Annotated in this window: 42 protein-coding genes (2 of these 42 running past the window's edge); 19 read left to right on the forward strand and 23 right to left on the reverse strand. The window is 73.0% G+C overall.

The annotated features are described in order from the left end of the window. Both ABUL08_RS13880 and ABUL08_RS13885 read right to left on the reverse strand, forming a co-directional pair. A protein-coding gene (locus tag ABUL08_RS13880) for a FecCD family ABC transporter permease (RefSeq protein ID WP_350938130.1) crosses the window boundary here: on the reverse strand, positions 1-809 show its 5' portion. The gene continues 259 nt to the left of window position 1, outside the view; 809 of the gene's 1,068 nt are visible here — the first part of the coding sequence; it begins with the start codon at positions 807-809; its stop codon lies off the left edge, out of view. Further along, positions 806-1,852 (reverse strand): FecCD family ABC transporter permease, encoded by a 1,047-nt coding sequence (locus tag ABUL08_RS13885; protein WP_350938131.1) that lies wholly within the window; start codon positions 1,850-1,852, stop codon positions 806-808. Before ABUL08_RS13885 ends, ABUL08_RS13880 begins: the two co-directional genes overlap by 4 nt. Before the next feature lie 121 nt (positions 1,853-1,973). Here ABUL08_RS13885 and ABUL08_RS13890 point away from each other — a divergent pair, with 121 nt between their 5' ends. After that, complete coding sequence (locus ABUL08_RS13890; RefSeq protein WP_350938133.1) at positions 1,974-2,333, forward strand: YciI family protein; 360 nt, start codon at positions 1,974-1,976, stop codon at positions 2,331-2,333. Positions 2,334-2,352: 19 nt separating this feature from the next. Here ABUL08_RS13890 and ABUL08_RS13895 read toward each other — a convergent pair whose 3' ends face one another. Further along, positions 2,353-2,820 (reverse strand): cytidine deaminase family protein, encoded by a 468-nt coding sequence (locus ABUL08_RS13895; protein ID WP_350938135.1) that lies wholly within the window; start codon positions 2,818-2,820, stop codon positions 2,353-2,355. A gap of 168 nt (positions 2,821-2,988) precedes the next feature. Between ABUL08_RS13895 and hrpA the strand changes: the two genes are divergently transcribed. Continuing rightward, positions 2,989-6,975, forward strand: a complete 3,987-nt coding sequence (gene hrpA, locus ABUL08_RS13900) for an ATP-dependent RNA helicase HrpA (RefSeq protein WP_350938137.1) — start codon at positions 2,989-2,991, stop codon at positions 6,973-6,975. A 25-nt stretch (positions 6,976-7,000) separates the two neighbouring features. On the opposite strand, the gene ABUL08_RS13905 is transcribed toward hrpA, so the two are convergent. Continuing rightward, positions 7,001-7,489, reverse strand: coding sequence for an FBP domain-containing protein (locus ABUL08_RS13905; RefSeq protein WP_350938139.1), 489 nt, complete (start codon positions 7,487-7,489; stop codon positions 7,001-7,003). A 66-nt stretch (positions 7,490-7,555) separates the two neighbouring features. Between ABUL08_RS13905 and ABUL08_RS13910 the strand changes: the two genes are divergently transcribed. Then, entirely contained in the window at positions 7,556-8,149 is a 594-nt protein-coding gene (locus tag ABUL08_RS13910) for a TetR/AcrR family transcriptional regulator (RefSeq protein WP_350938141.1), read from the forward strand. 5 nt (positions 8,150-8,154) lie between these two features. On the opposite strand, the gene ABUL08_RS13915 is transcribed toward ABUL08_RS13910, so the two are convergent. From ABUL08_RS13915 to ABUL08_RS13925, 3 genes are all read right to left on the reverse strand, one after another. Continuing rightward, a complete protein-coding gene (locus ABUL08_RS13915; protein ID WP_350938142.1) occupies positions 8,155-9,543 on the reverse strand; it encodes an FAD-dependent oxidoreductase in 1,389 nt (462 codons plus the stop codon). Between the two features lie 58 nt (positions 9,544-9,601). Then, positions 9,602-11,257: a D-glucuronyl C5-epimerase family protein gene (locus ABUL08_RS13920; RefSeq protein ID WP_350938144.1), complete on the reverse strand. Its 1,656-nt coding sequence runs from the start codon at positions 11,255-11,257 to the stop codon at positions 9,602-9,604. Between the two features lie 107 nt (positions 11,258-11,364). After that, the gene (locus ABUL08_RS13925; RefSeq protein ID WP_350938624.1) at positions 11,365-12,303 is read right to left on the reverse strand and encodes a LysR family transcriptional regulator; all 939 of its coding nucleotides are present in this window, start codon (positions 12,301-12,303) and stop codon (positions 11,365-11,367) included. A gap of 29 nt (positions 12,304-12,332) precedes the next feature. Between ABUL08_RS13925 and ABUL08_RS13930 the strand changes: the two genes are divergently transcribed. From ABUL08_RS13930 to ABUL08_RS13940, 3 genes are read left to right on the forward strand one after another with little or no spacing between them, the layout of a single operon-like run. Next, entirely contained in the window at positions 12,333-13,064 is a 732-nt protein-coding gene (locus tag ABUL08_RS13930) for a succinate dehydrogenase cytochrome b subunit (protein WP_350938146.1), read from the forward strand. Between the two features lies 1 nt (position 13,065). After that, complete coding sequence (locus ABUL08_RS13935) at positions 13,066-15,003, forward strand: fumarate reductase/succinate dehydrogenase flavoprotein subunit (RefSeq protein ID WP_350938148.1); 1,938 nt, start codon at positions 13,066-13,068, stop codon at positions 15,001-15,003. Next, the gene (locus ABUL08_RS13940; protein WP_350938151.1) at positions 15,000-15,761 is read left to right on the forward strand and encodes a succinate dehydrogenase/fumarate reductase iron-sulfur subunit; all 762 of its coding nucleotides are present in this window, start codon (positions 15,000-15,002) and stop codon (positions 15,759-15,761) included. Before ABUL08_RS13935 ends, ABUL08_RS13940 begins: the two co-directional genes overlap by 4 nt. 388 nt (positions 15,762-16,149) lie before the next feature. Here the strand turns inward: ABUL08_RS13940 and ABUL08_RS13945 are convergent, their stop codons facing one another. Further along, entirely contained in the window at positions 16,150-16,740 is a 591-nt protein-coding gene (locus tag ABUL08_RS13945; protein WP_350938153.1) for a hypothetical protein, read from the reverse strand. A 479-nt stretch (positions 16,741-17,219) separates the two neighbouring features. Here ABUL08_RS13945 and ABUL08_RS13950 point away from each other — a divergent pair, with 479 nt between their 5' ends. From ABUL08_RS13950 to ABUL08_RS13960, 3 genes are all read left to right on the forward strand, one after another. Beyond that, positions 17,220-18,404: a zinc-dependent alcohol dehydrogenase gene (locus ABUL08_RS13950; protein ID WP_350938155.1), complete on the forward strand. Its 1,185-nt coding sequence runs from the start codon at positions 17,220-17,222 to the stop codon at positions 18,402-18,404. Continuing rightward, positions 18,401-19,348, forward strand: coding sequence for an SDR family NAD(P)-dependent oxidoreductase (locus ABUL08_RS13955; protein ID WP_350938157.1), 948 nt, complete (start codon positions 18,401-18,403; stop codon positions 19,346-19,348). The genes ABUL08_RS13950 and ABUL08_RS13955 overlap by 4 nt, the downstream gene beginning before the upstream one ends. Positions 19,349-19,413: 65 nt before the next feature. Continuing rightward, a complete protein-coding gene (locus tag ABUL08_RS13960; RefSeq protein ID WP_350938159.1) occupies positions 19,414-20,556 on the forward strand; it encodes an MBL fold metallo-hydrolase in 1,143 nt (380 codons plus the stop codon). Between the two features lie 45 nt (positions 20,557-20,601). Here the strand turns inward: ABUL08_RS13960 and ABUL08_RS13965 are convergent, their stop codons facing one another. Beyond that, positions 20,602-22,113 carry a deoxyguanosinetriphosphate triphosphohydrolase family protein gene (locus ABUL08_RS13965; RefSeq protein WP_350938162.1) on the reverse strand — a complete coding sequence of 504 codons (1,512 nt, stop codon included), beginning with the start codon at positions 22,111-22,113 and terminating at the stop codon, positions 20,602-20,604. 59 nt (positions 22,114-22,172) lie between these two features. On the opposite strand from ABUL08_RS13965, the gene ABUL08_RS13970 reads away from it, so the two are divergent. Both ABUL08_RS13970 and ABUL08_RS13975 read left to right on the forward strand, forming a co-directional pair. Continuing rightward, positions 22,173-24,695 carry a Tex family protein gene (locus ABUL08_RS13970; RefSeq protein ID WP_350938164.1) on the forward strand — a complete coding sequence of 841 codons (2,523 nt, stop codon included), beginning with the start codon at positions 22,173-22,175 and terminating at the stop codon, positions 24,693-24,695. 111 nt (positions 24,696-24,806) lie between these two features. After that, positions 24,807-25,241: a hypothetical protein gene (locus ABUL08_RS13975; protein ID WP_350938166.1), complete on the forward strand. Its 435-nt coding sequence runs from the start codon at positions 24,807-24,809 to the stop codon at positions 25,239-25,241. On the opposite strand, the gene ABUL08_RS13980 is transcribed toward ABUL08_RS13975, so the two are convergent. From ABUL08_RS13980 to ABUL08_RS14020, 9 genes are all read right to left on the reverse strand, one after another. Next, positions 25,204-26,214 carry a DUF389 domain-containing protein gene (locus ABUL08_RS13980; RefSeq protein WP_350938168.1) on the reverse strand — a complete coding sequence of 337 codons (1,011 nt, stop codon included), beginning with the start codon at positions 26,212-26,214 and terminating at the stop codon, positions 25,204-25,206. The genes ABUL08_RS13975 and ABUL08_RS13980 overlap by 38 nt on opposite strands. Before the next feature lie 95 nt (positions 26,215-26,309). Beyond that, on the reverse strand, positions 26,310-27,047 hold the full coding sequence (locus tag ABUL08_RS13985) for a sugar transferase (protein WP_350938170.1): 738 nt from the start codon (positions 27,045-27,047) through the stop codon (positions 26,310-26,312). Between the two features lie 40 nt (positions 27,048-27,087). Further along, complete coding sequence (locus ABUL08_RS13990) at positions 27,088-28,326, reverse strand: glycosyltransferase family 4 protein (RefSeq protein ID WP_350938172.1); 1,239 nt, start codon at positions 28,324-28,326, stop codon at positions 27,088-27,090. Then, positions 28,323-29,450 (reverse strand): polysaccharide biosynthesis C-terminal domain-containing protein, encoded by a 1,128-nt coding sequence (locus ABUL08_RS13995; RefSeq protein ID WP_350938174.1) that lies wholly within the window; start codon positions 29,448-29,450, stop codon positions 28,323-28,325. Before ABUL08_RS13995 ends, ABUL08_RS13990 begins: the two co-directional genes overlap by 4 nt. Then, positions 29,444-30,484 (reverse strand): polysaccharide biosynthesis protein, encoded by a 1,041-nt coding sequence (locus tag ABUL08_RS14000; protein WP_350938176.1) that lies wholly within the window; start codon positions 30,482-30,484, stop codon positions 29,444-29,446. Before ABUL08_RS14000 ends, ABUL08_RS13995 begins: the two co-directional genes overlap by 7 nt. Positions 30,485-30,605: 121 nt before the next feature. Further along, complete coding sequence (locus tag ABUL08_RS14005) at positions 30,606-31,499, reverse strand: glycosyltransferase family 2 protein (protein ID WP_350938177.1); 894 nt, start codon at positions 31,497-31,499, stop codon at positions 30,606-30,608. A 35-nt stretch (positions 31,500-31,534) separates the two neighbouring features. Further along, positions 31,535-32,866 (reverse strand): lipopolysaccharide biosynthesis protein, encoded by a 1,332-nt coding sequence (locus ABUL08_RS14010; RefSeq protein WP_350938179.1) that lies wholly within the window; start codon positions 32,864-32,866, stop codon positions 31,535-31,537. Positions 32,867-32,906: 40 nt separating this feature from the next. Next, positions 32,907-34,331: an O-antigen polymerase gene (locus tag ABUL08_RS14015; protein WP_350938182.1), complete on the reverse strand. Its 1,425-nt coding sequence runs from the start codon at positions 34,329-34,331 to the stop codon at positions 32,907-32,909. A 106-nt stretch (positions 34,332-34,437) separates the two neighbouring features. Continuing rightward, complete coding sequence (locus ABUL08_RS14020; protein WP_350938184.1) at positions 34,438-36,474, reverse strand: acyltransferase family protein; 2,037 nt, start codon at positions 36,472-36,474, stop codon at positions 34,438-34,440. Positions 36,475-36,707: 233 nt separating this feature from the next. Here ABUL08_RS14020 and ABUL08_RS14025 point away from each other — a divergent pair, with 233 nt between their 5' ends. Next, a complete protein-coding gene (locus ABUL08_RS14025) occupies positions 36,708-39,812 on the forward strand; it encodes a M14 family metallopeptidase (RefSeq protein WP_350938187.1) in 3,105 nt (1,034 codons plus the stop codon). Positions 39,813-39,878: 66 nt separating this feature from the next. Here ABUL08_RS14025 and ABUL08_RS14030 read toward each other — a convergent pair whose 3' ends face one another. After that, positions 39,879-41,102, reverse strand: a complete 1,224-nt coding sequence (locus ABUL08_RS14030) for an acyltransferase family protein (protein WP_350938189.1) — start codon at positions 41,100-41,102, stop codon at positions 39,879-39,881. Between the two features lie 243 nt (positions 41,103-41,345). On the opposite strand from ABUL08_RS14030, the gene ABUL08_RS14035 reads away from it, so the two are divergent. Further along, positions 41,346-42,272 (forward strand): NAD(+)/NADH kinase, encoded by a 927-nt coding sequence (locus ABUL08_RS14035; protein WP_350938191.1) that lies wholly within the window; start codon positions 41,346-41,348, stop codon positions 42,270-42,272. A 6-nt stretch (positions 42,273-42,278) separates the two neighbouring features. On the opposite strand, the gene wecB is transcribed toward ABUL08_RS14035, so the two are convergent. The 3 genes from wecB to glgC form a co-directional block, all read right to left on the reverse strand. Next, entirely contained in the window at positions 42,279-43,403 is a 1,125-nt protein-coding gene (gene wecB / locus ABUL08_RS14040; protein WP_350938193.1) for a non-hydrolyzing UDP-N-acetylglucosamine 2-epimerase, read from the reverse strand. 117 nt (positions 43,404-43,520) lie between these two features. Continuing rightward, positions 43,521-45,164: a phosphoglucomutase (alpha-D-glucose-1,6-bisphosphate-dependent) gene (pgm, locus tag ABUL08_RS14045; protein ID WP_350938195.1), complete on the reverse strand. Its 1,644-nt coding sequence runs from the start codon at positions 45,162-45,164 to the stop codon at positions 43,521-43,523. Between the two features lie 43 nt (positions 45,165-45,207). Further along, on the reverse strand, positions 45,208-46,440 hold the full coding sequence (gene glgC / locus ABUL08_RS14050) for a glucose-1-phosphate adenylyltransferase (RefSeq protein ID WP_350938197.1): 1,233 nt from the start codon (positions 46,438-46,440) through the stop codon (positions 45,208-45,210). Positions 46,441-46,535: 95 nt separating this feature from the next. Here glgC and glgA point away from each other — a divergent pair, with 95 nt between their 5' ends. The 6 genes from glgA (at position 46,536) to ABUL08_RS14080 (ending at position 56,337) form a co-directional block, all read left to right on the forward strand. After that, a complete protein-coding gene (glgA, locus tag ABUL08_RS14055; protein ID WP_350938199.1) occupies positions 46,536-47,738 on the forward strand; it encodes a glycogen synthase in 1,203 nt (400 codons plus the stop codon). A gap of 120 nt (positions 47,739-47,858) precedes the next feature. Then, positions 47,859-48,587 (forward strand): class I SAM-dependent methyltransferase, encoded by a 729-nt coding sequence (locus ABUL08_RS14060; protein ID WP_350938201.1) that lies wholly within the window; start codon positions 47,859-47,861, stop codon positions 48,585-48,587. A gap of 76 nt (positions 48,588-48,663) precedes the next feature. Further along, positions 48,664-50,754 (forward strand): alpha-1,4-glucan--maltose-1-phosphate maltosyltransferase, encoded by a 2,091-nt coding sequence (locus ABUL08_RS14065; RefSeq protein ID WP_350938203.1) that lies wholly within the window; start codon positions 48,664-48,666, stop codon positions 50,752-50,754. Next, on the forward strand, positions 50,742-52,844 hold the full coding sequence (gene glgB, locus ABUL08_RS14070; protein ID WP_350938205.1) for a 1,4-alpha-glucan branching protein GlgB: 2,103 nt from the start codon (positions 50,742-50,744) through the stop codon (positions 52,842-52,844). Before ABUL08_RS14065 ends, glgB begins: the two co-directional genes overlap by 13 nt. Before the next feature lie 77 nt (positions 52,845-52,921). After that, complete coding sequence (locus ABUL08_RS14075) at positions 52,922-54,412, forward strand: M48 family metallopeptidase (protein ID WP_350938207.1); 1,491 nt, start codon at positions 52,922-52,924, stop codon at positions 54,410-54,412. 473 nt (positions 54,413-54,885) lie between these two features. Then, positions 54,886-56,337: a hypothetical protein gene (locus tag ABUL08_RS14080; protein ID WP_350938210.1), complete on the forward strand. Its 1,452-nt coding sequence runs from the start codon at positions 54,886-54,888 to the stop codon at positions 56,335-56,337. A gap of 580 nt (positions 56,338-56,917) precedes the next feature. On the opposite strand, the gene ABUL08_RS14085 is transcribed toward ABUL08_RS14080, so the two are convergent. Next, on the reverse strand, positions 56,918-57,671 hold the 3' portion of the coding sequence (locus ABUL08_RS14085) for an App1 family protein (RefSeq protein ID WP_350938212.1). Its footprint extends 287 nt past the window's final position; 754 of the gene's 1,041 nt are visible here — the last part of the coding sequence; the start codon falls outside the window, past its right edge; it ends in the stop codon at positions 56,918-56,920.

Raw genomic sequence — 57,671 nt, forward strand, 5'->3', positions numbered from 1 at the left:
GCGACCACCCCGGTGGCGGCCAGGCCGACGCGGCGGGCCGCCGGGCGCAGTCCGACGCCCCGGGCGGTGTCGTCGTCGAGGGCGGTGCTGTTCAGCGCCCAGCCGGCCCAGGCGAGGACGGGCAGCAGCGCGGCGAGGGTGAGCGCGATCCAGGCCGCCTCCGACCAGCCCTTGCCGGCGAGGGTGCCGATCAGCCAGAGCTGCGCCCGGAGCCCGTCGATCGGGTCGGCGGTGAGCATGACCACCTCGGTGAGCGCGCGCAGCGCGAACGCCACCGCCACCCCGGCGAGGACGAAGCGCTGCGCGGCCAGGCCGTGCCGGGCGCCGAGGGCCAGCACCAGGGCGGCGGCCAGCAGCGCGCCGACCAGCGCGGCCGGGGCGACGAGGACGGCGGCGGCCCCGCCGGTCAGGGCGACCGTAGCGGCCAGCCCGGCACCCTGGGTGATGCCGATGACGTCGGGGCTGGCGAGGGGGTTGCGGGCGACGCTCTGGATCAGCGTGCCGGCGACGCCGAACGCCGCGCCGGCCACCGCCGCGAGCACCAGGCGCGGCAGCCGCAGGTCCAGCACCACCAGGTCGTACGGGGTGCCGGCGCCGGAGAGCGCGCGCAGCACGTCGGCCGGGGCGACGTACGGCGTGCCGAGGGAGAGGCTGAGCACCCCGGCGGCGGCCAGCAGCACGGTGAGCACGGCGGCCACGCCGACGGAGCGGCGGCGGACCTGCACGCTCACCGGACCGGCCCGCAGCAGCCACCGCCCGGGCAGGTGACCGACGCCCCGACGGGTCGGGGAGAGGCTCGTCGCGGTCACGCGGCCACCACGCGGGCGCGGCGGACGAGGAGGGCGAGCAGCGGGGCGCCGACCAGCGCGGTGACGATGCCGGCGGGCACCTCACCGGGTGGGGCGACCAGTCGACCGGCGACGTCGGCGCCGAGCAGCAGGGCCGGTCCGAGCAGGGCGGAGACCAGCAGGGTCCACCGGTGGTCGGCGCCGACCAGGGCGCGGGCCAGGTGCGGCACGGCGAGCCCGACGAAGGCGATCGGCCCGGCGGCGGCGACGGCGGCGCCGGTGAGCAGCACGGCGGCGACACCGCCGGTGAGGCGTACCCGGCCGGTGCGGTGGCCCAGGCCGCGGGCGACGTCGTCGCCGAGGGCGAGGGCGTCCAGGCCCCGGGCGACCAGCGCGGCCAGCAGCACGCCGACTCCGATGAAGGGGAGCACCTGCCCGGCGACGTCGAGGTCCCGGCCGGTGAGGCCGCCGACGACCCAGAACCGGTATTCCTCGAAGGTGCGGGCGTCGATGCTGAGCAGCGCGTACACGACGGAGGCGAGACTGGCGTCGAGGGCCGCGCCGATCAGCGCGAGGGTGACCGGCCCGGCGCCCTCGCGGGTGCGGTGGGCCACCGCGAAGACGAGCAGGCCGGCCAGCAGCGCACCGCCGATGCCGAACCAGACGTACCCGCCGAGGGTGCCGACACCGAAGACGGCGATGGCCAGCACCACGCCGAAGGAGGCCCCGGCGCTGATGCCGAGGATCCGTGGCTCGGCGAGGGGGTTGCGGGTGAGCGCCTGGAAGAGGACGCCGGCGACGGCGAGCGCCACGCCGACGGTGAGCCCGAGGGCGGTCCGCGGCAGCCGCAGTTCCCGGACGATGCTGCTGGCCTCCCCGCCGTCGGGGGCGGTCAGCGCCTGCCACACCTGCGCGAGGGCGAGCGGCCGGCTGCCGAGGGCGAGGCTCGCGAGCAGGGCCAGCACCAGCAGCAGCACGGCCACCCCGACGACCACGGGCCGGCGGGCACCGGGCCGGCGGGCCGTGGCACCGGCCCGGGCGGGCCGGGCGGCGACGGTGGTCATGACGATGTCACCCCTCAACTTAGGTTCGCCTTACCTTAGCGGAACAGGTTAGGTAGACCTAACTCGTGGGTGTCGATCCGGTTCCCGCCTGCCGCGCGGAGCGCGGCCATACGCTGGACCCATGCGATTCGACCAGCACACGGTCGTGCTCCTGGTCCGCCCGACCGACCCGCCCGAGCTGCCCCGCGACGCCGCCGACCGGTTGCAGGACGCCCACCTCGCCCACCAGGCGGGGCTGGTGGAGCAGGGTGCGGTGCTCGCCGCCGGGCCGTTCCTCGGCGGTGACGACGAACGGGTACGCGGCTTCGCCGTGCTCTCCGTCGACCCGGAGATGGCGCGGGAGCTCTACGCCAACGACCCGGCGGTACGGGCCGGCCGGCTGGTCGCCCAGGTGATGAGCTGGATGGTCCCGGAGGGCAACGTGCGCTTCGAGAACGTGCCGGTACCGAAGTCGATGCTGGAGGTCGCCGCCGGGGACTAGCCCCGCGCAGGCGCGCCGCTCAGTCCTCCGCGGCGGGACGACTGCCCGGCACCACCGGCATCGGCCACACGCCGGTCCGGGGCACGCTCGGCACCTCCACCTGGTGCTCCGCCCAGACGTACGTCTCGGGGAGCAGTTCGACGACCGGGACCAGGCGCAGCGCGTCCGGCGGACCGATGATGACCTTGATCGACGGGAAGTAGTCGAGCAGGACCTGACGGCAGCGCCCGCAGGGCGGGATGACTCCCCGACCCCGATCCCCCACCGCGACGATGGCCTCCAGCTCGCCCGCGCCCTGGGTCGCGGCGGCGCCGACGACCACCAGCTCCGCGCAGGGTCCGCCGGTGAAGTGGAAGACGTTCACGCCGGTGAAGACCCGCCCGTCGGTGGTCCGCGCGGCGGCGGCGACGGTGTGGTTGTCGCTGCGGCAGCGGAGCTTGGCGACGGCGGTGGCGGCCTGCACCAGCGCCCGGTCGGTGTCCCGCATGATCATCCCGTCCCCGTGCTCGACGTCGCTCGGCGGCCACTCTAGCCCGACGACGGGCCGCTACCCCGGACGGCGCGCACGGAACGGCCCTCCACGGGCCCGGCCCGGACGCCCCGGCCGGTAACCCGGGGGCGGTCCGCCGCGAGCCTGCCTATCCTTGGCGACGACATGCAGAATCCAGCCGCACCCGCCGCACCCGACTCCGTCCGCGAGCTGCACCGCCGCCTGCCCGCCCTGATGTTCCGCGACCAGCGTCGGCTCCAGCGCCGGCTGGACGGGGTCCGCCGGCTGCGCGACCCGCAGCGACGCGAGGCCGCCCTCGCCGAGATCGGCGCCGACGTCGACCGGGCCGAGGCGCGGCTGGCGAGCCGGCGGGCCGCCGTCCCGACGATCACCTATCCGGCGCAGTTGCCGGTCAGCGAGCGCCGGGACGACATCGCGGCGGCGATCCGCGACCACCAGGTGGTGATCGTGGCCGGCGAGACCGGCTCCGGCAAGACAACCCAGCTGCCCAAGATCTGTCTGGAGCTGGGGCGCGGCATCACCGGGCTGATCGGGCACACCCAGCCCCGCCGGCTGGCCGCGCGGACGGTGGCGGACCGGATCGCCGAGGAGCTCGGCACCGAGCTGGGCGACGTGGTCGGCTACAAGGTGCGCTTCACCGACCAGGTGGGCGACAACAGCCTGGTCAAGCTGATGACCGACGGCATCCTCCTGGCCGAGCTGCAGACCGACCGGATGCTGCGCCAGTACGACACGCTGATCATCGACGAGGCGCACGAGCGCAGCCTCAACATCGACTTCATCCTCGGCTACCTCAAGCAGCTCCTGCCCCGCCGTCCCGACCTCAAGGTGGTCATCACCTCGGCGACGATCGAGACCGACCGCTTCGCCAGGCACTTCCCCGACGCCGACGGCAGGCCCGCGCCGGTCGTCGAGGTCTCCGGGCGGACCTATCCGGTCGAGGTGCGCTACCGGCCGCTGGTCGAGGTCACCGAGGAGGACGAGGCCGACGAGGAGAACGTCCGCGACCAGATCCAGGCGATCGGCGACGCGGTCGAGGAGCTGGCCGCCGAGGGGCCCGGCGACATCCTGGTCTTCCTCAGCGGCGAGCGGGAGATCCGGGACACCGCCGACGCGCTCGGCAAGCTGGTGGAGTCCAGGCGGTCGCTGCTGGGCACCGAGATCCTGCCGCTGTACGCGCGGCTGTCGGCCGCCGAGCAGCACCGGGTCTTCGCCCCGCACGCCGGTCGCCGGGTGGTGCTGGCCACCAACGTGGCGGAGACCTCGCTGACCGTCCCCGGCATCAAGTACGTGGTGGACCCCGGCACGGCCCGGATCTCCCGCTACTCCAGCCGGCTCAAGGTGCAGCGGCTGCCCATCGAGCCGGTCTCCCAGGCGTCGGCGAACCAGCGCAAGGGGCGCTGCGGTCGTACCTCGGACGGCATCTGCATCCGCCTCTACGACGAGCAGGACTTCGCGTCCCGGCCCGAGTTCACCGACCCGGAGATCCTGCGGACCAACCTGGCCTCGGTCATCCTCCAGATGACCTCCATCGGGCTGGGTGACGTCGCCGCCTTCCCGTTCCTCGACCCGCCGGACCGGCGCAACGTCACCGACGGCGTCAACCTGCTGCACGAGCTGGGCGCGCTGGACCCGGCCGAGGCCGACCCGGCGAAGCGGCTCACCGCGCTGGGCCGGCGGCTGGCGCAGCTCCCGGTCGACCCGAGGCTGGCCCGGATGGTGCTGGAGGGTGAGCGCAACGGCTGCGCCACCGAGGTGGTGGTGATCGCCGCCGCGCTCTCCATCCAGGACCCGCGGGAACGGCCGGCGGAGAAGCAGGCCCAGGCCGACCAGGCGCACGCCCGGTTCGCCGACAAGGAGTCGGACTTCGTCTCGTTCCTCAACCTGTGGCGTTACCTGCGGGAGCAGCAGCGGGAGTTGTCCTCCAGCGCGTTCCGCCGGATGTGCCGGGCGGAATACCTGAACTACCTGCGGGTGCGCGAGTGGCAGGACATCGTCAGCCAGCTGCGCCAGGTGCTACGTACCGGAGAGAAGAGTGACGGCCGGCGCGGCCCGGCCGCCGACCTGCCGGAGGAGATCGACACCCCGAAGGTGCACCAGTCGCTCCTGCCCGGCCTGCTGTCGCACGTCGGGCTCAAGGACGCGCAGAAGCACGAATACCTGGGCGCGCGGGGGGCGAAGTTCGGTCTCTTCCCCGGCTCGGCGCTGTTCAGGAAGCCGCCGCGCTGGGTGATGGCCGCCGAGCTGGTGGAGACCTCCCGGCTCTGGGGCCGGGTCAACGGCCGGATCGAGCCGGAGTGGGTCGAGCCGCTGGCCCAGCACCTGGTGAAGCGCAGCTACAGCGAGCCGCACTGGGAGAAGAAGCAGGCCGCCGTGATGGCCTACGAGAAGGTCACCCTGTACGGCATCCCGCTGGTCACCTCCCGCAAGGTCAATTTCGGTCGGATCGATCCGGCGCTGAGCCGGGAGCTGTTCATCCGGCACGCCCTGGTGGAGGGCGACTGGTCCACCCACCACCGGTTCTGGGCCGACAACCGGCGGCTGCTCACCGAGATCGAGGAGCTGGAGAGCCGGGCCCGCCGCCGGGACATCCTGGTCGACGACGAGACGATCTTCGGGTTCTACGACGCGCGGATCCCCGCCGACGTGGTCTCCGGCCGGCACTTCGACTCCTGGTGGAAGAAGGTCCGCCGGGACCAGCCGGACCTGCTCACCTTCACCCGCGACCTGCTGATCAACTCCGGCCGTGGCGGGGTGGACGAGGCGGACTACCCGGACGAGTGGCGGGCCGACGGGGTCGCGCTGCCGCTGACCTACCGGTTCGAGCCGGGCACCGCCACCGACGGCGTCACCGTGGACATCCCCCTGCCGCTGCTGACCCAGGTGCCGGCGGAGAGCTTCGACTGGCAGGTGCCCGGCCTGCGCGAGGAGCTGGTGGTGGCGCTGATCCGGTCGCTGCCGAAGGCGATCCGGCGCAACTTCGTCCCGGTCCCCGACTACGCCCGCGCGGCCCTCGCGGCGATGCCGGCCGGCGAGGAGCCGCTGCTGGACGCGCTCACCCGGCAGCTGCGCCGGATGACCGGGGTCACCGTCCCCCGGGACGCCTGGGACCTGCCGAAGCTGCCGCCGCACCTGCGGGTCACCTTCCGGGTGCTCGGCGAGGACGACAAGCCGGTCGCCGAGGGCAAGGACCTGCCGGCCCTGCAACGTCAGCTCCGCCAGGAGGTACGCCAGGTCGTCGCCGCCGCCGCGCCGGACGTCGCCCGGAGCGGGCTCAGGGAGTGGAGCATCGGCGCGCTTCCCCGCACCATCGAGCAGGTCCGGGCCGGCTACGCGGTCACCGCGTATCCGGCGTTGGTGGACGAGGGCGGCACGGTCGGGGTGAAGGTGTTCGACTCCCCCGGCGAGCAGGAGGCCGCGCACTGGGCGGGCACCCGGCGGCTGCTGCGGCTCACCGTGCCGTCGCCGGCGAAGTTCCTCCAGGGCCGGCTGAGCAACGAGGCGAAGCTGGCGCTGTCCCGCAACCCGCACGGCGGGGTGCAGGCGCTCATCGAGGACGCGGCGGGCGCCGCGATCGACAAGCTGATCGGTGAGGCGGGCGGCCCGGCCTGGGACGCCGAGGGCTTCGCCGCGCTGCGGGACAAGGTCCGCGCCGACCTGATCGACACCGTGGTCGAGGTGATGGACCGGGTCCGCCGGGTGCTCGCCGCCGCGTACGCGGTGGAGCAGCGCCTCGGCGCCACCCGGAACCTGGCCGTGGTGGCCGCCCTCGCGGACATCCGCGCCCAGCTCGGCGGCCTGGTGCACGCCGGCTTCATCACCGAGGCCGGCTACGCCCGCCTGCCCGACCTGCTGCGCTACCTGACCGCCATCGAGCGGCGGCTGGACCGGCTGGCCGGCAACCCGCAGCGGGACAAGCAACAACAGGACCGGATCGCGGTGGTGCAGAAGGAGTACCAGGACATGCTGGCCGCGCTGCCGCCGAGCCGACGGCAGTCGACGGCGGTCCGGCAGATCCGCTGGATGATCGAGGAGCTGCGGGTGAACGTCTTCGCCCAGGCGCTCGGCACCCCGTACCCGGTGTCGGAGCAGCGGATCTACCGGGCGATGGACGACGCCGAGGGGCGCTGACCGGCGTCCCGGTCGCGGGTGCTGGTCAGGCCGTCACCCGGGCCATGAAGGCGGCGAGGTTCGCCACCGTCCGCTGGATCTTCTCCTCCAGCGTGAGCGACTCGGGGAGCCGGGCGCCGGCCCCCGCGTCCTTCCTGCCCCGCACGTAGAGGGAGCAGGCGAGGTCGCCGCAGAGGTAGGTGCCGACCGAGTTGCCCTGCTGCCCGGCCCTGCCCGCCTTGCGCGCGACCATGAGGCTGACACCCCCGGCCGGCGCGGTGAGGCAGACCGAGCACATGTTGCGCGACTGCCGGGGCGCGGCGCTCGGGCAGCGCAGCGCGAGGGCCGTCGGGCGGCCGTCCAGCGTGGTGACGAGGTACGCCCGGTCGGGCGCCTGCGGGTCCCGCCAGCCCAGGTAGTCGAGGTCGTCCCAGGGGCGGTCGGCGAGGTCACGCGGGACGGTCAGGCGCTTCGCCTCGCCCTTGGTGCAGTTCACGAAGGCGGCACGGATCTCGGACTCGGTCAGTGGCGTCATGAAGGGCACGCTAATTTGCCTAAAGATATTAGGCAAACGCATAATGGCTTTAGTGAGAGGAGGGTCATGGCCCGAGTGGGACTCACCTCGGAGCGCCTGATCCGCGCCGGGGCGGAGCTGGCCGACGAGGTGGGGTTCGACCAGGTGACCGTCTCGGCGCTGGCCCGGCGGTTCGGTGTCACCGTCGCCAGCCTGTACTCGCACGTCCGGAACTCCCAGGACCTGAGAACCGGGATCGCGCTCCTCGCGCTGGGCGAACTCGCCGAGCGGGCCGCCGACGCGCTGGCCGGGCGGGCCGGCAAGGAGGCCCTGACCGCCTTCGCGAACGTCTACCGGGACTACGCCCGGGAGCACCCGGGCCGCTGGGCCGCCGCCCAGCTCCGGCTCGACCCCGCGACGGCCGCCGCCAGCGCCGGCGGCCGGCACGCCCAGATGATGCGGGCGATCCTGCGCGGCTACGACCTGACCGGACCGGACGAGACGCACGCCGTCCGCCTGCTGGGCAGCGTCTTCCACGGCTTCGTCAGCCTGGAACTCGGCGGCGGGTTCGACCACAGCGCCCCCGACCCGCAGGAGAGCTGGGTACGGGTGCTGGACGGCGTCGACGCCCTGCTGCGCAACTGGCCCGGCACCCGGCCCGCCGACGCCGAGGGGCGCTGACGGGGTCAGACCCGTCCGACGCCCACCGGCCGGCGGGCCACCGCCCGGCGGGGACCGCGCAGCACGCGTACCAGCCGGCCGGGGGTGAGCAGTCGGGTCGGTGGGTCGACCAGGTTGAGCACCCGCAGGAAGGCCGCGCCGAGACCGGCGTCGGTGGTGGCCGCCGCGTGCAGCCGACCCACGTAGGCGTTGACCAGCCGGACCCGGAGGGTGCGGCGGCCGGTGACCTCGGGGAAGCGCAGGTCGGTGCCGACCGAGAGCTGCCACGGCGGGTCGATCAGCCGGGCCGCCCCCCGGTAGAAGCGCCGGGCCAGCCCGTCGCCGCCCTCGGCGAGCAGCCGGCGCAGCAGCAGCGCCTCCAGGGCGGCCACCGTCATGCCCTGGCCGTAGATCGGGTTGAAGCTGCACAGCCCGTCGCCGAAGACCAGGTGCCCCTCGGGCAGCCGGCGCAGCCGCTCGTACCGGCGGCGGACGCTGGCCGGGAAGCGCATCCGGGCCGGTGGGTCCACCGGCCGCGCGGTGCGCAGCAGCTCGCCGATCTGCGGGGCGGGCAGCGTCTCGGCGAACGCGGCCATCCCCTCGTCGTCGGTGGGCGGCTGCTCACCGAGCACCCCGCTGAGCACCACCGCGAACCGGCCGTCCTCCTGCGGGGCGACGATCCCGGCGCGCGGCCGACCGGGCACCGCGTTGGCCAGCGCGCCCAGCAGCCCCTCCAGCTGGCCCGACTCCCGGCGGTAGGTGCGGGTGACGTAGGTGACGTCCACCTCGACCCGTTCCTCCGGAGCGGGCCGGTAGCCGGCGGCGGCGAGCCAGACCGGGCTGCGGCTGCCCCGGCCCCCGGCGTCCACCACCAGGTCGGCCGCCACGGTGAACTCGCTCCGGCCGCCGGCCGACCCCCGGTCGCCGACGGGGACCCGGACGCCGGCCGACACCCGGACGCCGGTGACCCACCGCCGGTCGGGGGTGACGATCAGCCCGGTCACCTCGTGGCCGGACAGCACCCGCACCCCCGGCAGCGCGTGGACGCGCTCGCGCACCACCTGCTCCAGCAGCGGGCGGCTCATGCCGTAGGCGACCAGGTCGGAGGGGGCCCGCCGCATCCGGTGCCCGTCGTTGTACCAGTGCACCTCGCCGTGCAGGTCGACCGGGCAGACGCCGCGCGCGGTCAACTCCTCGTCGAGCCCGGGGAAGAGCGCGGTCAGCACCTGCCGGCCCCGGTCCAGCAGCACGTGCAGCTGACGCCCCTGCGGGACACCCCGCCGGTTGGCCGGGCCGTCCGGCAGGACGTCCCGGTCCAGGAGCACGACCTCGGCGTACGTCTCGCTCAGCGCGCGGGCCGCGAGCAGCCCGCCCATGCTGGCCCCGATCACCACGGCGCGTCCGGCAGGTGCCATGCGGGCAGCGTAGGCAGGGTGCCGGACCGGCCGCGTCTTCCCGCGTGCGGGATGCCGGTCAGCCGCGGATCACCGCGCCGAGGCCCAGCCAGCGTCCGGCGTACGGCCCCTCGACGAGGCGGACGTGTTCCACGCCGTTGAGCACCGCGCGCCCGTCGAGCGCGACCGGATCGCCGACCCGGTAGGTGGTGGGCACCGCGCTCATGCCGCCCGCGGAGTCGATCGCGTACGCCGGTGGGGCGGCCACCGCGACCGTCCCGGGCCGGTGCAGCTTGTAGCCGACGCCGGCGTAGCTGCCGACCTGGTAGCGGGTGGGGGTGGACTCCCGGACGAGGTAGCCGCTGAGGGTGCCGGCGCTGATCGCGTACCAGATCCCGGTCTGCCGCATGACCTTCCGGCGGTCCACCGACGGTGCGGCGCTCGACTTTCCCAGCCGCAGCGTGTAGCTGGCGAGCACCGCGCCGGAGCTGCTGAACTTGTACCCCGTGTGCGACCCGGCGGAGAACCGGACGGTGCCCTTGACGCCGAGTGGCGGGTAGTCGGCGTACCAGAGGTCGCCCAGCTGGGCCAGGAACGTGTCGCCGGTGATGGCGTACTGCTGGAGGAACTGGAACATGTGGGTCATGTGGTACTGGCCCGCGTCGATGCCGTGCGTGAGGCAGTACCGGCTGCGCCACTGGCGGACCCGGATCAGGTCCCGCACGTCCCGGTAGGTGGTGATGGCGCCCTGGAGCAGCAGCTTGGCGTTGGCGTCCCGGGTGAGCACCCAGTAGTCGTAGAGGCCGTAGGCGGAGAACATGTGCCCGTTGTAGGTGCGGTCCCCCCTGACCTGCGTCGGGTGCGGGTACTCCTCCAGCCAGAGCAGCCCGTCGACGACGTACGCGCCCCAGGGTTGGCCGGCGACCGGCGGCAGCAGGAACGAGGCGAAGGTGGCGTCGGCGGCGGCCCGCCAGCCGGCCTCGCCGGTGCGCTGGTGCAGCCGGGTGAAGAGGCTCAACGCCTGCCCCTGGGCCATCATCGAGTACCACGGCGCGGTGTGGACGTCGTAGCGGGCGTGCAGCTGGTAGTTGAACCGGTAGGGGTAGAACCACGCCCCGGCGCGCAGGACCCGGCGGTCGACCAGCCGCTGCGCCTGGAGTCTGGCCCGGTCCAGGTACGCCTGGTCGCCGGTGATCCGATGGCTCTCCAGCAGATTGAGGCCGTACTGGGCCTGCGCCACCGGGTGGTCGTAGAGCTTGCCGCCGAGCAGTGTCATCCGTACCCCGGTGGCGTCGTGTACGCCGCTGTCGACCAGCGGGACGGGCGAGGAGAGGTGATACGGCTCGATGCCGAGCGGCAGCTCGCGGATCTCGAAGTCGTCGTAGCGGAACTGGAAGGGCACCGACGTGCTGCCCGCGTACGTCCGGACCGGCCCACCGACCCGACCGGCGCCCGGGGTGGAGGGCGGGTGCGGCGCGAGCCGTGCCCGGTCCCGGGAGGGTATGGCCGACAGCTCCTGGAGCGGCTCCGGGTGGGCCGGCGGGCTGATCTCGTGGGCGGGGTCGATCACGCCGGGGGCACCGGCCGGAGCCGGCGTCCGCTCTCCGACGACGGCCCGGGCGGGACCGCCCCCGAGCAGTGGCACCGCGCCGGCCGCGAGGCAACCGGCGACGACGGCGCGCCGGGTCAGCGGTGGGGTGTGCCCGTCCGGGCGCAGTGGATCGTGGTGGCGCATGGCGACCTCCCCGTGTCGACCTGCCGACAGGCATCTCCTTCGATGCTCTGCCCGACGTGGCGGACAGGCAAGGACCCCGGCCGCGGAATCTCGGGGATCGACGCCGGTCAGGTCAGCGGCTCGACGCCGGGCGGGAGCTGGTCGGTGGCGGTGGCGTCGTGGACGTACTCCAGCAGGATGCGGCGCAGCTCGCGGCCGGCGTGGGTGGGCACGACGTCGCGGCGCCGGGCCACCGCGATGGTCCGGCGGACGCCGGGCGGGGCGAGCCGGGTGACCCGGATGCCGGGGCGGCGGGCGACCACGATGCCCGGCACCAGGGCGGCGCCGAGGCCCGCCTCGACGAAGCTGAGCACGGCGTCCATCTCGCCGCCGTCCACCGAGAGGGTGGGCTCGAAGCCGGCCTCCCGGCACGCCTGGAGGGTGGCGTCGCGCAGGTCGTAGCCCTCCCGGAACATCACCAGGGGCTGGTCGCGCAGGTCGGTGATGCGCAGCTCGCCGGTGGCCGAGGCGGCCGGCAGCGGCTCGACCGAGGCGACCACCAGGCTCTCCCGCAGGATCGGGTCGGCGCGCAGACCGGGGTCGGTGCCCTGGGCGGGCATGATGATCAGCGCCAGGTCGAGGTCGCCGCGGACCAGGTCACGCACCAGGTCCTGCGAGCCGCCCTCCTCCACCCGCAGGTCGACGGTGGGGTGCGCGTCGCGGAAGCGACGCAGCACCGGCGGGGCGAGGGAGGTGGCCAGGCTGGGGGTGGCGCCGAGCCGGACCCGGCCCCGGCGCAGGCCGACGAGTTCCTGGACCTCGCGGGTGGCGGTGTCCACGTCGGCGAGGATCCGCTTGGCCAGCGGCAGCAGCACCTCACCGGCCGTGGTGAGGGTGATGTTGCCCCTTACCCGCTCGAAGAGCGGGGCCCCGAGGTCGGCCTCCAGGGCGTGAATTTGCTTACTCAACGAGGGCTGGGTGATGCCCACCAGATCGGCAGCTTGGGTGAAATGTCGTACTTCTGCGACCGCGACGAAGTACTTCAACTGATGGAGCTGCATCTCTATAGCCTACGGCTATCAAGACTGCGAAGTCGATGCATTGGACGCCTGATCGAACTGCTCCTAGCGTCGGTCATGTGGTAATCACGAAAACTCGGTCGCCCATCCGCTCGAACGTCGGCCTCAAGGCCGTCATGGCGGTGACGGGCATTCTCCTGGTGCTCTTCCTCATCGCGCACATGCTCGGCAACCTGAAGATCTTCACGGGTGCCGAGGCGTTCAACCACTACGCGCACTGGCTGCGCGACCTGGGCACCCCCCTGCTCGCGCCGGGCTGGTACCTGTGGCTGCAGCGCGGCGTGCTCACCGTGGCGGTGCTCGGCCACATCGCCGCCGCCACCGTGCTGGCGCTGCGCGCCCGGGCCGCCCGCCCCGTCCAGTACGCCCACCGCAAGAAGGTCCACGGCAGCTACGCGGCCCGGACGATGCGCTGGGGTGGTGTGATCATCCTGCTCTTCGTGATCTACCACATCCTGGACCTCACCACCGGCACCCTGAACCCGGTCGGCGACTCGGCCCGTCCGCACAGCAACGTGGTGGCCGACTTCGCCCCCGAGCGCTGGTACGTGACGCTCTTCTACACCCTGGCCGTGGTGGCGCTCGGCTTCCACCTGCGCCACGGCGCCTTCAGCGCGTTCCGCAGCCTCGGTCAGCAGACACCCAAGGGTGAGCGCCGGGCCCGCAACCTGGCCCTGGTCTTCGCCGTCGTGCTGACCGTCGGCTACCTGGTGGTTCCGTTCGCCGTACTCACCGGATTGGTGTCCTGACATGGATCTCTTCACCGAGGGCGACCCGATCGCCGACACCAAGGCTCCCGAGGGCCCCGTCGAGAAGCGCTGGGAGACCCGTCGCTTCGAGGCCAAGCTGGTCAACCCGGCCAACCGGCGGAAGATGACCGTGATCGTGGTGGGCACCGGCCTGGCCGGCGGCTCGGCCGCGGCCACGCTGGCCGAGCAGGGCTACCGGGTCAAGTCCTACTGCTACCAGGACAGCCCGCGGCGCGCCCACTCGATCGCGGCGCAGGGCGGCATCAACGCCGCCAAGAACTACCGCAACGACGGCGACTCGGTGCACCGGCTCTTCTACGACACCGTCAAGGGCGGCGACTTCCGCTCGCGCGAGTCGAACGTGCACCGGCTGGCCGAGGTGTCGGTCAACATCATCGACCAGTGCGTCGCGCAGGGCGTCCCGTTCGCCCGCGAGTACGGCGGCCTGCTCGACACCCGCTCCTTCGGCGGCGCGCAGGTGCAGCGCACCTTCTACGCCCGGGGCCAGACGGGCCAGCAGCTGCTGCTCGGCGCGTACCAGGCGCTGGAGCGGCAGATCGGCCTCGGCAACGTGGAGATGAACTCCCGGCACGAGATGCTGGAGCTGGTGATCGTCGACGGCAGGGCACGCGGCATCGTGGTGCGCGACCTGGTCACCGGCGAGATCAGCACCGAGATGGCCGACGCCGTGGTGCTCGCCTCCGGCGGCTACGGCAACGTCTTCTATCTCTCCACCAACGCCAAGGGCTGCAACGTCACCGCCACCTGGCGGGCGCACCGCAAGGGCGCGTACTTCGCCAACCCGTGCTACACGCAGATCCACCCGACCTGCATCCCGGTCTCCGGCGACCACCAGTCGAAGCTGACCCTGATGAGCGAGTCGCTGCGCAACGACGGCCGGGTCTGGGTGCCGAAGGCCGCCGGTGACGACCGCAGCCCGAAGGACATCCCCGAGGACGAGCGGGACTACTACCTGGAGCGGATCTACCCCTCCTTCGGCAACCTGGTCCCCCGGGACATCGCCTCCCGCGCCGCGAAGAACGTCTGCGACGAGGGGCGGGGCGTCGGCCCGACCAAGCTCGGCGTCTATCTCGACTTCGCCGACGCGATCAACCGGCTCGGCCGCAAGGCCATCGAGGCCAAGTACGGCAACCTCTTCGAGATGTACGAGCGGATCACCGGCGAGGACCCGTACGAGGTCCCGATGCGGATCTATCCCGCCGTGCACTACACGATGGGTGGCCTCTGGGTCGACTACGACCTCCAGTCCACCATCCCGGGTCTCTTCGTGATCGGTGAGGCCAACTTCTCCGACCACGGGGCGAACCGGCTCGGCGCCTCGGCGCTGATGCAGGGCCTGGCCGACGGCTACTTCGTGCTGCCGACCACCATCGCCAACTACCTGGCCACCGGCCCGCTCGACAAGGTCGACGCCAGCCACCCCGAGGCGGTCGCGGCCCGCGCGGACGTCGAGGACCGGATCTCCCGGCTGCTGGCCGTCAACGGCGACCGGACCGTGGACTCGTTCCACCGGGAGCTGGGCCAGATCATGTGGGAGCACTGCGGCATGGAGCGCAGTGACGCCGGGCTGCGCAAGGCGATCGCCGAGATCCGGGCGCTGCGCGAGCAGTTCTGGCAGCGGGTCCGGGTGCCGGGCGACGGCGAGGGGCTCAACCAGTCGCTGGAGAAGGCCGGCCGGGTGGCCGACTTCTTCGAGCTGGCCGAGCTGATGTGCGTCGACGCCCTGCACCGCGAGGAGTCCTGCGGCGGTCACTTCCGGGCCGAGCACCAGACCCCGGACGGCGAGGCGCAGCGCGACGACGACCGGTTCGCGTACGTGGCGGCCTGGGAGTACACCGGCACCGGTGAGCCGGCCGTGCTGCACAAGGAAGACCTGAAGTTCGAATACGTCCACCCCACGCAGCGGAGCTACAAGTGAACCTGACCCTGCGCATCTGGCGCCAGTCCGGCCCCGAGGACAAGGGTCGGATGGTGACGTACCCGGTCGAGGACATCTCCCCGGACATGTCGTTCCTGGAGATGCTCGACGTGCTCAACGAGCGGTTGATCCTCGCCGGCGAGGAGCCGGTGGCGTTCGACCACGACTGCCGCGAGGGCATCTGCGGCATGTGCGGCCTGATGATCAACGGCGACGCGCACGGGCCGCAGCGCGGCACCACCGCGTGCCAGCTGCACATGCGGCAGTTCCGCGACGGCGAGACGATCGACATCGAGCCCTGGCGGGCCCGCGCCTTCCCGGTCATCAAGGACCTGGTGGTCAACCGGAACGCCTTCGACAAGATCATCGCCGCGGGTGGCTACATCACCGCGCCGACCGGCAGCGCCCCCGAGGCGCACTCCACCCCGGTGGCCAAGGCCGACGCGGACGCCGCCTTCTCCTCCGCCGCCTGCATCGGCTGCGGCGCCTGCGTGGCGGCCTGCCCGAACGGCTCCGGCATGCTCTTCACCGCCGCCAAGGTCACCCAGCTCTCGCTGCTGCCGCAGGGCCAGCCGGAGCGGTACACCCGGGTGGTCGGCATGGTCGACGCGCACGACGAGGCCGGCTTCGGCGGCTGCACCAATGCCGGCGAGTGCACCGCGGTCTGCCCGAAGGGCATCCCGCTGAACACCATCGGACGGCTCAACCGCGACTACCTCGCGGCCACGTCCAAGCGCGCCGGCACCCCGGGCGCCTGATCCGACCGTCCCACCGACCGCCGCGCCCTTCCGGGGCGCGGCGGTCGCCGTTTCCGGGTCGCCTCGGTCGATCTCGCCTGACTTCGGTGGTCCGCTTCGGCTTCGGGGCGGTTGCGGTGGGGGCTGGGGGCGACCGTGCCCGGCTCCGGGCGGTCAGGCTTGATCCCTGCGCCGGGCACGGTCGCCCCCAGCCTCGTCGCGCGTCCGGTCCGCCCGCGCCCGTCCGGCCGTCGTCACCCGGACACCCCACCTTGGCGTACGACCGACGCCGTCTCCCCGGATCTTGGACGCTTGTCGGCCGCTGCGAACGGCACCGGTGGAGGATCCGGGTACGCCGCTGGCCGGCACCCCGGGGTTCGGGGTGCCGGCCAGCGGTTGTTGCTGGTGGTCAGCTGTTCCAGTGCTGGGCGACGAGGTCGGCGGCCTGCTGCTCCCACTGCGCGTACGCGTCGGGGTACGCCGACACCTGCACGGTCTGGGCGGCCTCGGTCAGCGGCATGTCCTGCCAGCCGTCGACCTGCTTCAGACCCTTCTCGAACGCCAGGGTCGCGTACTCGGGGTCGGTGATCTGCTCCGGCGTACCCCAACCACTGGACGGGCGCTGCTGGAACAGGCCCAGCGAGTCGTGGTCGTTCTTGTCGCCCAGGTGGCCCAGGTTCTCCAGCTTCGACTCCTGCAGGCTCGTGGCGATCGAGATGACCGCGGCCCGCTCGGGCAGGCCGGCCTTCTTCGTGGCGGCGATGATCGCCTTCACGTTGGCGGTCTGCTCGTCGTTCAGGTCGATGCGCGACTGCTTGCCCTGCACGCCGTGCGGGATCAGCTTCGACGTGTCGGGCTTGTCGGCCTGCGCCGCGACCGCGACGGGCTTGCCGGAGGTGACCGGGGTGTCGGCGTGGGCGGCGATCGGACCGGCGAACACACCACCGGTGAAAGCCAGACCAGCAACACCGAGAACGCTCTTACGCAGCATCGTGTTCATGAGAGGTAGCTCCATTCGGGGGTCGGCGCCTCCATGGGGGTGGAGACGCAAGCACCGTCAGGCGCTCTACACGCAAAGGGGGAAAGTCTTCGACCGGCTGGCTCGCGGGGCGGGGGCCTCTTCGCGGCGCCGGGACCATGTGTAACGACCGGCCACCCACCGTCATTCCCGGGGGCCGTTCACCAGCCCGTCGTGCGGGCCGGGCTGCTCGGTCGTACGGAGACTGTAACGACCCGGCCCCCGCCGCGATTCCGGGCCGGGGATGGCTCGGGTCACCGGCGGAACCGGACATTCGGCGCAGGTGGGCAGGGCGTCGGCGGTCGGATCGGGCATCGGGGACGGGTCCGGCGTCGGGGTCGGTCGGGAGGCGCCGCGACGGTGTGCCCGGGCGTGTCCACTACCGCGTGGGTCGCCCGGTTCAAGCGGACCAGCGCGGGTAGCAGTCCGGTGGACGGTACCGACGGAGGGGACATTCGGGCATGAAGGCACTGACCTGGCAAGGCAAGCGTGACGTGCGGGTGGAGGACGTCCCGGACCCCCGCATCGAGGAACCCACCGACGCCATCGTACGGATCACCTCGACCGCGATCTGCGGCTCCGACCTGCACCTCTACGAGGTGCTCGGCCCGTACCTGAAGGCGGGCGACGTGCTCGGGCACGAGCCGATGGGCATCGTCGAGGAGGTCGGCCCGGGGGTGACCCGGCTGAAGAAGGGCGACCGGGTGGTCGTCCCGTTCAACATCTCCTGCGGGCACTGCTGGATGTGCGAGCGGCAGCTCTACGCCCAGTGCGAGACCACCCAGGTGACCGCGCAGGGCAAGGGCGCCGCGCTGTTCGGCTACACCTCGCTCTACGGCTCGGTCCCGGGCGGCCAGGCCGAGTACCTGCGTGTCCCGCAGGCCCAGTTCGGCCCGATCAAGATCCCGGAGACCGGCCCGGACGAGCGCTGGCTCTACCTCTCCGACATCCTGCCGACCGCCTGGCAGGCGGTGAAGTACGCGGACACCCCGCGCGGTGGCACCCTGGCCGTCTTCGGGCTCGGCCCGGTGGGGCAGCTCTGCGCGCGAATCGGCCGGCACCTCGGCGCCGACCGGGTGATCGGGCTGGACCTGGTGCCGGAGCGGCTGGACATGGCCCGTCGGCACGGCATCGAGGTGCTCGACGTCTCGGCGCTGGACGACGTGCCGGGCGCGCTGATCGACCTGGTCGACGGGCGTGGGCCGGACGCGGTGATCGACGCGGTCGGGATGGAGGCGCACGGCGCGCCGCTGGGCAAGTTCGCGCAGACCGCCGCCGGGCTGCTGCCGGACAAGCTGGCCCAGACGATGACCGACAAGGTCGGCGTGGACCGACTGGTCGTGCTGCACGCCGCGCTGAAGGCGGTCCGTCGGGGCGGCACGGTCTCCATCTCCGGCGTGTACGGCGGCGAGCAGGACCCGATGCCGCTGATGGAGATGTTCGACCGGGGCATCCAGCTGCGGATGGGGCAGTGCCACGTGAAGCGCTGGGTCGACGAGATCATCCCGCTGCTCTCCGGCGACGACGACCCGCTGGGCGTGGAGGACCTGCGTACCCACCGGCTGCCGCTGGCGCAGGCGCCGCAGGCGTACGAGATGTTCCAGAAGAAGGAGGACGGCTGCGTCAAGGTCGTGCTCGCGCCGTGACCCGGACGGTCGTGATCACCGGCGCGACCAGCGGGATCGGCCGGGCGGCGGCCCGGGAGTTCGCCGGGCGCGGGGACCGTCTGGTCCTCGCCGCCCGCTCCCCGGCCACCCTCGCCGACGTACGCCGGGAGTGCGCCGACGCCGGGGCCGCCGAGGTACGCGAGGTGCCCACCGACGTCACCGTGGCCGGCGACCTCGACGCCCTGGCGGAGACGGCGGTACGGGAGTTCGGGCGGATCGACGTCTGGGTGCACACCGCCGCGGTGATGGCGTACGGGCGCTTCGAGGAGATCCCGGCGGAGGTCTTCGACCAGGTGGTCCGGACCGACCTGCTGGGCTCCGCCGCCGTGGCGCGGGTGGCGTTGCGGCACTTCAAGCGGGCCGGTGGAGGCACCCTGATCCTCACCGGCTCGGTGCTCGGACACATCACCGCGCCGTACATGAGCGGCTATGTGACCAGCAAGTGGGGCCTGCACGGACTGACCCGGGCCCTCCAGCAGGAGTCCCGGGACCTGCCGGGGGTGAACATCTGCCTGATCACCCCCGGCAGCGTGGACACCCCGGTCTACCAGCAGGCGGCGAACTACCTGGGCCGGGTCGGCCGGCCGCCGCTGCCGATCACCACCCCCGAACGGGTGGGCCGGGCGATCGCGCACTGCGCCGACAAGCCCCGCCGCGAGACCTCGGTGGGCCGGGTCAACCTCCTCATGCGCGTCGGCTTCACCGCGTTGCCGGTCGTCTACGACGTGCTGGTCGGACCGCTGATGCGGCTCGGTGGGCTGAGCCACCGGCCGGTCGACCCGCACGACGGGGTCGTCTTCGCGCCGAACCCCGACGGGGAGGCGGTCCGGGGCGGCTGGCTGCCCGACGTGTCGCGGGTGGTCCGGTCGGTGGGCGGGGCCACCTCGACGGTCGGCGCGGCGGTGCTGCGCCGGCTGCGCTGAGGGCGTAAACGCACGGGCGTCCGGGTGGCTACCGTGTACTGCGGGACACGGCGGAGGGGAAGACGATGGGCGCAGCGGAGGACGAGGCGGTCGAGCGGGCGGCCGGGCGGGGGCTGTGGCGGGCCGCCGGGGTGGCGGCGCTGGCCGGGCTCGCCTGGGTCGGTCGGGACGTGCCGGCGCAGCTCGGCGGCCGGCTCACCGGGGCCCGGGCGGAACGGGCGGCACGCTCGCCGCAGTTCCGCGACGGCACGTTCCACAACCGGGGCAGCAGCCGCAGCATGGCCGGCGCACCGGACCGGAACCTGCTTAGGGAGCTGGTGTTCGGCAAGCAGAAGCGCCGGCCGACCGCCTCCGTCCCGCTGCTGCGCCCGACCGAGGTGCCGGCGGGCGATGCCGAGCGGGAGCTGAACGTGGTCTGGTACGGCCACGCCTCCACGCTGATCGAGATCGAGGGGCACCGGGTGCTGGTCGACCCGGTGTGGAGCGACCGCTGCTCCCCGTCGGCGCTGGTCGGCCCGCGACGCATCCACGAGCCGCCGGTACGCCTCGACGAGCTGCCGGCGGTGGACGCCATCCTGATCTCCCACGACCACTACGACCACCTGGACCTGGAGACGGTACGCGGGCTGCTCGCCCACCAGTCCGCCCCGTTCCTGGTGCCGCTGGGCGTCGGCGCGCACCTGGACCGGTGGGGCGTGCCGGCGGAGCGGATCGTGGAGCTGGACTGGTCGGAGAGCCACGAGCTGGGTGGGCTGACGATCACCGCCACCCCGGCCCAGCACTTCTCCGGGCGCGGGCTGCGCCGCGACGGCACGCTGTGGAGTTCCTGGGTGGTGGCCGGCGCGCACCGGAAGGTCTTCTACACCGGTGACTCCGGCTACTTCGACGGCTATGCCGCGATCGGCGCCGAGCACGGGCCGTTCGACGTCACGCTGATGCAGATCGGGGCGTACGACCGGGCCTGGCCGAGCATCCACATGTTCCCGGAGGAGGCGGTCGCCGCCCACCTCGACCTGCGCGGCGGGCTCTTCGTCCCGGTGCACTGGGCGACGTTCAACCTGGCCCTGCACGACTGGTCGGAGCCGGTGGACCGGCTCTGGGCCGAGGCGAAGGCCCGGGACGTGCGGCTGGCGGTGCCGCGCCCCGGCGAGCGGGTCGTGGTGGACGACCCGCCGGCTGTCGACGGCTGGTGGCAGGCGGTCGCCTGAGGTGTGCCGCGGTGCCGGCGCGTCGCGCCGGCACCGCGCGCGGGCTCAGAGCACGAAGGCGTCGGTCCAGAGGGCGCCGGAGCGGCCGGAGAGGGCGTCCTGCATGGCCACCGCCTGGCCGTCGGTGAGCTGCGCGACGAAGTCGATGATGGCCCGGCCGCGGGCCCGACCGATCCGGTCCGGGGTACGCGGGTGCAGCTCCGCCTCCGCCAGCTCCACCAGGTCGTGCAGCCGGCGGGGCAGCCGGGACTCCTCCTCCGGGTCGAGCAGCCACTCCCAGAGCGCCTCCACCAGGGCGGCCAGCAGTCGGGCCTGGCCGCGCTGGTGCAGGGCGAGGTCGGGGCGGGCCAGCACGAACCGGTGGTGGACGAACTTGAGCACCTGCACCTCGTGCCACTGCGCCTTCGCCAGCAGCACGTGCCCGGAGCGGACGTCCGGCTCGGGGGTGACCGTGATCGCGTCGACGAACCGGGTGGACCAGCGGGCGGAGAAGCGGGCCACGTACTGCTCCGCCTCGATCGAGCCGTCGAAGGGGAGCGCCAGCAGCCCCTCGACAAGTTCCTCGCGGACGTGCTCGACGGCGGCGGCGAACGCCTCGTCGTCGGCGATCCAGGCGTCCTTGCGGTGCAGCTGGCGGCGCAGCCGCTCGATGGCCGCGCCGGGCCGGCGGCCCGCCCCGCCCAGCGCCGCGTCGGTGATGGACCGCAGGTGCCCGCCCTCGCGCTGCCAGGCCATCAGCTCGGCGGCCACCGCGCCCTGCTGGAGCACCCCGACCCGATAGAAGTCCTCCACGTCGTGGATGGCGTACGCGATGTCGTCGGCGGTGTCCATGATCGACGCCTCGACGGTCTGCTGCCAGTCCGGGATCCGCCCGACGAACGGCTCCCGGGCCTGCCGCAGGTCGTCGACCTCCGTCCGGTACGCCCCGAACTTCGACGATCCGCTCTCCGTGTCGTCGGGCGGCGCGGCGGCCCCGCGCGGCGCCGGTTCCAGGTGACGCGGGTGCGGGTCGGGGTGGTCGAGCCGGGTCCACGGGTACTTCAGCATCGCCGCCCGGACCGCGGCGGTCAGGTCCAGCCCGGTGGTGGCCGCGCCCCGGATCTCGGTGCTGGTCACGATCCGGTACGACTGCGCGTTCCCCTCGAAGCCGTCGGCCAGGCCGAGCCGCTGCCGGGCCAGCCGGTCCAGCACCCGCTCCCCCAGGTGCCCGAAGGGTGGGTGACCGAGGTCGTGGGCGAGCGCCGCCGCCTCCACCACGTCCGGGTCGCAGCCGCCCAGCTTCTCCAGCAGCGCGCGTTCCCCGTCGTCGGCGACGAGCCGTTCGGCGATCGCCCGGGCCACCTGGGCCACCTTGAGGCTGTGGGTGAGCCGGTTGTGCACCAGCAGCCCCGAGCCGCCCGGGCTGATCACCTGGGTGACCCCGCCCAGCCGGGCGAAGAAGGGCGACGCCACGATCCGGTCCCGGTCGGCCCGGAACGGGCTCACCGCCAGGTCACCGAGGGCCCGGGCGCTGCCCCCGAAGAGCCGGCGTGCCCGCGGGTCGACAGGTGCTTCCATGATCGCCACGCTAGCGCAGCCGGCGGGGGTGGCGGCAGTCGTCGGGGCGGACCGGCACAATGCACAGCGGAACCCACCGGAAAAGGCGGATCAAGATCGTGACCCAGTCTGTGCACCAGCGGATCGCCGACGAGCTCGGCGTCGCCGAACGGCAGGTACGCGCGGCCGTGGAGCTGCTCGACGGCGGCGCCACCGTGCCGTTCATCGCCCGCTACCGCAAGGAGGCCACCGGCCTGCTCGACGACGCCCAGCTGCGCACGCTGGAGGAGCGGCTGCGTTACCTGCGCGAGCTGGACGAGCGACGCGCGGCGGTGCTGGAGTCCATCCGTACCCAGGGCAAGCTGGACGAGGCCCTGGAAGCGCAGATCATGGCGGCCGACTCGAAGTCCCGGCTGGAGGACATCTACCTGCCGTACAAGCCGAAGCGGCGGACCCGGGCGCAGATCGCCCGCGAGGCCGGGCTGGAGCCGCTCGCCGACACGCTGCTGGCCGACCCGACCCAGGACCCGCGGGCCGTCGCCGCCGGCTTCGTGGACGCCGACAAGGGCGTGGCGGACGCCGCCGCCGCGCTGGACGGCGCGCGGGCCATCCTGATCGAGCGCTTCGCCGAGGACGCCGACCTGATCGGCACGCTCCGCGAGCAGATGTGGTCGCGGGGCCGGCTGGTCTCCCGGGTACGCGACGGCCAGGAGGCCGCCGGCGCCAAGTTCGCCGACTACTTCGACTTCGCCGAGCCGTACACCCGGCTGCCCTCGCACCGGATCCTCGCCATGTTCCGGGGCGAGAAGGAGGGCGTGCTCGACCTGACCATGGACCCGGAGGCCGAGGGGGACTCCGACGCGGTGGCGACCGGTCCGACCCGCTACGAGGCGGCGATCGCCGGGCGCTTCGGCGTCGCCGACCGGGGGCGGCCGGGCGACAAGTGGCTGACCGACACGGTGCGCTGGGCCTGGCGTACCCGGATCCTCATCCACCTCGGCGCGGACCTGCGGATGCGGTTGTGGCAGGTCGCCGAGGAGGAGGCGGTCCGGGTCTTCGCCACCAACCTGCGGGACCTGCTGCTCGCCGCGCCGGCCGGCACCCGGCCCACCATAGGTCTCGACCCGGGCCTGCGCACCGGCGTCAAGGTGGCGGTGGTGGACGCCACCGGCAAGGTGGTCGCCACCGACACGATCTATCCGCACGAGCCGCGCCGGCAGTGGGACGCCTCGATCGAGACCCTGGCGAAGCTGGCCGGGGCGCACGGGGTCGAGCTGGTCGCGATCGGCAACGGCACCGCCAGCCGGGAGACCGACAAGCTCGCCGGCGAGCTGATCAAGCGGTTCCCGCAGCTCGGCCTCACCAAGGTGGTGGTCTCCGAGGCGGGCGCGTCGGTCTACTCCGCCTCCGCGTACGCCTCGCAGGAGCTGCCCGGGCTGGACGTCTCGCTGCGCGGCGCGGTCTCCATCGCCCGCCGCCTCCAGGACCCGCTCGCCGAGCTGGTCAAGATCGACCCGCGCTCGATCGGCGTCGGGCAGTACCAGCACGACCTGTCCGAGGTGAAGCTCTCCCGGTCGCTGGACGCGGTGGTCGAGGACTGCGTCAACGCGGTCGGGGTGGACGTGAACACCGCCTCCGCACCGCTGCTCACCCGGGTCTCCGGCATCGGGGCCGGCCTGGCGGAGAACATCGTGCTGCACCGGGACGCGAACGGGCCGTTCCGGTCCCGGTCGGAGCTGAAGAAGGTGGCGCGGCTCGGCCCGAAGGCGTTCGAGCAGTGCGCCGGCTTCCTGCGCATCCCCGGTGGCGACGACCCGCTGGACTCCTCCAGCGTGCACCCCGAGGCGTATCCGGTGGTGCGGCGGATCCTGGCCAGCACCGGGCAGGACCTGCGCTCGCTGATCGGCAAGTCGACCATCCTGCGCGGGCTGAAGGCGACCGAGTTCGTCGACGACAGGTTCGGCCTGCCCACGGTCACCGACATCCTGGCCGAGCTGGAGAAGCCCGGCCGCGACCCGCGCCCGGAGTTCCGCACCGCGACCTTCGTCGAGGGCGTCGAGAAGATCAGCGACCTGGTCCCGGGCATGCTGCTGGAGGGCGTGGTCACCAACGTGGCCGCCTTCGGCGCGTTCGTCGACGTCGGGGTGCACCAGGACGGCCTGGTGCACGTCTCGGCCATGTCGAACACCTTCGTCAAGGACCCGCGGGACGTGGTGAAGTCCGGTGACGTGGTCCGGGTCAAGGTGCTCGACGTCGACGTGCCGCGCAAGCGGATCTCGCTGACCCTGCGGCTGGAGGACGAGACGGCCCCGGGCGGCGGCCGGCAGCCGGCCGACGGCGGTCGCCGCGAGCGCGGCGGGCCGAGGGCCGGCCAGGACGCCCCTCGCGCCGGTCAGGCTGGTGCCGGACGACGCGACGGCAGGGCCGGTGCCGGGGCGGCGGGCGGCGGCCAGAGCGGTGCCGGTCGCGGTGGCGGCGCGGCACCGGGCGGTGCCGGACGCGGCGGTTCCCGAGGTGGGCCGCAGCAGCGCCAGGGCCGAGGCGCACCGGCACCCGCCAACAGCGAGATGCTCGAAGCGCTGCGCCGCGCCGGCCTGGCCTGACCCCACCCCTCCCCCGCGACCCCGCGGTGATCATGAGGTTGGCGGCGGCGTGGATCTCCTCGACCGCCGTCAATCTCATGATCACGAGGAGGGTGGGGTGGGGGTAGCTTGGTGCGGGTGGACGAGGGACGGGAATGGCGGGAGCGGCAGCGCCGGGCCGCGCGCCTGCACGCGGAGGCGGCCGAGCGGGAGCGCACCGCCGAGCACGCGGCGGCGGCCGAGCTGGTGGCCCGCTTCGCGGCCGAGGCGGTCCGGCGCGGGCTGCGCACCACCCGGCTCACCGCGGCGGCCTACGACGGCCGCGCCCGCTACCGGACCGGCCTGACGGGCTGGTACGTGGACCGCGCGCACACCCGCGCCGTCGACACCTCGGGCCGCTTCTACCTGCTGATCGTGCCGGCCAGCCTCCGGGCGCGGCTGGCCGGCGCGCAGCCGGAACCCGCCCCGCCGCCGCTGGTCGTCGGCCGGGGCGGACGGGACGGCGAGTCGGTGCCGCTGGAGGTGCTGCTCAGCCGTCGCCTCGAGGCGGGCGACGACTGGCGGTGACCCGGGTCGGGGTCCGGTCCGGCCGCTGCCGGGGCACGCCCCGGGCCGCCCGCCGTTCCAGGCCACGCCACCAGTAGCGCTGCACCACGAGGGTGAGCAGCCCGGCCAGCACGATGGCAGCCAGGTTGATCACGAGTTGGAGCAGCGAGCCGGCCGCCTCGTGCCACACCCCGTACGCGACGGCGACCGCCACGTTCGCCGCCGCCGGCACGGTGGTCACCGAGATCAGCACGCCGACCAGGGAACCGGACTTCTTCGAGGTCAGCGAGAGCATCCCGGCGACACCGGCGAGCAGGCCGACCACCCAGGAGAGGGCGTCGGGTCGCCAGATGAAGTCGGTCAGCGGCCGCGCGCCCAACAGCATGTCCCGGCTGACCAGCCCGGCCGCCGTCAGCAACCAGGTGCTCAGGACGGTCACGCCCATCGCGACGAGGAAGCCCACCCCGAGGGCCTGCACCGACTGGAGGATGGTGGCCGGTCTGCGCCGCAGCAGCGCCACGCAGAGCGCGGCGAGCGGACCGAACTCGGGACCGACCACCATCGCCCCGACGATCAGGATGGGCTGGTCCAGCAGCACCCCGATGCCGGCGATCATGGTGGCGACGATGATCAGCACCAGGAAGGTGCCGGTGAGGATGGTCTGCTCCCCGGTCTTGGCGGCGATCTCGTCCCAGACCACGGCGTCCTCGCCGTGCCCGGGGGCGTCGTGGGCGGCCTTGTCGGCGGCGGCGGAGAGGGTCAGCTCCACGTCGTCGGCGGCGATCGCCCCGTGCGCCTCGACACCCAGCTCCTGGAGCTGCCGCAGCACCCCGTCGGCGCTCTCCCGCACCACGTCGCAGGTGATGTAGTCGCCGGCCGGTTGCCGGGCGACACCGGGCAGCACCACCAGGTGCGTGACGCCGGGGTCGGCGGCCAGCAGGTCGGCTACCGCGGCCGACTGGTCCTGGGGTGCGATCACCCGGAGATGCAGCATGGGTCGCTCCTCGGGGCGGGGACCCGCACCGGGCTGGTGCGGCCGCCCGACTCTACCTGCGGCGCTGCCGGGTCACCGGGTCCGCGGGGCGGCCGTCACACCGGGAGCATCGGGATGCCGTCCGGACCGGCGTCGGCGGCCGCCCGGATGCCGTCCCGCCCGGCGGCGGTGCCGAGGAACTCGCATCCGGTCACCACACCGGGTGCCGAGACGTCCTGCCGGGAGAGCACCACCCGTACGGTGGCCGCGAGGATCCGCAGGTCGAGGCGGAACGACCGGGTGTCGACGTACTCGACGTCGTACTCGAACTTCTTCTCCCAGGTCAGGCTGTTGCGACCGCGCACCTGGGCGAGCCCGGTGATGCCCGGGCGGACCTCGTGCCGGCGGGCCTGTTCCGGGGTGTACCGGTCGAGGTAGCGCACCAGGAGCGGACGGGGACCGATCAGGCTCATGTCACCGCGCAGCACGTTCCAGAGTTCGGGCAGCTCGTCGAGGCTGCAGGTGCGCAACCACCGACCGATCCCGGTCAACCGGTCGGCGTCGGCCACCCGGCCGCGTGTCGGGTCGACGTGGTGCATGGTGCGGAACTTGACCATCTGGAACAGCTCGCCGTGCCGGCCGGGCCGGGGGTGCCGGAACAGCACCGGACGGCCCAGCGTGGTCAGCACCACGAGGGCGACGATCAGCATCAGCGGCGCGGTGAGCACCAGCAGCAGGGCCGATCCGACGACGTCCAGCGCCCGCTTGACGTGGTCGTACGGACGGCTGTCACCCCGCGGGCGTGGGGGCGTCAGGAGGTCGAACGGAAAGGCGCCCGGGGCGTTGCGTGTCACGGATCTCCTCCACGAGGTTCGAGCAGGGGTACGAGGGGACTCAGCGCGGCCGGTTGGCGCGGTCCAGCTTGAGGAGCATGTCCTCGATGTGGTCGGCGCCGACCCGCAGCGACATCCGGTCCCGATAGACCGCGAGCGCCCGGCGGGACATCGCCGCCCGGTCACGGTCGGTGAGCGCGGCGGCGCGACGGAACTGCGCGGCGAGCCCCACCACGTCCTCGGCGGCGGAGGCGAAACCGGCCCCGCTCGCGGCGACCAGATCGGCGCAGTCCCCGTTCGCCGAGACGATGACGGGGGCGCCGCTGGCCAGGGCGGCCTGCAGCTTCGACGGGATCGTCCCCCGGAGTCCCGGCATGTCCCGCAGGGTGACCAGCTGAAAGTCGGCCGCGGCGTAGAGCGCCTTCATCTCCTCCGGGGTGCGGCGGCCGAGGAAGCGGACGTTGCCGGCGCCCAGCTCGGTGGCGAGCCGCCGGGCCTCCTCCGCCTCGTTGCCGGAGCCCACGAAGACCAGGTCCATCACCGGCCCGACCGCCGCCGCGGCCCGGACCGCGGTCGAGACCCGCTGCAACGGCCCCAGGTTGCCCGCGAACATGACCGTCGGTACGCCCCGGTGGCCGATCGCCGCCCGGCCCTCCTCGGTCGCGGCGCCCGGGGCGAAGAGCTTCTCGTCGGTCCAGTTCAGCACCACCCGGACCTTGTTCGGGTCCGCGCCCCGGTCGATCACCAGGTCGGCCATCGACGGGGAGATCACCGCGATCTGGGCGGCGGTCCGGTAGATCCCGCGCATCACCGCGCTGAGGCTCCGGTCCAGGACCCGACCCGCCCAGCCGCCGGGTGCCATGGCCGAGCCGGTCACCGACTCGGGCCACATGTCCTGCACGTGCAGCAGGGACGGCACGCCTCGCAGCAGTCGCAGCAGGGCCGGCGCGGCGAAGGCGGTGGGGGGCGGGCTGAACACGTAGACCGCGTCCACGCCGGCCAGGAAGCGCGGCGCGGCGGCCAGGCTGGTGCCGGCGAAGGAGACGAGGTTCGCCACCCGCCGGACCGCCGAGGTGTCGTGGCTCGGATAGATCGGCACCCGCCGGACGACGGGTCCTCCGTCCCGCTCCACGTGACGCCAGCGTTGCCGGTAGCCGGGGTAGGTGCGGCCGGTGGGATAGTTCGGGAAGGCGGTGAGCACCCGCACCTCGTGGCCGCGCGCGGCGAGTTCGTCCGCGAGGTTCCCGGCGATGAACACCGGTTCCGGGGCGTACCACTGACTGACGATGCCGATCTTCACGCGACGACTCCCGCCGGAATCCGGGTACCGGCGCCGACCGGCTCCGGATAGGTGTCCGGACGGTCGGGGTCGAAGACCTCGTTGGTCCAGAAGAGGGTGAACAGTTCGTCCGAGCCGGTGTTCACGATGTTGTGCGTCCACATGGTCGGCATGTCGACGACGACCGGGGTCGACCCGTCCACCGCGAACCGGATCACCTCGTCGTGGTCGACCCGGCGCAGGCTGATCTCCGCCGTGCCGCGCAGCACCGCGAAGCGCTCCACCTTGGCCAGGTGGAAGTGCTCGCCCCGGGTGACGCCCGGGTGGGTGGTCGAGCAGAACGTCTGCCCCTGGCCGCCGTGCGACTTCACCGCCTCCACCAGCTCGCCGCGCGCGTCGGCGTGCCGGGGCAGCGGGAGCGGGTAGTGCTCCGGGAAGCAGTGCGACCGGTAGGTGTTGAAGAGCCGGACCGCGTGCCGGTCGACCAGCGCCGGGATCTCCCCCCGCCGGTACGTGGCGGCGTACCCGGCGAGCTGGTGGGCCAGGTCGCTCACGCTGATCCGCAACCCGGGCATGGTGCCGTCCCAGGGCCCGCCGGCCGGCGCGTCCATCAGGCGCGCGGCGGCGTCGGTGACGTGCACCAGGGTCAGCTCCCGGTCCACGTGCAGTTCGGGCTCCCGGCCGTCGGCGAGCAGCCGGCAGTAGGTCGCCGTGACGCCGTTGTAGAACGGTCGGCCGTGTTCGCCGTACAGGTTGGGCAGGCGCACGTCGTCCAGGTCCGGGCGGGCGTCGGCCAGCGTCGCCGCGGCCACCGCCTTCGAGTCACCGTAGGGCGTGCCGTTGCCGGCCTGCACCGAGTTGGCGAAGACCACCGCGGCCGGCGGCGTGGCGCAGCGGCGCAGCGCCCGCGCGAGCGCCGCGGCCAGTTCCACGTTGCCGGCGGCGACGTCGGCCGGCTCGCCCCGGTTCACGCCCGCGATGTGCAGGACCCGGTCGACCCCCGCCATCCGGGCGGCGGCGGTGTCGGGATCGGCGAGGTCGGCCCGGCTGATGACGACCGGGTCGGGCCACCGCAGCGCCCGGGCCAGCACCCGGACGTGCCAGCCGAGGAAGCCGTTCGCGCCGGTGAGGGCGAGTCTCAACACGCCACCGCCGTCTCGCGCAGCGACAGCTCCGCCCGGACCTCCCGCAGCGAGCGCAGCAGCTCGATGATCTCGGGTACGGCCAGCCGGGGCGCGTTGGCGGAGTTGAAGTCCTGGACGGTCAGCCCGGCCAGCTCGCCCTCGGAGACGTAGAGCGCGTAGTTGAGGTCGCGGGCGTCGAGCGGCACCCGGAAGAAGTCGCCGAAGTCGTCGGCCTGGAGGAGTTCCTCCCGGGTGGCCAGCGTCTCGTCCGGCTTCTCGCCGTGCCGCAGCCCGATCAGGTCGAGCTTCACCGGCACGTCGAAGAGCCGGCAGACCGCCTCGGCGAGGTCGCCGATGGTGCAGGCGGCGGCCTTGCGGATGAAGATGTCGCCGGCCCGGGCGTGCTGGAACGCGTGCTCGACGAGGTCGACCGAGTCGTCCAGGGACATCAGGAACCGGGTCATGTGCGGGTCGGTGACCGTGGGGGCCCGTCCCGCCTTGATCTGCTCGATGAAGAGCGGGATGACCGAGCCGCGCGAGTACATGACGTTGCCGTAGCGCACGCAGCTCACGGTGGTGGCGCTGTACGGGTGGTTGCGGGCGTGCGCCTGCGCCACCTTCTCCATCAGGGCCTTGCTCATGCCCATCGCGTTGACCGGGTAGACGGCCTTGTCGGTGCTGAGCAGCACCACCGTCCGGACCCCGTTCCGCTCGGCCGCCTCGACCACGTTGGCGCTGCCCAGCACGTTCGTCCGGACCGCCTCCATGGGGAAGAACTCGCAGGAGGGCACCTGCTTGAGCGCGGCGGCGTGGAACACGAAGTCGATGTCCCGGGTGGCCCGCATCAGCGAGTCGAGGTCACGGACGTCGCCGACGTGGTAGCGGACCCGTTCGTCCCCGGTGGACTGCCGCATCGCGTCCTGTTTGGCTTCGTCCCGGCTGAAGACGCGCACCTCACCGACCTCCCGGTCGAGCAGGCGACGCACCATGGTCTGGCCGAAGGAACCGGTGCCGCCGGTGATCAGCACCCGGCAGCCGGCGGGGAGAACGGTCACGGACACTCCTTGTCGTAGCGCACCAGGCGGCATCCGGCGTCGGCCAGCATCGCCCACGGATATAAAGGACAACGAGCAAGAAACGGTGCAGAAACGCCCAATGGCGGAGTACCGAAACGGTCTACCGGCCGCGCCGGCCCGAGAGCAACTTGAAGTAGCGCGACCTGATCCGGTAGAAGAGCGGATCCGACATCGAGGCCAGGGCGAGCCGGTCGATCAGCGGCAGGTCGGGGCCGAAGAGCACCCGGGTGGTCCGGCCCGCGTACCGGGCCTCCTCCGCCCGCCAGAGTTCCTCCAGGAGGCGACGGCTGGTCTCCGGCAGGTTCAGCCGGGAACTGCCCAGCAACGCCCGGTACGCCTCGTGGCGTCGGCGCGTCGACTCGTTCATCTTCTCGAACCCCTCGGCGCGCTGGTGCGAGTTCCCCTCGTGCATCCGGTAGTGCAGCACCACGTGCGGCAACTCGATGACCCGGCTGGCCAGCGCCTCGGCGGCGTGCCCCAGCCAGAGGTCCTCGGCCGACAGGCTCTCGTCGATCGGAAAGACCAGATCCGCCAGCGGCCGGGTCATGGTGATGCTGCCGCCGGACTTGCTGGCGGCGTCGCCGCGGGGCAGCACCATGCCGTCCCACTGCGGGTTCGACGAGAACGTGCGCAGCTTGAAGAAGGCGACCACGAGGTCGGTGAGGGGCACCCCGGCGAAGGCCGCCGCACGGTGCCGCAGCGAATCCACCGGGATGACGTCGTCGCCGGCGAGCAGCACGACGACGTCCCCCGTCGAGGCGGCGTACGCGGTGTTGAAGGCCCGGACGTTGCCCATCCGTACGCCCTGCCCCGCCACCCTGATCCGGGCGTCGGCGGCGGCCGCGGCGGAGATCAGCTCCAGGGTCCGGTCCGTCGAACCGTCGTCGACGAAGACCAGCTCCCAGTCCCGGTGGGACTGGGCGCGCACGCTGTCGATCATCTCCTCGACGTGCCGCTCCTCGTTGTAGACCGGCGACAGGATCGAGATCTTCATGTGGTCCTCCAGGGTGTCGGGGTGGGGCCGGAGACTCAGCCGGCAGCCGAGGGCACGCCGACCGACACCGGCGGGCGCGGCGACGCGGTCCGGGCCCGGACGTCGACCGCGTACCGGGCGGCGAGCCAGCAGAGCAGGTAGCAGAGGGCGGACGTGAGGCCGAACGCCCACACCGCCGCCCGGTCGGACCAGCCGGCCACGGCGACCAGGGCCACCGCACCGGAGACCACGGTGACCCGGCCGGCGTCCCAGGCGAACTGCATCCCCTGCCGGTCGAGCACGATCAGCGTCTGGGACAGCGGCGCCGCGACGAACTGGGTCGCCATGCTCAGCGCCAGCGCCTGGGCGTAGCTGCCGCTGGTGGCCCACCGCTCCCCGAACACCAGCGCGAACACCTGCGGCCCGGTCGCCAGCACGGCGACGCCACCGAGCGTGGCGGCCAGGGCCAGACTGCGGCTGCCCCGGCGGAAGATCTCCCGCGCGCGGTCCGGGTCGCTGCGCGCGGAGCGCGAGAACTCGGCGAGATAGACCTGCGCGACCGCGGCCCCGATCAGTGCCGCGGGCATGGCGAGCACCCGCAGGGTCAGCCCCAGCCAGCCGGCGACCTCGGCGCCGTACCAGTAGGCGATGAGCAGCACCGGCAGCTGCCCACCGAGGATGTTCAGCAGCCCGGACGGCGCCAGCAGCAGCGGGAACCGTCGGTAGGTCACCGCGCAGTCGCGCAGCCGCTCCCGGGCCAGCCCGGCCCGGGCGGTGACGCCGCCCAGCTCCCCGTTCCGCATCAGGCTCGCCGCCGCCGCCGCCTGACCGGCCCCGTATCCCAGGATCATGCCGCCGGACTTCAATCCCGCCACCCCGGCGGCGAGCTGCACCGCCACCATCGCCGAGGCCTGGAACAGGTTGCGGCGGCCGATCGAGGAGTAGCGCCGGTTCCGCGCGGCGAACTGGTTGAGCACCACCACGGCGGCCATCAGCGCGGAGATCCACGGCACCGCCCAGAGCCAGGGCCGCAGGCCCGGCTCGTCGAAGACCGCGGCGATCCAGCCGCCGAACAGGGCCACCGCCAGCGTGCCCAGCATCGCCGTGCCGGCGGCGGCGAACAGCCCGAGAAAGACCAGGGAGTACGCGTCGGACTCGGCACGCGGCAACGGCACCGCCAACTCGTAGCGCAGCGCCGCCACGGTGCTGACGGTGGCCGCCAGGGTCGAGGCGATGGTGAACAGGCCGAAGTCGGCCGGGTCGTAGAGCCGGGAGAGCAGCGGGGCGACGGCCAGCGTCAGCAACTGGCCGCAGAAGGTGCCGAGGATGATGCTCAGCAGACCCCGCCGGCTCACCGTCAGTCGGGCACGCAGGGCCTGCGGCAGCACCTCGCCCCCTCCGTCCGCGTCGTGCCCGGTCGGCGCGCGGTCACGTCCCGCCCACCGGCGCGCCCAGCGGCGACCCCGGCCGCCGGCTCGGCCCCGGCACGGCGGGCCTCGGCCCGGGCGGCCAGAGGTCCACCGGCGCGGACGGGTCGCGCCGCCGCGCGGGGGCCGGACGCAGCTCGACGACCGGCTGACGGCTCCGGTTCCACCGGGCACCCCACCACCAGATCGCCAGGTAGGCGACGATGCCGAGGTTCAGCAGGGCGTCCGGTCCCGCCACCGCCCAGGTGCCGAGGGTCGCGGTGACGCCCGCGTACCCGATCAGTTCCAGGGTGTTGTACACGGGTCGCCGCAGCGTCTGGAACGTCAGCAGTTGCAGCCCGGCGCCGAGCGCGGCGGCGAAGAAGAGGACGCCGACGGTGCCGAAGTTGTAGTGCACCGAGCCCCACAGCGACGGCGGCGCGGTGCCCAGCATCGAGCCGTACATGGTCGCGAAGACCTCGTTCGCCAGGGTGCTGCCCCGGTCGCCCGGGAGGATGCCCAGCAGGGCGTGCATCCACTCCGCGCCGTACTGCACCGGCAGCGACTCGGTGTAGCGGTAGGCGGCGATGCCGGAGAGCTGGTTGTCGTTGAGGAACCGCTTGTACAGCTCCTCGGAGGTCGCCTTCACCGGGCTCTCGCCGAGCCCGGAACTGCGGCCGAGCGCATAGGTGGCGAGCAGCGCGAACGGCACGCCCATGGCCGGCAGCAGCACCGCCCAGCGGGACATCCGCCGCCGGTTCACCAGCAGCACGTAGACGGCGAGGGTGACCAGGAAGAGGAAGAAGGCACCCCGCTGACCGTTGCCCAGCAGGCCGAACACGGCGAACGCCGCGAGCACTCCCCCGCCCACCCGGGCGAGGAACCCGGGCCGGGTGAAGGCCCAGGTCAGGATGACGGCGACCAGGGCCGGATAGATGACGTTCTTGAACTGGTTGGCGTAGCCGGGGAAGAGGTAGGTGTCCCCGGCGTACGAGTCGAGGCGCAGCGTCGCCACGTCCGCCGGGTTGCCGCTCAACTGGCCCCGCAGGCCCTCGATGAACGCGCTGTAGCCCACCGCGCTGAAGTAGACCAGGATCGCGGCCAGCGACAGCCCGGTGGCGAGCAGGACCCGCCGGTTGGGTGGCACCGCCCGCACCTGGTAGGACCGGCGCCGGGCCCGGTCCGAGGACGGCTCGTCGGGCCGGGCACGCAGGCTGAGGTAGGTGACGCAGCTGGCCACCATGTAGATCATCGTCGCGGCGACCACGATCCGCAGGTAGGTGACGTCCACCGGGGAGTTCGGCTCGACCAGTTGCGCCGTGCCGATCACCATCAGCAGTTGCGTGCAGACGAAGAGCCCGTCGGGGGTGAGCAGCCCGTAGTGCCGCACCGCGAGGAGGTAGTGCACCACGGCCAGCAGCAGTGGCAGGAGGACTATCCACATCATCTGGGCGCTGTCCGTTCGTGTGGCGTGCGCGGTTCCCCGGGGGCCGGCGCCCTGTTCAACGACGTGCCGGGGCGGTCGTCACGGCGGGCCGGCGCGTAGCGGCAGCTCATCGGCGGTCGGCCGGGCCGAGTGCGGCGACGACGCCCTGCTCCAGCGGGGCGCGGAGCCAGGTGGTGATCTGCGGGCTCAGGTGGTGCCGGTCGATGTAGACCAGGATGTTGCCGATGATGGCGGGGCAGACCTGGGGACCGCAGATGTGGTCGTTCAGATCGAGGTAGTGACCGCCGCGCTGCCGGACCAGCGCGGCCTCCGCCCGGGTGAACGGCAGGTTGATCCCCGAGGACCGCCGCACCGCGCAGGTCAGTGCGTCGGTCAGCCGGTCGGAGAGGCACACCGGCACGTCGCCGTCGGCGTACGGGGTGTCGGCCAGGACGGTGACGTCGGGCACCGAGCGGAGCCGGTCGAACATGGTGTTCATGCCGGCGAACCACTGGTCGTCCGGCACCCGGTCGCGTCCGGTGGCGTTCGTCCCGTTGGCCACCAGCACCAGCTCCGGCCGCTCGGCGACGATGCGGTCGAGCGCGCGGTGGCGCCACTCGGTGCACTCCCAGTAGTCCCGCGCGAAGAACGAGGTGTACTTGTCGACCTCGGCGGTGGGGCAGCCGGACTTGGTCAGCGACACCAGCCGCAGCCCGCGCGCCTCCGCGATGGCCCGCAGCGGGGGGAACCACTGGGCCGCGTGCGAGTCGCCGAAGAGGACGATCGTGTGCGGCGAGTCGGCCCGACCGTAGACGCAGGAGTGCACCTCCACGTCCCGGAAGTCGCTGTGACAGCCGTCCCGGAAGACCACCGGGAAGTCGTCGCCGGCGGCGCGGAGCGACGGGGTCAGGTTGGCCGGCACGTACGTGGTCCACCGGTCCGGCGGGGCACCGGTGTCCGCCCGGGCCGCGGCGGCGGCCTGCGCCGGCCGGTCCAGGTGCAGCGCCGGCGGCACGGCCAGGACCAGCGCGAGCCCGGCCGCACCCACGGTCGACAGCGCGGCGAACCCGACCGTACGCCGGGGTCTCAGGGACAGCCACGCCTGGTGGCGCAGCGGCTGCTCGACGAACCGGTAGGTGAGCCAGGCCGCGAGCACGGTCCCCGCGAGCACACCCACCCGGGCGGGCCAGGACAGCGCGCCGCCGCGTCCGGCCCCGGTGAGCAGCAGCAGCGGCCAGTGCCACAGATAGATCGAGTACGACAGTCCACCCAGGGCGGTGAGCCCGCGCCAACCCAGCACCGCCTGCAGGGGCCCGCGGCCGAGGCTGCCGGAGGCGAGCAGCGCCACGGCACCGGCCACCGGCACGGCGGCGGCCCAGCCGGGGAAGTCGAGATGCCCGGCGAGCAGCGACGGCGCGACCAGGACGACGAGCAGGCCGAGCACGCCCAGCCCCTGGGCGACCGGGCGGGACACCGTCCGGGCGCCACCGAGGGTGAGGGCGACCAGTCCACCCGCCGCGAGTTCCCAGGCCCGGGTCGGCAGGCCGAAGAACGCCCACGGCTGCGCGTTCGCGGTGACGACGACGCAGAGCGCGAACGAGGCGACCAGCACCGTGCCGACGGCGACCAGCACGGCGCTCCGGACGCTCATGAACCGCCGCAGCAGCAGGGTGGCGACGATGAGCAGGGCCGGCCAGAGCAGATAGAACTGCTCCTCCACCGCCAGCGACCAGTACTGCTGGTAGGGCGACGCCCCCAGGTGGTCCTGGAGGTAGTCGGTGTTGCGGACGGCGAACCAGTAGTTCGACACGTAGGCGAGGGTGGCGAGGGCGTCGCGGCGCAGGTCCAACAGGGACAGCGGGGGCATCACCAGCCGGGCGAGCGCGAAGGTCGCCACCGCGACCAGCGCCGCGGCGGGCAGCAGGCGTCGGATCCGGCGGGCGTAGAAGGTCGCGAGCGAGATCCGTCCGGTGTCGGCCAGTTCCCGGGTGAGCAGCCGGGTGATGAGGAACCCGGAGATCACGAAGAAGACGTCGACACCGACGAAGCCGCCGTCGAGGCCGGGCACGCCCGCGTGGTAGAGCACCACCATGGTGACCGCGAGGCCGCGCATGCCTTCGATGTCGGACCGGAAGGACGTCGACCGGGGCTGCCTGACCTGCACTACGACCTCCTGACGGGCGCGGCTCCGGGAGTGATGCTAGGAGCGGCGCAGGAGCTTTGTCGGGGTTTCACGTTTCTCGTCCCGTTCAGCACCTCTCGTGCCGCGATCTTCCCAACGGCGACGACCGGCACCCGGTTACGCGGAGGCACGAGTGGACCACCGGCTGAGACATTGACATCGGTCGTGCTCGGCGGAAGGCTCGCCGGTACTGGTCCTTCCACCGAAGGGGCGCGATGAGGCGCACACGGCTGGCGGTCGCCGGCGTGGTCACTCTGGTCGGCGCACTGGCGCTGACCGCACCGGCGAGCGCGCGACCACCGTCCCACCCGGACGGTCGCGACGACCTGGAGGTGTACGTCGGCACGGTGAACGCCGAGCAGCTGGCGAAACTCCGGGCGGCCGGCGTGGACCTCGGCCACGACGAGGTACGCACCGACTCGACCGGCACCACCGTGGAGACGGTGCTCAGTCGGCGGGAGGCGCGTCGCCTCGCCGGGCAGGGCGTCCGGCTCGACGTGAAGAAGGTGCACGGCAAGGACGCCTCGCAAGCGTTGCGGGAGCAGGCCGCCGCCGGCTGGAAGGCGTTCCGCCCGTACGGCGAACCCGGCGGCATCCGGGACGAGCTGACCGCCACCGCCGCCCGGTTCCCGGCGCTGACCAAGGTGGAGACGATCGGCCGGACGGTGCAGGGCCAGCCGATCCTCGCCGTCAAGGTGACGCGGAACGCGAGGTCACTGCCGGACGGGAAACGCCCCGCGGTGCTGTACGCCGGCACCCAGCACGCCCGGGAGTGGATCACCCCGGAGATGACCCGCCGGCTGCTGCACCACGTGCTGGACAACTACGGCACCGACGCGGAGATCACCCGGCTGGTGAACACCACCGAGCTGTGGTTCCTGCCGGTGGCCAACCCGGACGGCTACGACCACACCTTCACCCCGGGCAACCGGCTGTGGCGCAAGAACCTGCGGGACAACGACCACGACGGCCAGATCACCGGCGCCGACGGCGTCGACCTGAACCGCAACTTCGCCTACAAGTGGGGCTACGACAACGAGGGCTCCTCACCGGAGCCGAACAGTGACACCTACCGGGGCACCGGCCCCAACTCGGAGCCGGAGACGAAGGCCCTCGACGGGCTCTTCAAGCGGGTCGGCTTCGAGTTCTTCGTCAACTACCACTCGGCGGCCCAGCTGCTGCTCTACGGCGTCGGCTGGCAGGTCAGCACGCCGACGCCGGACGACGTGATCTATCAGGCGATGGCCGGCGACGACGCCCACCCGGCGGTCCCCGGCTACGACCCGGACATCTCCGCCGAGCTGTACACCACCAACGGCGACACCGACGCGCACGCCCAGGTCCGGTACCGCACCCTCGGCTTCACCCCGGAGATGTCCACCTGCCAGACCGCCGCCGCCTCCGATCCGGACGACCAGTGGCGGCCCGAGGACTGCGTCAGCGGCTTCATCTTCCCCGACGACGAGAAGCTCATCTCGGCGGAGGTGGCGAAGAACCTGCCGTTCGCGCTCGCCGTGGCGAAGTCGGCGGCCGACCCGGACGACCCGGTGTCGGTGGTCGGCCGGAGCACGCCGGACTTCCAGGTGGACGCCTTCGACACGTCGTACGGGCGGACCCAGCAGGTCGCCACGATCGCCCGGCGGGCGCTGAAGGACGTCCGGATGCACTACGTGGTCAACGGCGGCCGGCCGAGGACCGTCAAGGTCCGCGAGTGGCGCGGCGGCGAACGGTACGGCGACACGGGCGACGACTACTACGCCGAGCTGCGCGGCACGGTCACCGGCACCAGACCCGGCGACCGGGTCGAGGTGTGGTTCACCGGGGTCAAGCCCCGCAGGGGGCCGGTGGCCAGCGAGCACTTCACCTACCGGGTGCACTCCGACATCGGCGGTGACGTGCTGGTCCTCGCGGTGGAGGACGTGACCGGGCTGAGCCCGGCGCAGGACGCCACCACCGCGAAGTACGCCGACCGGATCGCCGCGTCGGTGGAGGCCGCCGGCCACCACGCCGACGTCTACGACTTCGACGCGATGGGCCGGAAGGCACCGCACCCGTTGGGCGTGCTGTCGCACTACCGGGCGGTGGTCTGGGAGACCGGCGACGACGTCATCCTCCGCTCCCCCGGTCAGGTGGGCGGCACCGCCGCCGAGGCCGCGCTCGACACCGAACTGGCCGTGCGTGACTACCTCAACGAGGGCGGCAAGGTGCTGGTCAGCGGCAAGTACGCGCTCTTCGCCCAGGGCGCCAACGGCGGCTACGTCTACCGGCCGGACGCCCCGCCGGAGTGCACCGACCCGGCCGACGTGGCGTGCCTGCCGCTGCTGAACGACTTCCAGCAGTACTACCTGGGGGCGTACAACTACGTCAGCGACGGCGGCAGCGACCCGGACGGCAACCCGTACCCGGTGCGGGGGTCGGACGGCGTCTTCGCCGGGTTCGACGGCCGGCTCAACGCGGCGGGGTCTGCGGGCAACCAGGAACACACGGCGTCCTTCCTCACCACGTCGAGCTTCCTGCCGCCGGCCCAGTTCCCCCAGTTCGCCAGCTCGGCCGCCGTGGACTGGGCCCGGCCGGGGGCGGCGCCGTTCGACCCGCGCACCGGCGACTGGTACCTGTACAGCGGGCGGGCGGACGAGTCGTACAAGCGGCTCACCCGGACCGTCGACCTGACCTCGGCCGGCGCCGCGCAGCTGCGCTTCTTCGCCTCGTACGACGTGGAGCAGAACTGGGACTTCCTCTTCGTCGAGGCGCACGAGGTGGGCAGCGACACCTGGACCACGCTGCCGGACGCGAACGGGCACACCGGCACGGCGACCGGGGAGAGCTGCCAGTCCGGCTGGGCGCAGCTGCACCCCTTCCTGGCCCACTACCAGGGCGCGGGCTGCTCCTCGACGGGCAGCACCGGTAGCTGGAACGCGGCCACCGGGGCCTCCAACGGGTGGCAGGAGTTCGCCGTCGACCTGTCGGCGTACGCCGGTAGGAAGGTGGAGGTCTCCATCTCGTACGCCTCGGACTGGGGCACCCAGGGCCTCGGCGTCTTCCTCGACGACGCCCGGGTGCTGGCCGACGGCGCGGTGGTCTCGGAGACCTCGTTCGAGACGGCGGACCTGGGCGGCTGGACGGTCGCCGGCCCGCCGGCCGGTTCCGCGAGCGCACCGAACGACTGGGCGCGCAGCCAGCAGGCGTTCGAGGAGGGCTCGGCCGTGGTCACCGACGACTCGGTCTATCTCGGCTTCGGCCTCGAAGGGTTGACCCCGGCGGCCCGGGACGACCTGGTCGCCCGGTCGCTGGCCCACCTGACCGGCCGTACCGGGTCCTGACGACGGCGCGGGCAGGCGCTCCGGGGAGGCCCGGGGCACCTGCCCGCATCCGGTTCCGGGCTCCGGTCAGCCGGCGACCCCCGACGGCGCGGCGGTCGGAATCAGGGTCGGTCCGTCGATCACCGACGGTCGCGGTCCGGGCGCGACCGCGGGCGACGCGGGATCCGACGGGGCGGACCCGGTCCGCCCGGCGGACGGCTGGTCGGGCGGCGTCCGCCGCATGAACACCGGGGAGAGCCGGGCCTCAGCGAACCGGCGCCGCAGCCAGCCGGAGAGCGGCTTCTCGACGAACCGGTACACCAGCCACGAGATCACCAGCAGCACCGCCACCACCACGAGCAGGGTCGCCCACGGCGGCAGCACCCGGCGGATGTGGTGGATCATCGTCCAGCCGATGAACTCGTGCAGCAGGTAGAGCGGGTAGGTCAACGCCCCCGCGGTGGTGAACCAGCGCCAGGACACCGCGAGCCGGCGGGTGGCCACCGCGGCCATCAGCAGGAAGAACAGGGTCATCACCGCCGCCTCGGCGATGCCGACCTGGACCGGGGAGAAGGCGTTGCGCAGCGGCGCGGTCGGCTTCATCGCGCCGATCTTCTCCAGGCTGACCAGCCAGGCCGCCCCGACCAGCCCCCAGAGGTAGAGGTTGGCGCCGTGCCGGTAGATCAGGTAGAGCGCCATGCCGGCCACGAAGCAGGCGGCGTCCCGGGGCACCAGCAGCGTGCTCAGCAGGGGCGTCGAGTTGCCCACCAGGATGCTGGCGACCAGCCAGCCCGAGGCGAAGAGCAGCACCCGGCGCGGGGTGTAGCCACGGACCAGCACGAAGAGCCCGAAGAGCAGATAGAAGCGCAGCTCGACCGAGAGCGTCCAGTAGACCGGCTCGACCCGCTTCACGCCCAGGAAGTCCTGGAACATGGTCAGGTTGGTCAGCACGTCGCCCGGCGGCAACGGCTTGGCGACCACCGGCCAGAGGGTGACCACGACGGTCGTCGCGATCACCGCGAACCAGTACGCCGGGTAGAGCCGGGTGATCCGGGCGGTGGCGAACTGCGACAGGCTGCGCCCCTCGGCGCTCATGCAGATCACGAAACCGCTGATCAGGAAGAACAGGTAGACGCCCAGCCAGCCGAACTGGGTGACCGTGGCCAGCTCGGGCACGGCGGTGCCGTTCGGTGCGCCCCACGGCTTGCTGAAGATCGTGAAGTGGAAGGCCACGACGAGCAGGGCGGCGACGAGTCGCAGCCCGTCGAGGACGTACAGACGCGGTGACGCGGCCGTGGACGACGCTCTCACATCATCTCCCGGGGGCGGAGGTGCTCGGCCCCGCCGCCGTCGTGCGACCGGAGCTCACAGGTGGTGTCCACCGCGCGCACCGGCTGAGCTGCCGGCGGCGGGTCGGATCTGGCCACGGAAGTTAGCAGGTCAGACGAAAGGGGAGCAAGGTCGCGCATCCTCGGAGCGGCGGGACCCGGGCGGCTGAAGATGATCCGTTCCGGTCGGGCTGCCGGACCCCGGGGGCTGTGGTGAGCTGTAGCCATGCGGAGGTGGCGGTGGGGTCTGGTGCTGCATCCCACCCGGGACGTCGCCGAGGTGGTCGGGACCGTCGTCGACTGGACCAGCCGACACGGCGTCGGCCTGGCCGTGCGCGCCGAGGACCGGGACCGGGTGCCGCCGGAGGTGGCGGCGATGCCGTCCGGGGCGCTCGCCCGCGAGTGTGACGCCCTGATCAGCATCGGCGGCGACGGCACGATGCTGGGCGCGCTCCGGCTGACCGTGGACCACCCGACCCCGGTGCTCGGGGTGCACCTCGGTCAGCTCGGTTTCCTGGTCGAGGTGCAGCCGGCCGACCTGCCGGCCGCCCTGGACCGGCTGGCCGCCGGCACCGTCACGCTGGAGCCGCACAGCTGCCTGACCTGCGAGGTGTGCGGCGACGACGTGACGGCGTTCAACGACATCGTGCTGGGCCGGCACCCGGGCGAGGGCTTCGTGATGGCCACCCTCGTCATCGACGGCCAGCGGTACGGGTACTACCGCTGCGACTCGCTGATCGTCAGCACCCCCACCGGCTCGACCGCGTACAGCTATGCGGCCGGCGGGCCGCTGGTCTCCCCGGCGGCCCAGGCGGTGGTGGTCACCCCGTCGGCGCCGATGGCGGGCATCTCCCGGCCGGTGGTGCTCTCCCCCGACGAGGTGCTCCGGTTGGAGCTGCGGCCGGGCTCCGCCCGCGCCGCCGTCGAGGTCGACGGGCAGGTGATCAAGCACATCGACGACGACGGCGCGATCGAGGTGCGCTACCGGCGCGACGCGGGCCTGGTGGTCCGGCTGGACCCGCGGCGGCACCGCGAGCGCAGCCAGCTCCGGCTCAGCCTGCTGGACCTGCCGCTGCTGCCGGACCAGCTCCGGGAGCTGCTGCCCGGGCCGATGCGGGAGGAGTTCGACCGCCGCGGCGACGGTCGGGCGTGAGGGCGCTCAGACCCGGATGCCCGCCCACGCGTGGTGCCGGCGGACCGTGGAGAGGATGAAGTCGACCACCCGGCGGGAGGTGTCGGGCACCCGGTAGTCGGCGGGACACGGCACCCCCTCGACGTCGACCTGCGCGACGGCCACCCGGACCGCCTCGACCACACCACGCGGGTCGAGGCCGGTCATGATGATGCCGCCGGCGTCGAGCGCCTCGGGACGCTCGATCGACTCGCGCAACGTGACCGCCGGGAAGCCGAGGATCGCCGCCTCCTCGCTGATCGTGCCGCTGTCCGACAGGGTGCACCGGGCGTGCGTCTGCAGGTGTACGTAGTCGAGGAGCCCGAACGGCTCGTGGAAGGCGATCCCCTCCAGCGCGGTGTCGTCGACGGCCAGCCCCTCCAGGGCCTTGCGGGTACGCGGGTGGGTGGAGACCAGCAGCGGCAGCCGCCACTCGTCGCGTACCGCCCGGAGGCAGTCGAGCAGGCGGTGCAGCCGGTCCGGGCGGTCGACGTTCTCCTCCCGGTGGGCGCTGACCACGAAGTATCCGCCGGGGCGCAGTTCGAGCCGGTCCAGCACGGTGGAGCGGGCGATGTCGGCGCGGTGGTGCTCCAGCACCTCCCGCATCGGGGAGCCGGTGTGCAGGATCCGTCGCGGGTGCAGCCCCTCGGCGAGCAGGTTGCGCCGGGCGTGCTCGGTGTAGACCAGGTTGAAGTCGGCGACGTGGTCGACCAGCCGCCGGTTGGTCTCCTCCGGCACGTTCAGGTCGAAGCAGCGGTTGCCCGCCTCCATGTGGTAGACGGGCACCCGCATCCGCCGGGCCATCAGGGCGGCGATGCAGCTGTTGGTGTCGCCGAGCACCAGCAGCGCGTCCGGCCGGTAGGCGGTGATCGCCTCCTCCACCCCGACCAGGACGCCGCCGAGCACCCGGCCCAGCGACGAGGTGTCCACGCCGAGGAACCGATCGGGCTGGCGCAGCCGCAGCTCGGTGAAGAAGACGTCGGAGAGCGACGGGTCCCAGTTCTGCCCGGTGTGCACGAGCACGTGCTCGACCGTACGGTCCAGCCGGTCCATCACCCGGGACAGCCGGATGATCTCCGGACGGGTGCCGACCACCGTCATCACGCGGGTCATGGTGTGTCCCCTCCTCGTGCCCGGCGCGGCCGGCGCACGCGCCCGCGCGGGGAACGGCAGCTCCCCCGGGGAGCAACGAGGCGGCCCCGGGGGAGGTTGCTGGGACGGCGGGTGGGCTCAGGCCTGCCTGAGCACGTCGGAGACGAGCCCCTTCGCCTCCTCCTGGATCCGGGCGAGGTGGTCGGGTCCCTGGAACGACTCGGCGTAGATCTTGTAGACGTCTTCGGTGCCGGAGGGGCGGGCGGCGAACCAGCCGGACTCGGTGGTGACCTTGAGCCCTCCGATCGCCGCGCCGTTGCCGGGCGCGGTGGTGAGCGTGGCGGTGATCGGCTCACCGGCCAGTTCGGTCGCCGTCACCTGCTCCGGCGAGAGCTTGCCGAGCACCGCCTTCTCCTGCCGGGTGGCCGGGGCGTCGATCCGGGCGTACGCGGGCGCGCCGAAGCGTTCGGCCAGCTCGGCCCAGTGCTCGCTGGGCGTCCGCCCGGTGCTGGCGATGATCTCGGAGGCGAGCAGGCAGAGCAGGATGCCGTCCTTGTCGGTGGTCCAGGTGCTGCCGTCGCGGCGCAGGAACGAGGCGCCGGCGCTCTCCTCGCCGCCGAAGCCGACCGCGCCGTCGAGCAGGCCCGGCACGAACCACTTGAAGCCCACCGGCACCTCCAGCAGCGGCCGGCCCAGGTCGGCGGCGACCCGGTCGATCATCGAGGAGGAGACGAGGGTCTTGCCGATCGCCGCCGCCGGGCCCCAGGCGGAACGGGTCCGGAACAGGTGGCCGATCGCGACGGCCAGGTAGTGGTTGGGGTTCATCAGCCCGCCGTCCGGGGTGACGATGCCGTGCCGGTCGGCGTCGGCGTCGTTGCCGGTGGAGACCTGGTAGTCGGCGCGGGCCGCGATCAGCGAGGCCATCGCGTTCGGCGAGGAGCAGTCCATCCGGATCCGGCCGTCACCGTCGAGGGTCATGAACCGCCAGGTCGGGTCAACCGTCGGGTTGATCACGGTCAGGTCGAGCCGGTGCCGCTCGGCGATCTCCCCCCAGTACGCGACGCTCGCCCCGCCGAGCGGGTCGGCGCCGATGCGGACCCCGGCGTCCCGGATCGCGTCGATGTCGAGCACCGACGGCAGGTCGTCGACGTAGTGGGCGAGGAAGTCGTACGTCCCGGTGGTGTCGGCGGCGCGGGCCCGCGCGTACGGGATCCGTCGCACCTCCTTGAGCCCGGCGGCGAGGATCGCGTTCGCGCGGTCCTGGATCCACTTCGTGACGTCACTGTCGGCGGGCCCGCCGTGGGTGGGGTTGTACTTGAAGCCGCCGTCCTCCGGCGGGTTGTGCGACGGAGTGATCACGATGCCGTCGGCGAGCCCGCTGGTCCGGCCCCGGTTGTGGGTGAGGATCGCGTGCGACGCGGACGGGGTCGGGGTGTAGCCGTCCCGGCTGTCGCGCAGCACGGTGACGTCGTTGGCGGCGAGCACCTCCAGCGCGCTCGCCTCCGCCGGCGCGGAGAGCGCGTGGGTGTCCCGGGCCAGGAAGAGCGGCCCGGAGAGCCCCTGCTCGCGGCGGTAGTCGCAGAGCGCCTGGGTGACGGCGAGGATGTGGTCCTCGTTGAAGGCTTTGCGCAGACTCGACCCCCGGTGGCCGGAGGTGCCGAAGGAGACCTGCTGCGCCGGATCCTCCGGATCGGGGTGCTCGGCGTAGTAGGCGGTCACCAGCCAGGGCACGTCGACCAGGTCGGCGGGCTCGGCGGGCTGGCCGGCACGGGGGTGGGCCACTGCGGGAACCTCCTCGGGTTGCGATACGGGGAGTGCGGGCGGGTCAGGGTTCGACGCGCTGACCCTTGCCGATGACGACGATGCCGTTGTCGGAGACGGTGTAGCGCTGCCGGTCCTTCTCCAGGTCGACGCCGATCTCGGCGCCCTCCGGGACGTAGACGTTCTTGTCCAGGATGGCCCGGCGGACCACCGCGTGCCGGCCGATCTCGACGCCCTCCATCAGCACCGCGCCGTCCACGTGCGCCCAGGAGTGCACCTTGACCTTCGGCGAGACGACCGAGTTCTCCACCAGCGAGCCGGAGATCACCGCGCCGGGCGAGACCATCGAGCCGACCGCGCGGCCGACCCGCTCGCCCCACTGGTGGACGAACTTCGCCGGCGGGAAGGGCGGCTGCATGCTGTAGATCGGCCAGTCGAAGTTGTAGAGGTTGAACACCGGGTGGACGTTGATCAGGTCCATGTGGGCGTCGTAGAACGAGTCCAGCGTCCCCACGTCGCGCCAGTAGCCGCGGTCCCGGTCGGTGCTGCCGGGCACCTCGTTGTCCTTGAAGTCGTAGACGTTGGCCTCGCCCCGCTCGACCAGCATGGGGATGATGCTGCCGCCCATGTCGTGCTTGCTGGTCTTGTCCTCCGCGTCGCGCTCGACCGCCTCGCAGAGCGCGCCGGTGCTGAAGACGTAGTTGCCCATCGAGGCGTAGATCTGGTCCGGGGCGTCGGGCAGCCCCACCGCGTCGGTGGGCTTCTCGCGGAACGCCCGGATCCGCTTGCCGTCGTCGCCGACCTCGATGACGCCGAACTGGTCGGCCATCGACAGCGGCTGGCGGATGCCGGCCACGGTCACCCCCGCGCCGGAGGCGATGTGGTCCTCCACCATCTGCCGGGGGTCCATCCGGTAGATGTGGTCCGCGCCGAAGACGATCACGTAGTCGGGCTGCTCGTCGTTGATCAGGTTGAAGCTCTGGTAGATCGCGTCGGCCGAGCCGGCGAACCACCACGGGCCGCGCCGCTGCTGCGCCGGGACCGGGGTGACGTAGTTGCCGAGCATGGTCGACATCCGCCACGTCTTGGTGATGTGCCGGTCCAGCGAGTGGGACTTGTACTGGGTCAGCACGACGATCTTGAGAAAGCCGGCGTTCGCCAGGTTGGAGAGGACGAAGTCGACCATGCGGTACATCCCGCCGAAGGGGACGGCCGGTTTCGCCCGGTCGGTGGTCAGGGGCATCAGGCGCTTGCCCTCCCCGCCGGCCAGGACGATCGCGAGCACCTTGGCAGCCATGACCAGACGCTATCCATCCCGCCGCCACTTCACCACTCGTACGGGCACAGTTCTGCGCCGGGTGCGGGGTGGGTTTCTGCACTAGGGTGCCGGGCATGAGCGATCTCGCCCCGCTGCGCGTCGACCTGCTCACCCGGGAGTACCCGCCGGAGGTGTACGGCGGCGCCGGGGTGCACGTCGAGTACCTGGCCCGCGAGCTGCGTCGGCTGGCCGACGTCCGGGTGCACTGCTTCGGCGCGCCGCGCAGCGAGCCGGGGGTCACCGCGTACGCCGAGCCGGCCGGACTGGCCGGCGCGAACGCCGCGCTGCGCACCATGGGCGTCGACCTGGAGATGGCGGCCGGCTGCGCCGGCACCGACGTGGTGCACAGCCACACCTGGTACGCGAACCTCGCCGGGCACACCGCGAAGCTGCTGCACGGGGTGCCGCACGTGGTGACCGCGCACAGCCTGGAGCCGCTGCGGCCGTGGAAGGCCGAGCAGCTCGGCGGCGGCTACGCGCTCTCCTCCTGGTGCGAACGGACCGCCTACGAGGCCGCCGACGCGATCATCGCGGTCAGCGCGGGGATGAAGCGGGACGTGCTGGCCGCGTACCCGGCGGTCGACCCGGACCGGGTCCGGGTGGTGCACAACGGCATCGACACCGCGCAGTACACCCCGGACACCGGCACCGACGTGCTCGACCGGCTCGGCATCGACCCGGCCCGCCCCAGCGTGGTCTACGTCGGCCGGATCACCCGGCAGAAGGGCCTGCCCTACCTGCTCCGGGCGGCCCGCGAGCTGCCCGCCGACACCCAGCTGGTGCTGCTGGCCGGCGCCCCGGACACGCCGGACATCGCCGCCGAGGTGGAGGGGCTCGTCGCCGAGCTGCGGGCCAACCGGTCCGGGGTGGTCTGGGTGGCCGAGATGCTGCCCAAGCCCGAGGTGATCCAGGTGCTCACGCACGCCACGATCTTCGTCTGCCCGTCCGTCTACGAGCCGATGGGCATCGTCAACCTGGAGGCGATGGCCTGCGAGACGGCGGTGGTGGCGACGGCGACCGGCGGCATCCCCGAGGTGGTCGCCGACGGCGAGACCGGCCTGCTGGTGCCGATCGCGCAGGCGACCGACGGCAGCGGCCGGCCGCTGGACCCGGAGCGCTTCGTGGCGGACCTGGCGGCGGCGGTCAACGAGCTGCTGGCCGACCCGAAGCGGACCGAGGAGTTCGGGCTGGCCGGCCGGCGCCGCGCCGTCGAGCACTTCTCCTGGGACGCCATCGCGACCCGCACCATGGAGCTCTACCGCTCGTTGGTGCGGTGAGCACGCCCGGTTGACGAAGATCGTCTGATGATGGCGGCACTTCGGTCGGGCGTGTCGTGACCGTGGAGTGCAGACGATCATGAGGGGACTGCCCAGCCGGCCCGGCGGTACGGTGGGCGGGTGGTGGATGCGATCTTCGGTGATCCGCGGCTGGCGCGGGTCTACGACGCGTTCGACGGGGAGCGCGACGACCTGGGCGCCTACCTGGCGATCGCCGGCGAACTGTCCGCGCGGAGAGTGCTCGACGTCGGGTGCGGCACCGGCGAGCTGGCGATCCTGTTCGCCCGGCACGGGCACCGGGTGGTCGGCGTCGACCCGGCCGCCGCCTCCCTCGACGTGGCCCGGGCCAAGGAGCAGCCGGACGGGATCCGCTGGCTGCACGGCGACGCCACCACGCTGCCGGCGCTCGACGTCGACCTGGCGACGATGACCGGCAACGTGGCGCAGGTCTTCCTCACCGACGACGGCTGGGCGCGGACCCTCCGCGGCGTCCACGCCGCCCTCCGGCCGCACGGCCACCTCGTCTTCGAGACCCGACGCCCCGAGCGTCGCGCCTGGCAGGAGTGGGCGACGGAGAGCGGCCCGACCATCCGGCAGGTGCCGGGCGTCGGAGCGGTGGAACGACACCTGACGGTCACCGACGTCAGCCTGCCCCTCGTCTCGTTCCGCTACACGTTCCGGTTCCCGGCTGACGGGACGGTCCTCACGTCGGACTCGACGCTGCGGTTCCGCGAGCGGGACGAGGTCGAATCCGGCCTCACCGCCGCCGGCTACCGGGTCCTCGACGTACGCCAAGCGCCGGACCGCCCCGGCCGGGAGTTCGTCTTCGTCGCGCAGCGGGCGGGCTGACCCGGCCGGTGGCCCGGATCAAGTTCGTCACCGCCTCGGCCGAGCGCGAGGCGATCTCGCACAGTAGGTTGGCGGTGTGAGCGGACGGTTCCCGATCGAAGACGTCTCCCCCGTGGTCGCCTGCGGTCGCTACCCCGCCAAGGCGGTGGTGGGCGAGGTCGTGCCGGTCTCCGCGCGGGCCTACCGCGAGGGGCACGACGCGCTCGGCTGCAACGTGGTCTGGCTCGGCCCGGACGGCGTGGCCCGTCCGTTCACCCGGATGCGGCCCGGCGAGCCCGGGCAGGACCGCTGGCACGCCACCATCACGCCGGACGCCGTCGGCGACTGGGTGTTCACCGTCGAGGCCTTCCAGGATCCCTATCTGACCTGGCAGAACGCGGTGACCAAGAAGATCGCCGCCGGCCAGGGCCCGGCGGAGCTGGCCAACGACCTGGCCGAGGGCGCCCGGGTGCTGGACGCGGCGCTCGAGCTGGTCCCGGCCGGCGACCGCATCCGGGTGCGGGCGGCGGCGAAGGCGCTGCGCAACACCAAGCTGCCGCTGCCGCGCCGGGTCGCCCCGGCCCTCGACCTGGCCGTCCTGCTCTGGGACCACCCGGTGCGGGAGCTGGTCACCACCGGCGAGGCGCACCGGCTCTGGGTGGACCGCCCCCGGGCGCTCTTCTCCGCCTGGTACGAGTTCTTCCCCCGCTCCGAGGGCGCGGTCCCGGCCACCGCCGACGCCCCCGCCCGCTCCGGCACCTTCCGCACCGCCGTCGACCGCCTCCCGGGCGTCGCGGCGATGGGCTTCGACGTGCTCTACCTGCCGCCGATCCACCCGATCGGGCGGGTCAACCGCAAGGGCCGCAACAACTCGCTCACCGCCGGGCCCGACGACGTGGGCTCGCCGTGGGCGATCGGCGCCGCCGAGGGCGGCCACGACGCCATCCACCCCGACCTGGGTACGCCGGAGGACTTCCGGGCCTTCGTCGCCGCCGCGCAGGCGCAGGGCCTCGAGGTGGCGCTGGACCTGGCGTTGCAGTGCGCCCCCGACCACCCGTGGGTGACCGCGCACCCGGAGTGGTTCACCACCCGCGCCGACGGCAGCATCGCGTACGCGGAGAACCCGCCGAAGAAATATCAGGACATCTATCCGCTGAACTTCGACAACGACCCGGCGGGCATCCGCGCCGAGGTGCTGCGGGTGGTGCTGCACTGGGTCGGCGAGGGCATCCGGATCTTCCGGGTGGACAACCCGCACACCAAGCCGTTCGACTTCTGGCACTGGCTGATCGCCGAGGTCAAGAAGGTCGACCCGGATGTGCTCTTCCTCGCCGAGGCGTTCACCCGGCCGGCGATCATGCACGGGCTGGGCAAGATCGGCTTCACCCAGTCGTACACCTATTTCACCTGGCGCACGACGGCCGCCGAGATACGGGAGTACTGCGAGGAGCTGGTCGCCTCGGTCGACTGGATGCGGCCCAACTTCTGGCCCAACACGCCGGACATCCTGCACGAGTCGCTCCAGCACGGCGGCCCGCCGATGTTCAAGATCCGGGCGGTGCTGGCCGCGCTGCTCTCCCCCTCCTGGGGCATGTACGCCGGCTACGAACTCTTCGAGCACGTGGCCCGCCCCGGCGCCGAGGAATACCTCGACAACGAGAAGTACGAGCTGCGCCCCCGGGACTGGGCCGGTGCGCAGGCCCACGGCCGCTCCCTCGCCCCCTTCATCACCACCCTGAACCGGGTCCGGCGGGACAACCCGGCCCTGCACCGGCTGCGCAACCTGGTCTTCCACGACATCGACAACCCGGCGCTGCTCTGCTGGTCCAAGTACGACCCGGCCAGCGGCAACACGGTCATCGTGATCTGCTCGTTCGACCCGCAGACCGTGCAGTGGGGCAACACCACCCTGGACATGCCGGCGCTCGGCTTCGACTGGCACGACCGTTTCACCGTCCACGACGAGCTGACCGGGACCAGCTACGACTGGGGCCAGCGCAACGCGGTCCGGCTCGACCCGTACCTGCAACCCGCGCACGTGTTCACGGTGCGCCGGCCGGGTGTCCCGCACGCTCCCGAGCCCGCCGCCGGGCCCGACCTGACCGTCACAGACGTACCCGCCGACCTCTCCGGCGGCACCGCCCCGACCGCACCGGCCGCGAAGGACGACGCCCGATGGACCAGCTGATCGCCGGCGAGACGCACGACCCGCACGGGGTGCTCGGCGCGCACCCGGCCGACGGGCGCACCACGCTGCGCACCCTGCGCCGGGGCGCCGGCGACGTGGCCGCCGTGGTCGACGGCGAACGGCACCCGATGAAGCGGGTGCACGACGTGGGCGTCTTCGAGGCGACCGTGCCGGGTGAGGTGCTCGACTACCGGGTCGAGGTGGACGGGACGACGCACGACGACCCGTACCGCTACCCGCCCACCCTCGGCGACCTGGACCTGCACCTGATCGGCGAGGGGCGGCACGAGCGGCTCTGGGAGGCGCTCGGCGCGCGGGTCTTCGACGAGGGGGTCGCCTTCACCGTCTGGGCGCCCAACGCGCGCGGCGTCCGGGTGGTCGGCGACTTCACCGGCTGGGGCCCGGACGACGGCTGGCCGATGCGCTGCCTCGGGTCCAGCGGCGTCTGGGAGATCTTCGTCCCGGGCGCGCACGCCGGGGCCCGCTACAAGTACCGCATCCTCGGGGCCGACGGGCGGTGGCGGGACAAGGCCGACCCCATGGCGGCGTACGCGGAGGTGCCGCCGGCCACCGCCTCGGTGGTGCACCACTCGACGTACGAGTGGCAGGACGCGGCCTGGCTCCAGCAGCGGGCGAGGCGCCAGCCGCACCAGGAGCCGATGAGCGTCTACGAGGTGCACCTCGGCTCGTGGCGGCCCGGCCTGAGCTATCGGGATCTGGCCGAGCAGCTCACCGAATACGTGACCGGACTGGGCTTCACGCACGTGGAGTTGCTGCCCGTCATGGAGCACCCGTTCGGCGGCTCCTGGGGCTACCAGGTCACCGGCTACTACTCCCCCACCTCCCGCTTCGGCGACCCGGACGACTTCCGCCACCTGGTGGACACCCTGCACCGGGCCGGGATCGGCGTCATCCTGGACTGGGTGCCCGCGCACTTCCCCAAGGACGAGTGGGCGCTGGCCCGCTTCGACGGCACCCCGCTCTACGAGCACCCCGACCCGCGCCGCGGCGAGCACCCCGACTGGGGCACGTACGTCTTCGACTTCGGTCGCCGCGAGGTGCGCAACTTCCTCGTCGCGAACGCCCTCTACTGGCTGGAGGAGTTCCACGTCGACGGGCTGCGGGTCGACGCGGTCGCCTCGATGCTCTATCTGGACTACTCCCGCCAGGAGGGGCAGTGGCTGCCCAACGTGCACGGCGGCCGGGAGAACCTGGAGGCCATCGCCCTGCTCCAGGAGGTCAACGCGACGGCCTACCGACACCACCCCGGGGTGACGATGATCGCCGAGGAGTCCACCGCGTGGCCCGGCGTCACCCGCCCCACCGCCGACGGCGGGCTGGGCTTCGGGTTCAAGTGGAACATGGGCTGGATGCACGACACCCTGCTCTACGCCTCGAAGGACCCGATCTACCGGCAGCACCACCACCATCAGCTCACCTTCTCCCTGGCGTACGCCTGGAGCGAGAACTACGTGCTGCCGATCAGCCACGACGAGGTGGTGCACGGCAAGGGCTCGCTGGCCGGGAAGATGCCCGGCGACACCTGGCAGCGGCTGGCGAACGTCCGCGCGCTGCTGGCGTACATGTGGGCGCACCCGGGCAAGCAGCTGCTCTTCATGGGCTGCGAGCTGGCCGACGACCGGGAGTGGAGCGAGGAACGCGGCCTCGACTGGTACCTGCTGCACGACCCGGCCCGGGCCGGGGTGCAGCGCCTGGTCGGTGACCTCAACGCCGTCTACCGGCAGACCCCGGCGCTCTGGGCGCAGGACACCGAGCCGGCCGGGTTCCGCTGGATCGCCGGGGACGACGTCGCCAACAACGCCGCGTCGTTCGTCCGGATCGCCCCGGACGGGGCGACGCTGGTCTGCGTGGCGAACTTCTCCGCCCAGCCGCTGGAGGACTACCGGGTCGGGCTGCCGGCCGGCGGCACCTGGACCGAGGTGATCAACACCGACGCGCAGCACTACGGCGGTTCGGGGGTGGGGAACCTGGGCGCGGTGCACGCTCAGGACGTGCCGTGGCACGGCCTGGTGGCGTCCGCGCCGCTGCGGGTTCCACCGCTCGGCGTCCTCTGGCTCCGCCGCGACTGAGGCGGAACCGAACCGAAAGGATCTTGTGGCGCCACCTTCCCGTCGATAATCTCCTCGCCCTACGGGGGAGGAAGAACGTGCGGACCTCACTGCGGGCGCTGCTGTCCGTCGCACTGCTCGTCGGTTTCTACGTCCTCACGGGCGGGCTGGTCGTGGCGCTCGGCGCACTCGGGTTCGGCTGGGGAAGCGCCCTGGACATCTTCGGCGGCGTCGCCGTGCGCGGGTTGCTCTTCGGCTCGGCGTTCGCGCTGCTCTTCACCCTGGTGTACGTCCTGGGTCGGGTGCTGCTGGTCCGCCCGCCCCTGCCGCCGGGGGTCCGGCTCACCCCGGAACGGGCACCGGAGCTGTGGCGGATCGTGCGGGACCTCGCCACGCAGGTCGACACCCGCGCCCCCGACGAGATCCGGCTGGTCGGCGAGGCCGACGTCACCGTGACCGACGACGCCCGACTCTTCGGGCTGATCCCCGGCCGGCGCACGGTGACCGTCGGACTGCCGTTGCTGCTGGCGTACACCGTGGATCAGCTGCGGGCGGTCCTCGCCCACGAGTCGGGCCACTTCTCCCGCCGGCACGGCGCCACCGTCCGGCTGGCCCACCACGGCCGGATGCTGGTGGTGGAGACAGCCCGGCACACCACCGTCGCCGTCCTGCGCGGATTCCTCACCGGGTACGCCCGGCTCCACGTCGCCGTCGAGCAGGCCGTCAGCCGGCAGCTGGAGTACGACGCCGACCGGTACGCCGTCGCCGCCGCCGGCCGGTCCGCGATGGTCGACGCGCTGCGCGAGCTGCGGGTGGTGGCCACCGGCTGGGCCGAGTACCGGGAACACCGGATCACCCCGGCGTACGACGGTGGACATCTGCCGGAGGACCTGTTCGGCGGGTTCGCGAGGTACCTGGCCGCGTACCGCGAGGAGGTGCGGCTGCGCAGCGTGGAGGTGGCCCCGGCCGAGCCGGCCTGGTGGGAGTCCCACCCGCCGATCGGCGAGCGGATCGCCGCCCTGCGCTTCGTACGCGACGTGCCGGTCGTCGCCGACCCCCGTCCCGCCACCGCCCTGCTCCCCGACCTCGACGCGACGGGCCGGGAGCTCCAGCGGGTCCTCTTCGACCACGCCGGGATCCAGCTGCTGCCGTGGGAGGAACTCGCTCCGCTGCTCGCCGACCGGACCGCCCGGGACCTGGCCCACCCGCTCTATCAGGCGGCGGCCCGACTGACCGGCCGGGCCGACGCCGACCTGGGTCTGCTGCTCGACCTCTTCGCCGCCGACCGCTACGCCGAGCTGGCCGAGGCGCTCGCCCCGGACGCCGAGGACGAGGACGCCCTGAGCGCGCTGACCGTGGCCTTCGAGCGCGCCGTCGAGGTGGCGGCGGTCGACTCGGCGGCGGCGCGCTGGCAGGACTCCGGGGCCGCCACCCCCGAGCTGCTCACCACCGACGGGACGCCCCTGCCCCTGGCCGAGCTGGTCGACCTGGCCGCCGACCCGGAGACCGTGCCGGCCGCCCGGGACCTCCTCACCGGGCTGGGCATCCGTACCTCGGCCACCCGCCCCGTACCGGCCCTGCCCCACTGACCGACCCCCGTCCCCGCGCTCCGGACACCGCCACCTCGCCGGCCCTGCCGGCGCCGCCACCTCGCCGGCCCTGCCGGCGCCGCAATGTCGCCGGCATGGCGGCATCGCTGCCCGCTGGGCGCCGCCCCGCCGCCGAACCGGTGTCCATCGACCGGCCGACGGGCTTCGCCATACACGGAGAGTGACCGAGGCGGGCGCATTGATGCACGCAACGTCGACATGTCGGTGGCCTGGGCGTTCCGGGTGAACGGAGCCGGGTGCCGCCCCGTACCGCTTCCCGGATGCCGGACACCCGTGACGGACGAGGCGGAGGAGCTTCGATGGCGTGGAGCAGGGGCACAACCAGCAGGCGCGGGTCGGTGGGCTCGTCCCGGAACCGGAAGATCGCGGGCGGAGTCGCGCTCGCGGTGACCGCAGGTACGGCCTTCGCGGTGGCGACCGGGACGGGCCAGGCGGCGGAGAACTGTCAGGGGTTGGACAGCGCCCTGCGCAACAACCTCACCTTCATCGCGGACCAGCGGCGCACCCCGGACGCCAACTCGGCGGCCCGCATCGCCAACCGGCAGGCGGTGGTCGACCTGATCCAGCAGCGCCGGATGGCGGCCGGCTGCGCCGGCACGGTGGACGTCGCCGGGGCGGTCTGCCCCAGCGTCCCGTGGGAGGCCGCGATGACCACCCAGCTCGACCTGGCGTGGGCGGTCACCGAGCAGATGACCGGTGAGCGGTCCGGGCAACTGGTCGATCCTCAGGCGACCGAGGTCCGGGTGAAACGGCTGGGTGGCATCTTCGGCGATCTCCGTGGCATCGCGCAGGGGGCGGCGGCAGCCGGGGCGGCGCAGGGCCGGGCCGGGGCGGCAGGCGGGGCCGGCGGTGCAGCCGCGGCGGCAGGCGGGGCCGGCAAGGCGGCCGGGATCATCAACGCCGTCGGTGGGTTGATCGGACAGATAGCCGGCATCGTCCAGGCGGCCAGGGCAGCCCGGGCGGCCGCCGCCGGCCAGCAGGGCGCCGCCGGCCAACAGGCAGCCGGGCAACAGGGCGGAGCGGGGCAGCAGGGTGCCGACGGGCAGCAGGGTGCCGATGGGCAACAGGCAGCCGGGCAACAGGGCGGAGCAGGGCAGCAGGGTGCCGACGGGCAGCAGGGCGCGGCGGGGCAGCAGGGTGCCGCCGGGGCCGACGGGCGGCAGGGTCGCGACGACGCGCAGGTCGGTGGAGAGCAGGCAGCCGACAATGCCCAGCAGGTGGGCGGTGGGAGCGGCCAGCAGGCGGCAGGCGGGCAGCAGGCAGGCAATGCCGGTGGTCGGATCGCCAATCGGATCCGGCAGATCCGGGCCCGCATCCAGCAGCTACGCGCCATCGCCCAGCAGGTCCGCGCCGCCCGTCAGGCGGCCCGCAACCAGGCCGCCCAGGGCCAGGGCCAGAGCAACGCGCAGAACCAGGGCAACGCGCAGGGTCGGGACGCGCAAAACCAAGGCGCCGGGCCGGCCGACGGCAACGCACAGGCCCAAGGCAACGCACAGGGCCAGGGCAACGCACAGGGCCAGGGCAACGGCAACGGCAACGGCAACGGGCAGGGTAATGGTCGGAGCGCTCAGGACGGGAGCATCGGCCAGGGCGCCGCAAACGACGAGGCCGGTGCCGGGAGCGGCGGAGCCGTCGTCGACGAGTCGGGTTCGGTCGACATGGTTGCCGACCCGAGTGTTCCTGGCTGCGGCCCCGCTCCCGCCGACCAGGCCGGGGCCGGCAACCAGCCGGGAGGCACCGGCGACACCAGCGCCGACCAGAGCGCCACGGGCCGCGGCAGCGCACCCACCGACATGGGCGCGAACGGCACCGCAGCTGACGGCACGGGGGCCGACGGCACGGCCGGCGAGAACGACGGCGGCATGATCGGCTCCGGCACCGTCAACAATTCCCCCACCGACTGACCCGACGCACACCACCGACGAAGGACCGAGCCTTCGCTGACCAAGATCCGCGCAGTTTCTGGGAAAGAGTGGCTTCCCGCCCCGAGGAGGGGCCTCTTTCCGGGAAACTGTGCGGATCTTGGCGCTCTCGCGCGGAGGTGAGCACGCGGGGTGGGGGCGCACAGGACAGGCGGAGAGGGTGCGCGGAGGGCGCGCACAGGCGCCCGGGGGCGCTCCAAGACGCGCAGGTCCACTGACCCGAGGCACACCACCGACGACGGCCCCAGCCCACTCCCAAGATCCGCGCAGTTTCCGGGAAAGAGTGGCTTCCCACCCGGAGAAGGGGCCTCTTTCCGGGAAACTGTGCGGATCTTGGCGCTCTCGCGCGGGGGTGAGCACGCGGGGTGGCGTGCGACGCAAGGAGGGGCGCACGGCACCGCGCCGGGGGGTGGACAGGACAGGCGGAGAGGGCGCGCACAGGACGCGGGGGGCGCACAGGGCAGGCGGGGAAGGCGCACGGCGTGCGCGGGGAGCGCCACAGGACAGGCGGGGAGGGCACGCAGGGGACGCGCGCGAGGGGGTGGGACCGGTGTGGGGTGGGTCAGACGAGGCCGGCGTCGCGCATGAGCTTCCACAGGCCGGCGCCATCCGGCGCGGAGAGCCACTTCTGCCCCACCGGCCCGGAGGAGGGCCGCCCGGCGGGCGCGGGGAGGCTACCGGCCAGCACCGCCTGGGTCGGGGAGAGCCGCCGGATCGCCACGCCGGCCACGTTGTCCGGGTGGGCGGCGGTGAACTCGCGGTAGATCTCCGGGTCGTGCTGCCCGTCGTCGCCGATCAGCAGCCACCGTACGTCGGGGAACTCCCGGGCCAGCCGGGCCAGGGTGGCCCGCTTGTGTTCCCGGCCGCTGCGGAACCAGCGGTCGGCGGTCGGGCCCCAGTCGGTCAGCAGCAGCGGCCCGGCCGGGTAGAGGTGCCGGGACAGGAAGCGGGTCAGCGTCGGCGCGACGTTCCACGCGCCGGTGGAGAGGTAGAAGACGGGTGCGCCGGGGTGCGCGGTGACCAGGCGTTCGTAGAGCACGGCCATGCCGGGTACGGCGTTGCGGGCGTGCTCGTCGAGGACGAAGGTGTTCCACGCGGCGAGCATCGGTCGGGGCAGCGCGGTGACCATGACCGTGTCGTCGATGTCGGAGAGGATGCCGAAGCGGACGTTCGGGTCGAGGATGCGGACGAGGGCCTCGACCGGTTCGGCGTCGGGGACGCTGAGGCGTACGGAGCCCCAGCCGGGGGCGAAGTCGGCCTCGATGACGGTGTCGACGAAGCCGCTGCGGTCGGCGGTGGCCTCGTGGCGTACGCCG

This window comes from Micromonospora sp. CCTCC AA 2012012, assembly GCF_040499845.1.
Taxonomy (GTDB): domain Bacteria; phylum Actinomycetota; class Actinomycetes; order Mycobacteriales; family Micromonosporaceae; genus Micromonospora; species Micromonospora mangrovi.

Coding starts and splice junctions, on each gene's coding strand:
- ABUL08_RS13885 (WP_350938131.1), bottom strand. CDS start 1,852: ATGACCACCGTCGCCGCCCGGCCCGCCCGGGCCGGTGCCACGGCCCGC.
- ABUL08_RS13890 (WP_350938133.1), top strand. CDS start 1,974: ATGCGATTCGACCAGCACACGGTCGTGCTCCTGGTCCGCCCGACCGAC.
- ABUL08_RS13895 (WP_350938135.1), bottom strand. CDS start 2,820: ATGCGGGACACCGACCGGGCGCTGGTGCAGGCCGCCACCGCCGTCGCC.
- hrpA (WP_350938137.1), top strand. CDS start 2,989: ATGCAGAATCCAGCCGCACCCGCCGCACCCGACTCCGTCCGCGAGCTG.
- ABUL08_RS13905 (WP_350938139.1), bottom strand. CDS start 7,489: ATGACGCCACTGACCGAGTCCGAGATCCGTGCCGCCTTCGTGAACTGC.
- ABUL08_RS13910 (WP_350938141.1), top strand. CDS start 7,556: ATGGCCCGAGTGGGACTCACCTCGGAGCGCCTGATCCGCGCCGGGGCG.
- ABUL08_RS13915 (WP_350938142.1), bottom strand. CDS start 9,543: ATGGCACCTGCCGGACGCGCCGTGGTGATCGGGGCCAGCATGGGCGGG.
- ABUL08_RS13920 (WP_350938144.1), bottom strand. CDS start 11,257: ATGCGCCACCACGATCCACTGCGCCCGGACGGGCACACCCCACCGCTG.
- ABUL08_RS13930 (WP_350938146.1), top strand. CDS start 12,333: ATGCATTGGACGCCTGATCGAACTGCTCCTAGCGTCGGTCATGTGGTA.
- ABUL08_RS13935 (WP_350938148.1), top strand. CDS start 13,066: ATGGATCTCTTCACCGAGGGCGACCCGATCGCCGACACCAAGGCTCCC.
- ABUL08_RS13945 (WP_350938153.1), bottom strand. CDS start 16,740: ATGAACACGATGCTGCGTAAGAGCGTTCTCGGTGTTGCTGGTCTGGCT.
- ABUL08_RS13950 (WP_350938155.1), top strand. CDS start 17,220: ATGAAGGCACTGACCTGGCAAGGCAAGCGTGACGTGCGGGTGGAGGAC.
- ABUL08_RS13960 (WP_350938159.1), top strand. CDS start 19,414: ATGGGCGCAGCGGAGGACGAGGCGGTCGAGCGGGCGGCCGGGCGGGGG.
- ABUL08_RS13965 (WP_350938162.1), bottom strand. CDS start 22,113: ATGGAAGCACCTGTCGACCCGCGGGCACGCCGGCTCTTCGGGGGCAGC.
- ABUL08_RS13970 (WP_350938164.1), top strand. CDS start 22,173: ATGCACAGCGGAACCCACCGGAAAAGGCGGATCAAGATCGTGACCCAG.
- ABUL08_RS13980 (WP_350938168.1), bottom strand. CDS start 26,214: ATGCTGCATCTCCGGGTGATCGCACCCCAGGACCAGTCGGCCGCGGTA.
- ABUL08_RS14005 (WP_350938177.1), bottom strand. CDS start 31,499: ATGAAGATCTCGATCCTGTCGCCGGTCTACAACGAGGAGCGGCACGTC.
- ABUL08_RS14015 (WP_350938182.1), bottom strand. CDS start 34,331: ATGATGTGGATAGTCCTCCTGCCACTGCTGCTGGCCGTGGTGCACTAC.
- ABUL08_RS14025 (WP_350938187.1), top strand. CDS start 36,708: ATGAGGCGCACACGGCTGGCGGTCGCCGGCGTGGTCACTCTGGTCGGC.
- ABUL08_RS14035 (WP_350938191.1), top strand. CDS start 41,346: ATGCGGAGGTGGCGGTGGGGTCTGGTGCTGCATCCCACCCGGGACGTC.
- wecB (WP_350938193.1), bottom strand. CDS start 43,403: ATGACCCGCGTGATGACGGTGGTCGGCACCCGTCCGGAGATCATCCGG.
- glgC (WP_350938197.1), bottom strand. CDS start 46,440: ATGGCTGCCAAGGTGCTCGCGATCGTCCTGGCCGGCGGGGAGGGCAAG.
- glgA (WP_350938199.1), top strand. CDS start 46,536: ATGAGCGATCTCGCCCCGCTGCGCGTCGACCTGCTCACCCGGGAGTAC.
- glgB (WP_350938205.1), top strand. CDS start 50,742: ATGGACCAGCTGATCGCCGGCGAGACGCACGACCCGCACGGGGTGCTC.